Below are 52,752 nucleotides of genomic sequence, written 5' to 3' on the forward strand. Positions count from 1 at the left end.
ATCGGTGCGGTGCTCGCTGACGCGGTTGAGCTGGGCCGCCGCGATGACGACGATCTTGAATTCCTGGGCGAGGGCTTTCAGGCCGACGGCGATGGAGTCGACTTCGATGACCCGGTTCTGCGCCTTGGTCTCTGCCTTCGCGATCTGGAGGTAGTCGACGATCAGTGCGGCCGGCAGCTCGTTCTTGGCCTGCATCTGACGCAGGCGGCGGCGCCATTTGGAGACGGGCATGGCCGGGGTGTCGTCGATGCGGAGTGGGGCGCGGCGGATTCGTTCCCGTGCACCTCGCACTTCTGCGTACTGTCCCCCGGTCAGCGTTCGGGCTCGCAGATGGTGCAAGGGGACGCGTGCTTCTGCGGCAACGAGGCGCTGGCCCATTTGGACGTGGGACATCTCCATTGAGGCGATGAGGACGCCGCGGCGGTGCTTGATGGCGACGTGCCGGCCGATGCCGAGGAGGACGAGGCTCTTGCCCATGGCGGGGCGTCCGGCGATGACGACGAGGTCTCCGGGTTCCATGGGGGCGACGGATTGAAGGTCTGCCCATGGGAGGGGGAGGACGTCGTCGCGGGGGTTGTCGTATTCGTCGAGGACTGCGTCGACAACGCGGTCGAGGAGCCATTCGCGGGATTCGTTGCCGCCCTTGGCTGCGGCGGTGAGTTCTTGGAGGTTGGCGGCGGCGGCGTCGACGATCTGTGCGGCGGTGTCGTGGGTGGTGCGGGCCTGGTAGCCCATCTGAACGAGTTCCGTGCCGGTTCGGATGACGGCTCGGAGGAGGGCGTGATCGCGGATGATCTCGGCGTAGTGGGCGGCGTGTGCTGCGGTGGGGACGGAGTTGACGAGGTCGTGGATGTAGGCGGGGCCGCCGACGCGTTCGAGGTCGCCTTGTTGTTGGAGGCGGTTGGTGAGGGTGATGGGGTCAAGGGGCTGCCCACCGGCATAGAGGGCGAGCATGGTGTTGAAGATCGTTTCGTGGTGGGGGTCGTAGAAGGGCTGCTTGATGCCGTCGATGACTTCGACGACGTCGAGGACGGCAGTTCGGGCCAGGGCCATGCTGCCGAGGGCGGCGCGTTCGGCGTCGCGGTCGGCGGGCGGGGTGCGGTCGAGGGTGGCCGGGGTGTCGTCGTAGGTGGTCACGGTGTTCCTCGGTCAGGCCGCGTTGGCGGCGTGGCTGGTGGGGTGGCAGTCGGGGCAGGGCTTCCTGCTGCCGGGGGCGGTGCGGAACTTGGCGTTGAACTCGGCGGCGGGGTTGCCGTCTCCGCACTGGCCGCACCAGCGGGGCAGCGAGGAGCCGCGTTTGGCGGCGGCTGCCTGTGGCGCCTTTGGCAGGTCGTTGATGCGGAGGCGGAGCACGGATGAGTGCCGCTTGATGCCGTCCGGGTTTTCGGTGAGCTTCGTGAGGAGCTGCTCGTCGAGGTGCCAGCCCTGCTCGGTGATGGCTTCGAGGAGTTGGGGGGCCATGGCGGTGGCGGTGACGCGGCCGACGGCCCATGGCTGGGGGAGGTTGCGGAGGAACTCGGCGACAGCGGTGAGGGCTTCGTCTTCGCGCTGTCCGCCGGCCTGTCCGTGGGGGGTGTTGCTGTGGGGGGCTGCGGAGGGAGGGAGGTAGGTGGTTGTGGTTAGGGGGATAGGGTCACCCGCCTGGGTGACCTTTGACTCCCTAGCGGGTGACCTTTCCGGCCTATTGGTCTCCCTGCTGGGGGACCTTTCGGCCTCAAAGGTCTCCCTAGCGGGGGGCCTTTCGCCGTCGTACCAGGCATTGGGGTCCCTGTCGGGGGACCTTTCTCCTTCGTCGTCCCAGTGAGGCGCCGGCCGTCCGGGGAACTCCGACGCGAGGGGGACGCGGAACGTGCGCTGATGCCCTCGGTGGGCGTAGACGAACTGCCCGCGCTTGTTCGTGAGGGGCTTGCCGTCTGAGCCGGTGACAGGCACGCGAAGTTCGATGCCGTGGGCGGCAAGCTTGCCGAGGACCTTGCCGAGTTGGGACTCGTTCTCGAAGCCGGTCTTGTGGAGCAGCTTGGCCATGAACTTGTTGCCGTAGCCGATCCGGCTGTCGTCCCAGACGAGGTCAGCGATGGCCAGGGCGACGACGCGTTCGCCGGATGAGATCTCCTGCGGGAGCCGGTCTTCGAACCAGCGGCGCAGTCGGTAGCCCATGGTTTCTCTCTTCGTGGTCGTACTGGTCAGGGCATGTGTGTAGCGGTGAGCGCTACGGATCTCTGACGCACATCCATGATGCCACATCGATGTGGCCACATGCGAGTACCGGAAACGATCGAATGGGGCAGACTTCCGTGTGGCCACCCCGATGTGCGAACATGTCGACATGCCCGCCACCGAAGAGACCGTCGCCGCCCTGCGGAAGGCAGTGCGCGCCAAGAAGACCGCCGAGGACCGCGCCGATGCCGCTCGTGCCGCGCTGTCCGTCGTCATGGCCGACGCCATACGGGAGGGCATGAAGCAAGGCGAGGTGGTCGAGCTGACTGGGTACACCCGGGAGCACGTCCGCCGGCTTGTCGCCAAGGTTGAGGACGAGCGCGCCGCCCGCGATATCGCCGAGTCCTGACACCGTTCCCTCCCCTCTAGGCCCCGCCGTGTGCGGGGCCTGTGTCGTGTGCGGCTAGGCGATGCGTCCGGCTTGTGCGGCGCGGTGAGCGCGGTTCCAGTCGCGTTTGCATGCGCGGCACGATCGGTGGAATCCGGAGCCGTCCGGCTTGGGCCGCAGGTACGTATTCGCTTCGTCGAAGGCGTGGCCGCGGACACAATGGGTTCGCTCCGCCCACGCCCCTTCGCCGCTCGTTTCCCCGGCCCGGACGCGGCGTTCGAGGTCGCACACCAGGCAGTACCTTGACCCGTTGGCTCGCATCGAGAATGGGTGGCCCTTTCGGCAGGTTTCCCTGCGGGCGCTGTGGGCGGAAGGGCTTGTGCCTCGCAAGGCGTTGACCCGCTGGGTTACGGCTTCGAGGTGCTCAGGGTTGGCGCATTGCGTGTTCCGGCAGAGGTGGTCGATGACGAGGCCCTTCGGGATCGGGCCGTAGGCGTCTTCGTATGCAGCGCGGTGTGCGTACTTTCCGTTCGCGCGCAGTTTGAGATAGCCGTTTCCATTCGGTCGTGCGACTTGTGGATCTGGTATGACGCACGGAGTGGCCGGCGGCTCAGGAATGGGAAGTCCAGACATTAGGAAGCCCTTTCGTTCTGGGCGGCACGCGTGCCCCTCCAAACCGCCACGGCTGATCGCTCACAGGTGGGCCGGCTGCTGCGGTCGAAGGTGACGTGTTCGATGAGGCGGTCGCGGACGAGGGAGAGGACGAGGTTTCCCCAGTCGGCGCGCGGGTTCGGTGGTTCGGGGAGGTCGTTGTCCTTCGCGACCTCGTAGCTCGTGAAGAGCCGTCCGGTGCGGGCCGCGGAGACGAACGCGGGTCGAACTTGATCGACCCACTCCGCGTAGCTGAGCCCGGTGGTTGGGGTGGGGAGGGTGCCGTCGAGGGTGGGTTGCACGGGGGAGCTCATCGCAGGCTCCCGAGGCGCGGGTTGCCGGGCTTCCGCATACGGACGCCGGCCTCAAGGATCAGCGTCCGGGTGCAGCCGTAGGAGCGGCTGATCTGCTGTGCGGTGGATTCGATGGTGCAGCCGGCGATGTACAGCTCGGCGGCACGCTGGCGGAGCCGTATGCGGGCTTCGCCGGTGGTGGGTCGACCGGTCACCGGTCCTCCTTCTTGACGACGGTCAGGTGTCGCTTGTCGCGGGCTGTCGGAGTACGAGTGGGCAGCGGTGTCGCCCACTCGCGGGGCCGGCCAGGCCCTGGTGGGACTTCGGGGAGGCCGCGGAGTGCGTTCGGGGTGTGGGCTGGGCAGCGGTGGCCGGTGAGGTAGTGGCGGACCTGGTCGGCGCTTCGGCAGTACTTCGCCTCGGCGCCGATCCAGTGGCCGCAGTGGGGGCCGGGCATCAGCCGGCCTCGGGAAGGGCCTCGTCGGCCGCGTGCTGCTCCTGTGCAGCGGCTTGTACCGCGGCCTCCTCGGCCGCGCGCCTCCGCTGGATCCGTTCCTGGTTGTCCAGGAGGTGACGTGGGTTCACGCATTCGACGACCGGGCATTCCGGTGCGCGGCGGATGATTCCGGTGGCTTTGTGTCCGCGGTCGATCTGGAACGCGAGTTGCTTCGGTGTGACGGGGATGCCGTGGAAGCTGAAGGATCCGACGGGGCCGTGCCAGCCGATGTGGCCGCCGGGGAGGGGGTGGGTGTGCTGGTCCCAGAGGTCGCGGAGTGTTCGTTCGGGGTGGAGTTCCGCGCGCAGGGCGTTGTCCACGGCAGTCTTGACGGTGTCTAGGTTCTGCAGCTGGTGGATCTTGTACTTCTTGCGGATCGTGGTCCGCTGGCCTTCGCTCAGGCCACCCCATACGCCGTTCTCTTCACCACGGTGCAGGGCACCTTGGGCGCACTGGTACATGACCGGACAGCCGAAGCAGGTGCCCTTGGCTTCTTGCACCCGGGTCGGGGTTGTGTGGAAGAAGCGGTCTGTGTTGTCGCTGCGGCATGCTGCCTTGTCGCGCCAGTCGGGCTTGCGCGGCGCCGCGGGGATGGCCTCGTTGTAGTGCGTCACTGTGCTGCTCCAAAGATCGCGTCGTACTGGGTGCGGATGGCCTCGCGCATCGGCTGGTCCTCGACGTGTTCGGGTTTCACGCAGGGCGGCCATCCGCAGCCGGCCATCACGTGGCCTTCGGGCTCCCGGTTGTGGGCGAGGAGGAAGGCGACCCGGCGGGCGGAGTACTCGGCGCCCTGGTTCTTGATCACGGGGTGGACGCCCTCACGCCAGTACCCGATCCAGGCGAGATGGCCCTCGGCGGTCGGCGTGGTGCGTGCCGTCCAGGCGTGCGCGAGAGGAGTGGGAGTCCACTCGAAACGGGGCAGTTGGAGTTCGCTGCGGATCCGGGCGACCCGCATCGGGCTCGTGCGCAGAGTCCGGCCGATGTACTTGTCGGAGTGGCCCTCTTGGAGAAGGGCGATGACTTCCGCGCGTGGGGCGTTCGGACGAGGCGGCATCAGCGAGCCACCCCCGCAGCGAGGAACTGCCGGGCGATCCATTCCGTGTACGCGGGCGGTATCGCCTCGCGGATGCCGTCACGGTTCATCCACGACACCTGCCACTCGTCGCGGACGATGCCGACGCCGGCGAAGTTGCCGATCGCCTGGATGACCTCGCCATCGCGCGGGGTGCGGCCCATCTTCACCTGAGGCGCTTCGTGCCGTGGGTGGTGCGGCTGCGGCAGCGTCCACCCGCCAGCCTCGAAGTACCGGTGCCGATAGGTGCGGGCCAAGCCGAACATCAGCCCGCACAGCTCAACCGGGTTCTTCAGCTTCGGCAGGGCGCCGCCGACGTTCTCGATCACGTACGGGACACCGAGTTCTTCGAGCGCGTCACGGGTCGGTTCGATCAGGTCAGGGTGCTCGTTGCCCTGGATCCGCTGGCAGTCCGAGTCGAACTGGCACGGCGGGCTGCCATGGATGAACGCGACCTCGCGGCGGATCCAGTCGGCGTGGACGGTGAGGAAGCTGATGGCGTCGGACTGCCAGAACTCGTCACCGATGTAGCGGGGCTGGTCGTCTAGGTCGACACCGACCACACGAAACCCGGCGTTCTGGTATCCGCGGGTGGCGCCCCCCTGACAGCAGTACAGGTCGACAACGGTGCGCTTCACCGACCCACCACCTGTTCACGGTCGGGCCACTGGCAGCGGGCCAGTGCGGAAGCGTTCCGCTCCGGCACCGCGGCAAGGGGCTGGCCCAACCAGTCCATGGCGGCTGCGTACGCGGCGTAGGCGTCGGCCTCGTCATAGCGCCCGCCGCCCTCGGTGTGGATGCCGTACAGGTCGGCGACCGCGGACCGGACTTCCCCCTTGGACGCCTTGCCGTATCCGGCGACGTACAGCTTCAGGTTCGACGGCGGGATCACCGCGTATGGGATCTGGTGGCGGTGGCAGTAGCGGCGGACCAGGACGCGGAGACCAGCGAGGTCTTCGTGGGAGCGGGGTCCGGAGTGTCCGAAGGAGGGGCCTTCCATGACGACCATGTCCGCGTTGCGGATGAACGAGGAGATGGCGTCTTCGAGGTCGGCGAGGCGGGCGTCGCCAGTGGCTTTGGTGCGGATCCGGTCGGTCCAGCCGTGTCCTGCTACGCCAGTGGAGGTGAGGGAGAGATCGAGGCCGATGAGCAGGGGCCGGGGCCCGGCCGCCGTGGTGGCGGCCGGTGCCTCGACGTCGAACATGGGAACGTTGATCACGCCTGCTCGCCTTTCTGTCCGTCTCGGACCGCGGCATCGAGCCGCTGGAAGCCTTCCGAGAGTTCGGTGTCGAGGAGGGCGCAGTCGTCGAGGTACGCGTAGAGAGAGCCCCGCGCGGCTGCGTCAGCAACCTTCTGCCGGGCTTCCCGCCGCCGGCGGCGGATGGCGTCGGAGATGCAGCAGCTGAGCCCGACGACCATGAGGACGACGAGGACGACTGCGAAGAGCAGGAGAATCGCGGCGACACCACCGATCAACCGCTGCTCCAGGACGGCGTCAGCCATCACGCGTCACCCCCGACAACGTGGCCCTCAGCGCACAGGAGGGCGGTTCCGTGGACGGTGGCCGCGGTCTCCACCTTGCACTCGGGACAGTTCACGAACCGCTGCTCGGTGATCTGGCCGGGGACCCGCGGGCTGCGGTGCCGGCCGTGGCCGCGGAACAGGTGGCGGGCGGTGAGCTTCACAGCGCGACCCCCTTCGTGTCGTGGCGGGTCTGCTGCCAGTACCGGCCGTCCTCGACCTGGCTGGTGTTGAGACCGAGCGAGTCATCAAGACGGCGCTGGAGCCGGTCGGCGCGCGTGGCGTGCGCCTGGCATTCCGTCATCCACTCGGTGGCGGCAGCGTTCAGGCGGGCGGCTTCGGCGATGAGCTGGTCCCAGTTGAGGTGCCGCTTCTGCGGGCCGAGGGCGTCAGCGAGCGCCTTTCGGTGGACGTCGTGTTCTTCGAGGACATCTGGCACGGTGCGGCGGACGCCGTACTGCGCGATGCGTTCCCGCGCCTTGGTCAGGTCATCGGTTAGGTGTTCGTTGACGATGCAGACGTCCGCGTACTTCTCGTCCAGGGAGGCGTTCTGTTCCAGCACCTGCTGCCGGTTGAACCGCGCGGTCGCCTCGCCCTTCTCGGCCTTCACGCGCAGTTCGCGCTGCCGGTCGGTCTCCGCTTTCGCCGCGGCGAGATCCGTTTCGTAGCGGCGGCGGGAAACGATGGGCCACCTCATGCCGCACCGCCCGAGGGCAGCGGCCACGATCCGTCCACCACAGCGTCCGGCCTGCCCGACTTCCGCAGGTGCTCCTCGTACCCCGCGGCCCACTGTGCCCGCCACTGCACCTGCCAGTTATGCAGCAGCCACGCCGGGACCTGCACATCCGGGTACCGGTTGCCGATTACGCGGGCCACGTCGAGGGCAGCCTGCGCATCGGCATCCGCCGTGTGTGCGTCGGTCAGCATCACCCCGTAGTGCACGGCCAACGCCTCCAGGTTCCGGCGTCCCTTGCGGTACTTGTCCGCCGCACGGTCGATGACCAGCGGATCCACAATCGGGCCGAGAGTGCCGATGCGGTCGGCGACGGTCGGGATGCCGTGGCGGGTGCACTCGGCGTCCAGCATGCCGAGGTCGAACGGGGCATTCATCACGACCAGCGCGGCCCGGCTGGCGCACAGTTCACCCGCCACGGCGTCGGTGATTTCCTCAACGACCTGCTTCGCGGGGCGGCCGTGCTCCCTGGCGTGCTCGGTCGTGATGTGGTGCACGGCGGTCGCGGCGGCGGGGATCTCGACGCCGCCTACGTCGGACAGCCAGCGCAGGACGCTGCCGTCAGGGCGGATCAGGGCGGCGCTGACGATCCGGTCGGTCTCCGGGACGGTGCCCGTCGTCTCGCAGTCGTAGGAAGCGAGCAGCCCGCGGTTCCAGGGGATCGGGGTGGCGTTCACTCGGCACCCCCAGCAGTGATCTGTGCGGGCCTAGTGATTCCCGGCAGAGCCAGCGCCCCCGACTGCCACGCCGTGGTGATGTCCGCCCGGCCTGTCGGCTTGAACCGCAGCGAGTGGTTCCGAGAGCGAGTTGCCTTCACCTGCACACCTGGCACGTCATGCAGCTCGCCCGTGTCCTTGTCGACCACCCGCGGGACCCCAGCGGCGGTCATCTCAGCGAGCAGCTTTGTCGTGAACGCCTCGCGAACCTCAGCGACGAACCGGCGCTCGATCTCGCTGGGGAAGACCTCCATCACCCAGGCCTTGAAGGCGTCCGAGTCGGTCACCTTCGCCTCGGGATTGGGGTCGGTCAGGGAAAGGGTGGCGACGGTGGTTCCGTCAGCGAGGGTGGCGGCGATCTGCCGGGTGCCTGCCTCCTTCTCTGCGGCGTCCAGGCCAGACTGAAGCTCCAAGCGGACGGCGGTGAGGCGTTCTTTCACCATGTCGGCGAGGGCCTTGAGTGTGGCCTCTTCGAGTGCCAGGTCTCGTAGGCTCATGTGGTCTCCTTGGCTTGGGCGCCGCCCGCATTACGGGTGCGGGCGGCGTCGTTCGAGCAGGTGGTCAGGCGGCGGCGGTGCCGCGCATGAGCGCGGTGGCCTCGCGGAACTCGGCTGTGGTCCCGGCCTCGATGTCGTGGCCGAACGTGGACTGGAACTGAGCGGCAAGTCCGTCGGCGAAGCCGATGGCCGCCGCGATCTCCCGCATTTCCTTGAGCGCGAGTTCACGCTCATCGCCATCCGGCGCCTGCTGCCCGGCGGCGGGGGTATTCGGCCGAGTACCGCCGTCCGGCTCGCTGCGTTCGGCCGGCTCCGGCACAGCGGTCGGCGTCTGCGGCGTCGGCTCGGGCTGCACGGGGGCGTCCTCCGACTCCTTCACCGGCTCGCCCATGTACGCCAGCGACCGCATGACCACTGCGGCCTGCGAGCCGTCGTTGTACAGCGACAGTCCGAACTGGTCGCCGAGGTTGACCGCACACCGCTTCAACGCTTGCGACAGGGCGGTCTTCATGGCCAGGTCGTGTGCGTCACCGACCGATGGTTGGTTGACGGCGTCACCGGCGGCGGCGTCCTCGAAGGTGGCGATGATCTGGCCGTCGGTGGTCTTCACGGTGAGTCGGACCTGTGCCCGGTAAACGATCGTCCACGCGGTGTACGTGTCGGCGCTGTTCTTCTTCTTGCGCTGCTCGCCACGCTCGTGGACGAGTTCCAGCGACAGGGTCTCCACGGCGAAGCCCTCGAACCCGAAGATTCGGATCAACTGGCGGCGGACGTCCCATGCTTCGAGGTGAGACATGCCGCGCAGATTGCGGACGCGGTTGCCGTTGATGGGTTGGAGCAGGAAGCCAACCTGCTGGTCGGTGAGACGCGTCATCGTGCGTTGTCCTTCCTGGGGTTGTAGCGGGCGTGGACGCGGGTACCGCCCTCGACAGCCTCCGTGCGGACCTCATAGGAGCCGGTGGGCTGGTACGGGGTGCCGTCAGTGCGGTTGCCGATCGGGTATCCGGTGCGGATCCGGCGGGCGAGGTTCTCGGCGCTGACGCTGTTGCGGTAGTCGCCGACGACCAGCCACACGCCAGGGCGTTGGCGAAGGGCCTGCGCAGTCAGCTGGTGATCGGCGCGGGGGCGCTTCGAGAGGCGGCTCACCTGGCACCTCCGGGCGTCCAGCCGGGGTAGTCCTCGGGGCAGGAGCAGGTCTCGGGGTGGGTGCAGGCCATGCGGGAGAACACGCCGTCGTAGGGGTCCAGCTGGTGGCGGGCCTCGGCAGCAACACCGCGGGCAAGGCGCTGGCGGGTGACGAGGTCGGCGACCTCAGACTGAAGCGCGGTCATCACTCGTCACCCCCGTCGTGCTGCTCATCGACCAGCGGCCGATGCGGGATCTCGATCCCCTCGCCCAACGCAGGCTGGTTGTACGAGAAGAGGACGGCTTGCCACTTCCGGCGGAACCGGATCGCTTGGGCAGCGCCGTACAGGGCAGTCACCGCGTCGGCCGCGAGCAGGCTGACGAGGAGAGACGGCGTGTGCCCGGTACTCGTGAGCCACAGAGCGTTCGCCACCAGCCCGGCCGCGAACCCGGCGGCCACGCTCTGGACGGCGGCCTTCAGGAACTGGAGTCGGGTATTCACGCCGCACCCCGCTGCCCCGGCAGGAGCGCGTCCGGGTTGAAGCGGCTCAACCGCCGCGCAACCTCGGTCAGCTCCGCCAGCAGCCGGCGCGAGTCCGGGATCGACACCTCGACCTGCGCGGAGTCCATGCCGACGACTTCCTCGACGTGGTCGAGGGCTGCGTCCAGTTCGCCCTCACGGGCGATGCCCTGCACGACGGCGGCGAGTTCGTCGAGTGCCTCGATCGCCTCGTCGCGGACGTCGGGGTCGGCCCACTTGGCGACGAGCTGGATGAGAGTGTCGTTGCGGACCTGGTCGACGCGGAGCACAGAGTGCAGGTGGTTCGCTCCGAGATCGAAGGAGAGACTCGGCTTCTTCGAGTGGTTCATCGTTGTGCTCCTCGGCGGTGGCGGCCAGTGGCCGCGGAAGAGGAAGGAGGGAGGGGAAGGTGCCCTGTGCGAGCCCAGTGCGGGACGTGCGGCGCAGGCGGCCGACGGCGAGGCATCCGCGGCGCCGGCACGTACTCAGCCGCCAGCTGCAGCAGCCACAGCGCGAGGAACGCGAACGCCGCGCCCACCAGCCACATCACGGCGCGCTGCCTGACGCGAAAGCCCGCTGCACGATCACGGCCCGCTGCTCCCAGTACGCCCGATCGGCGCTCGACAGACGCTCCCAGGAAGCGGCGTTGGCGTGCGGCACGAACTCCCGGTACAGCCAAGCGGCAAGGCCTTCCCGAGCGGGAACGTCCTGCGCCTCACGCAACGCGAGCGTCACGTCCGCCAGCACCGCATTCGTGGTGTGCCGCTCGGCCTCCAGCAGGGCGATCCGAGCCCGCAGTCGGCCGATCTCCTCACCAGCGCGCCGCAGTTCCTTCACCGCGGTCTCAGCCGCCAACACGGCAGCCTCCGCGACCTCGGTCACCAACTCCGGCGACTGCAACAACTGCGCCGACTCCAACGCCACAGCCGCCTGCGTCGCCAAGTCGTACGCCGGACCGTGCAGCCACTGCTGCTCGATGACCTGCGTCGCCTTCAAGACCAGCGGCGAGATGCTCATGCCGCCACCTCGCGCGGGGTGAACTTGGCGAACTCCTTCGCCATCGCGGCCTCGTACTGCTCGACCTGCCAACGCTTCCACGCCCGCTGGTCCGGCCCGTACATCTCCAGGAACTCCGTGTCGACCTCGACGAGGCGGTGTTCCTCCACGTCCGCCTTAGCGGTCAGCGGGCCGAACGCGGCCTCGACCTGCGTCAGAGTCCACGGGTATGACGGGCCCTCACCGGCGTCCTCCGGGGTCGACGGGTTCGGGCAGGCGAGGATCAGTTCGCCATCGCTGGTGTGGCCAGCCGGGACCCAGGTCTCGCCTTTGCTGTCGACCCACTTGGTCTGAGGCAGTGGTGCCTCGTGCAAGGGGTATACGGGGGTGATCCCGGTGATGCCGGTCTGGAATGATGGAGCCACGGTGGCCTCTCTTTCTGGTTGGAGTGGCGCCGAGTCGTGGGGTCGCCGGGCCTGGCAGTCGGGCGGCCCTTCGGCGTTTGGTTCAGGCGGCGGCTGCCGCCGGCGTGATCTCCACAGGCGTCGCGCCGTGCGGCTGGGTGAAGATCCTGTGGAGGGCTTCGACGGCCTCGGGCGTGGGTTCCGGGGCGGCGTCGACGATTTCCTCGATATGCGCGATGACGTCGGGTCCGAGGAGCGCGTGGCGCTGTTCGCGGGTCATGCGGCGGCCTCGATGGGCACGCGCTTGATGACATCGCGGAGGTCGATTCCGTAGGCCTCGGAGAGGCGCATAGCCGAGTTCAGGTCAGGCTGGGTCTCGCCGTTGAGGATCCGGTACACGGAGGATTCGGCGATTCCGGTGCGGCGGTAGATCTTGGCTCCGGTGTCGTCGCCATGGCGGCTGGTCTCTTTGAGGAGCTTGGGGACGTCCAGGCGGAACACGTATTCACCCCCCTCGGGGCTTCCTTGGCAGGGTTTGTCGCTGGCGGAAGGGGATTCCTTGCTCACAAGGGAGACTCTCCCATACTTCACCCTCCCTCGCAAGGGAGGGTGTCGGTGAAGGAAGGGTGAATTTCCGCACGAACGCACATTCGAATGCGGGTGTTACCTGCGTTAATGCAGGTCAGTGGCCTGAATGGAGCCCTTGCGGGCGAGGGAATTTGTGGCTACTCCCTAGATAGGGAGGTAGAGTTCCGGGACATGACCGACGTCACCCCCACGCGCGCGCAACGATTCGCCGCCATCGTTGTCACCGCCGCCGAACGAGCCGGCTACACCGGCCACGGCGCCAAGGCACGCTTTGCGCGAGACACCGGCATGACCGACAGCAGCGTCACCCGACTTTGGCAAGGAACCGCCCTACCAGACGCCCGGTTCTACGCCGCGATCAGCGACTCCATCGGTGTCGACCTCGGAACTCTCCTAGTCGAGGGGGGAGTTCTGTCCCCTGAATCTCTCCAGTCACTGTCCGAAAGCGATCGAACGCGGGTAGGCTCTAGCCTCACTCCAGAGGAAGCGGCCGATCGACTAGGGATTCAGGACGAAGTGGGACGCGAGGTCTTCTTTACAACCATCACGCGCCTCAAGCGTCTAGAAGACACCTCCGATCACGCTGACCACGGAGGAACAGCAGCACAACAGTGATGCGGGGGTGCGCATGGAACTCACCAGCGGCACGCGAACTACGGCGGGCCTAGCAGGACTCGGAACTCTCGCAGGCCTCGCACTCACCCTGCACGGCATGGTGAGGGACAACCTCCCCCGAGCCGTCGGGGGAACCTGCACCACCATGACCGCACTCACGCTGCTCGCGCTCACACTCATCCGATACTGGATAGTCAACACCCGCGAAGAGCGTCGAATCCTCGCCGCCGCACAACGCGAAGCCCAGGCCGAACGGACCCGCTACATCGCAGCCCAGGCCGCACTAGAGTGCGAGCAAGGCCGCCTCAACCGCGACATGACAATGGCACGTCAGAGCATGGCTGGCGACCTCCTCGCCGAACGAGAAGCGATGCGTGATCATTTCGAGGAGAAGCGAGCCGAGCTGATCTCCGAAACGATGGAAGCAACGTTCCGCATGTTCCGCGACGGGAAGTTCGCCCCAGACACCTCACCCGTCACCGGGCAGCTCATCCGTTTCCCGCGCCAGGAACAGGCTGCAGTCCAACACGGACGGTCCCGGGAACACGGGATCGTGGGACCCTGAACCCCTCCGAGCCCACGAACGACAACTGCACCCGCGCCGGGTCGAGATGTTTCGCCCTGCCAGGCCGGCGAGCCTTGAACACGCGAACCGTGACGATCTCCCGGATCGCCTCACGCCTCTGCTCCAGAGACAACCCTGGCGACGTCTCCGTGCCGGACCAAAGTTCTTCAGGATCTGCGGCACCTACAAGTTGCTGCACGAGGAGAGGAACGCCGGTCATGGACTGCAGCCTGCCCTGCAGTTCCTCGATCTTCGGCAAGAGTTCCAGTTCCTTGGCCGACAGCGACGTCAGCGACAGCAGCGGCCGACCCTGCTCATTGCGCCGGCGATTAAGCTCCCGAGCCTCCTCCAGCTCCTCCTCGTACAGGTTGAGCATCTCCTGCGCCTGCCGCATCTCGTCAGCGACCTTGGACTGGTTCGGAATGAGCGCGGCCCTCGCCTGGTCCTTGCGTCGCAGCCAGGTGAGCACAGTTTCCTCGACATACGCGTCGAGCAGCGGTTCGGACACCGACACATCGCGCTTCTCGGCGCATCGGTAAATGTTCTTCGTGGCATGACCGCCACCGCTTTGATCGCCCCTCATGTACACGCCACCACCGCACTCTCCGCACAAGGCGATGCACGAGAGCATGTGTCTGACCCGCCCTTCACCCGGTCGGGCGCGTGCGGGGTCGGTGAGCTTCCTGGTGATGCGGCGGAACATGGCCCGGCCCTCGGTTGTGTCGAGCCCGGAAATGGCGTCCCACTGGGCCTTCGAAGCCTTGCCGTTGTGGACGCGTTCCCCGATGTAGACGCGGTTGAGGAGCATGTATCGAACGCGGTAGTCGTCCCACCTGCTGCCGTCTGGGCGCGCCGCATCGGGGTCAGTCTTCAGCCACTTCAAGAGGGACTTCAGCGAGCCCCCACTGTCGACATGCTCAAAGGCCTTGAGCACGACGGGGCCGCGGACGGGATGCTCGTACTGGCCGATGAGGTCGCCAGTGTCCGGGTCGTACTTCCGCATGTAGCCGAAAGGGATCTTCCCCCAGACGCCACCTGCCTCCGCGTTGAGCCGCGCGGTGCGGACGTTGCGGTCGCGGATGCCCTCGACCTCATCCTCAGCGGCGATGGCGTCCATCGCGGTGGCCTTGCGGTCCTCGCGCTTGGATAGGTCGTAGACCGTGCCGTTGTAGCAGAGGAGGACGTTTGCGTTGTAGCAGGCGTTACGGAGTCGGACGTATGCCTCTAGGTCGCGGTAGTACCTGCTGGCTTCGTAGGCGACGCAGATACGGATGACACCCGGCGGCGCTGTGACGCTTTCGATGGCGTCGAGGAGGGCTTCGAAGTCGTCCCGGTCCTTCCGGGCATGGCGTGAAGCGGAGATGCCGGTGTCCTTGAACTCTTCTTCGATGCGCCAGCCATGCGTGCTGCAGGTGCTGCGGCCTTCCGTGAGTTGGTCCTCGACGGAGCGCCCCTTCTTCTTGGGGTCTCGGCTGTTGCGTCCGTAGAGCAGGGCGTGGAACTGCACGTTCGGGAAGACCAGGTGGAGGTATTCAGGCGCGAGCGGCATGGGGCGACACTACTCGTTTGGACGGGTTGTCGCAGCAGTATCGGACGCCAAGCGCATACCCGCCGGACTGTGGCCGATGCTCGCCGAACTGCGCCGGCGCGGGGTGCTGTTCAGCCCGGCGAGCGGCCGCCAGTACGCCACGCTGGCCCGGCAGTTCGCGGACGTCGCCGAGGGCATGGTGTTCATCGCGGAGAACGGCACCTACGTGGTCCGCGACGGCGTGGAACTCAGCTCCGACGTCCTCGAACCGTCCGTGCCCGCCGCGATAGCCCGCACGGTACGGCGGCTGGTCACGGACGGCGTGGACGTCGGCGCCGTGGTCTGCGGCAAGAGGTCGGCGTACGTCGAGCGGACCGACGAGGCGTTCCTGGCCGAGGTGCGCAAGTACTACGTCGAGCACCGGATCGTCGAGGACGTCACCGCCGTCGACGACGACGTGATCAAGGTCGCGCTGTTCGACTTCGGGTCCGCCGAGCACTCCACCGCCCCGGCCCTCGCCCGGTTCGCCGGGACCCACCAGGTCGTCGTCTCCGGCGAGCACTGGGTGGACGTCATGAACCGCACCGCCGACAAGGGCACCGCCCTGCGCGGTCTGCAGCGGGCGCTCGGCATCACCCCGGCGCAGACCATGGTCTTCGGCGACTACCTCAACGACCTGGAGATGCTCGACGCCGCCGAGTGGTCCTTCGCCATGGCGGGCGCCCATCCCGAGGTCGTCCGCCGCGCCCGCCACCTCGCCCCGTCCAACAACGAGAACGGCGTGCTGCGCACCATCTCCCGCGTCCTCGGCCTGTGACGCGCCGCTCGGCCCCGCAGGAGGCACGGCCGGCCCCGGTCAGCGGGGGAGCACCCGGTCCAGGAAGCGGGTCAGCGCCGCGAAGGCCTCCTTCTTGTCCGTCTCGTGGAACACCTCGTGCCGCGCCCCGGTGAAGATCCGCTCGGTCGGACGGCCGCCGGCGAGCCGCTCCACGCCGATCCGGCTGCCGGGCAGCGGCACCAGCCGGTCGTCGTCCCCGTGCAGCCACAGCAGCGGCAGCGCGCCCACGTCACCGGCCTCGGCGACGGTCCGCAGGGTCCGCGCGAACGCCTCCACCGTCGGCCGCTTCATCGGCCCGTGCCACACCAGCGGGTCGGCCGCGTAGGCGGCGCCGACGGCCGGGTCCCGGGAGAGCGCGGCCGGGCCGACCGGGGTGTCCGGGATCTGCGGCAGGGCCAGCAGCCGACCCGGCAGCTCCCAGGCGCCGATCACCGGCCCGGACAGGACCAGCGCGCTCAGTTCGTCGCCGTACCGCTGGGCGAAGCGCGCCGAGACCAGTCCGCCCATGGAGTGACCGACGAGGACGAGCGGCAGACCGGGATGGGCGGCCCGGGCCAGTTCCGCCACGCCGTGCACGTCGGTGACCACGTCCTCGAAGTCCTCGATCAGCACCCGCTCCCCGGCCGACCTGCCGTGGCCGACGTGGTCCGGTGCGTAGACGGCCGCGCCGTGCCCGGTCAGGACGGTGGCGAGTTCGTCGTAGCGGCCCGCGTGCTCCCCGTATCCGTGCAGCACCAGGGTCAGGTACCTCGGTGCCGGGTGCGGCCACTCGCGTACGGCCACCGGGCCGCGGGTGCCGTCGAGGGTGTGCTCGCGGACGTGGGGCATGTCTCCTCCGGCTGACTCGGTGAAGCTCCTGGAGGATCTTCCCAGCAGGCCGGTGCGAGGTCTATAGTCGAAAACTAGCAGTGCTAATTAACGCTGTGATCAGTCCGTGGATCAGCCGTAGGTCAGGAGTCGAAGCCGTGCGTCCCGTCCATTTCGCGGCCGCCCGCCGCACCCCCATCGGCAAGCTGCGCGGAGCCCTGTCCTGCGTACGCCCCGACGACCTCGCCGCAACCGTCGTCCGCCACCTGGTGGCCGAGGTGCCCGGACTCGATCCGGCCCGGATCGACGACGTCTACTGGGGCGCGGCCAACCAGGCCGGCGAGGACAACCGCAATGTCGCCCGCATGGCCGCCCTGCTCGCCGGACTGCCCGAGTCCGTGCCCGGCGCCACCGTCAACCGGCTGTGCGCCTCCGGCCTCGAAGCGGTCACCACGGCGGCCCGCACCATCGCCGCCGGCGAGGCCGACATCGTGATCGCGGGCGGCTCCGAGTCCATGAGCCGGGCCCCCTTCGTGCTGCCCCGCCCCGACGAGGCCCTCCCGCAGCGCATCGAGACGTACGACACCCGCCTCGGCTGGCGCCTGGTCAACCCGGCGATGAAGGAGCTGCACGGCCTGCTGTCCATGGGCGAGACCGCCGAGGAGGTCGCCGAGCGGTACGGCATCTCCCGGGAACGCCAGGACGAGTTCGCCCTGCGCAGCCACCGGCTCGCCGCCGCCGCACGCAAGAACGGCCACTTCGACGACGAACTCCTGCCCGTGGAGCGCCCGGACGGCATCGTCGTCGAGCAGGACGAGTGCATCCGCGAGGACACCTCGCCGGAGCGGCTCGCCCGCCTCAAGCCGGTCTTCCGCCCGGGCGGCACGGTCACGGCGGGCAACGCCTCGCCGATGAACGACGGTGCGGCCGGACTGCTGCTGGTCAGCGAGGAGGCCCTGAACGAACTGGGCCTGGAGTCCCTCGGCCGGTACGTGGCCGGCGCCTCCGCGGGCGTCCACCCCGATGTGATGGGCATCGGCCCGGTCCCCGCCACCCGCAAGGTGCTGGCGCGGGCCGGCTGGGACATCGCCGACCTGCGGGAGGCCGAGTTCAACGAGGCGTTCGCCGCGCAGGCACTCGCCTGCGTCGACCGACTCGGCATCGATCCGGACCTGGTGAACCCGACCGGCGGCGCCATCGCCCTCGGCCACCCCCTCGGCTGCTCCGGCGCGCGCATCCTGACGACGCTGCTGCACCGGATGCGGCGCACGGGCGCGGAGCGGGGGCTGGCGACGATGTGCGTCGGGGTGGGGCAGGGCAGCGCGGTGCTGGTGGAGAGGCACTGAGACGCCCTCGACAGGGGCTCCCGGCAAGGGAGTTCCGTCTGTACGAGCCGCAGCAAGGAAACGGAGCAGCACCCCCATGGCAACCCTGTCCGTCGCAGCGATCCTCGCCGAGAACGCCCGGCGCCGTCCCGAGAAGACCGCCCTCGTGGAAGGCGAACTGCGGCTCACCTTCGGCGAGGTGTGGCGGCGCTCCCTCGCCCGGGCGGGTGCGCTCACCGATCTCGGCGTGCGCCCGGGGGACCGGGTCGCCCTCATGGCCCCCAACACCGCCGAGTTCCCGGTCGCCTACTACGCGATCGCCGCGGCCGGCGCGGTCGTCGTCCCCGTGCACCTGCTGCTGTCCTGCGGCGAGGTCGCGCACGTGCTCGGGGACAGCGGGGCGACCCTGCTGCTCGTCCATCCGGCCCAGGCGGAGACCGGCCGGGCCGCCGCCGACGCCCTGGGCGTCCGGGTCGTCGTCCTGGGCGAGGAGTTCGACCGGCTCGCGGCCGACGCCGAGCCGCTGCCGTCGTACGTCACCCGTGCGGTGGACGACCCCGCGGTGATCTTCTACACGAGCGGCACCACCGGCGTCCCGAAGGGCGCGGTCCTCACCCACTTCAACATCGTGATGAACGCGACGGTCAACGCCTTCGACGCCAACGACATCCGCGCCGACGACATCGCCCTCGGCGCGCTGCCGCTCTTCCACGCCTTCGGCCAGACGGTGTCGCTCAACTCGACCTGGCGGGCGGGCGCCACACTCGTGCTGCTGCCCCGCTTCGACGCGGCCCGCGCCATCGAGCTGATGGTGCGCGAGGGGGTCAACACCTTCCACGGCGTGCCGACCATGTTCGTCGCCCTCGCGGCGGCGGCACCGGACGCCGCCGCGCTGCCCGATCTGCGCGTGTGCGTCTCGGGCGGGGCCTCGCTTCCCGTGGCCGTGCTGGAGCGGTTCGAGGACGCGTTCGGGGCGCGCATCCACGAGGGCTACGGTCTGTCGGAGACCTCGCCCGCGGCCGCCGTCAACCAGCCGCTGTTCGGCACCCGGCCCGGCACCATCGGCCATCCGCTGTGGGGCGTCGACGTGGAGATCGCCCGCGCCGAGGTGGAGGGCCGGATCGAGCTGCTGCCGCCCGGCGAGCTGGGCGAGGTCGTCATCCGCGGCCACAACGTCTTCGCCGGCTACCTCGGCCGGCCCGAGGCCAGCGCCGAGGCCGTCGTCGACGGCTGGTTCCGCACCGGCGACCTCGGCACCAAGGACGACGAGGGCTTCCTCACCATCGTCGACCGCAAGAAGGACATCATCATCCGCGGCGGCTACAACGTGTACCCGAGGGAGGTCGAGGAAGTCCTGATGCGCCACCCCGGCATCGCCCAGGTCGCGGTCATCGGCCTGCCCGACGAGCTGCACGGCGAGGAGGTCTGCGCCGTCGTCGTACCGGCACCGGGCACCGCCCCCGAGGCCGCCGCGATCACCGACTGGTCCCGGGAGCACCTCGGCCGGCACAAGTACCCGCGGCGCGTGGAGTTCACCGACGCGCTGCCGCTCGGACCCAGCATGAAGGTGCTCAAGCGGGAACTCCGGGCGGCATACGCGAAGAAGTGAACCGAACGGTCATGGCGGGCGGCAGGGCCCATCTGGCGAGACGGTCCTTACGCCGGAGACTTGTCAGGACATAAGATCGGTCTCCGCATGAACACGATGACGCTCTGGCACATATCCGGCTGGGAGTTCGCCGCGCTCGCCTTCGCGGCCCTGCTCGTCGGCTTCTCCAAGACCGCGGTGAGCGGCGCCAACACGGTGAGCCTCGCGATCTTCGCGGCCGTCCTGCCCGCCCGCGCCTCCACGGGCGTGCTGCTGCCCCTCCTGATCGCCGGCGACGTGCTCGCCGTGCTCACCTACCGGCGGCACGCCCACTGGCCCACCCTGTGGCGGCTGTTCCCGGCCGTCGCGGTGGGCGTCGTGGTCGGCACGCTCTTCCTGGTGTGGGCCGACGACGGGGTCGTACGGACCTCGATCGGCGCGATCCTGCTGCTGATGGCCGGCGTCACGCTGTGGCGGCGGCGCCGGACGGAGAGCGTGAAGAGCGGGGACGCGACGCACGAGCCGGACGCGGTGACGAGCCGGGCGGGCCGGATGAAGGCGCGCTCGTACGGCGTGCTCGGCGGGTTCACCACGATGGTCGCCAACGCCGGCGGCCCGGTGATGTCGCTGTACCTGCTGTCCGCCGGCTTCCGCAAGCTCGGCTTCCTCGGCACCTCCGCCTTCTTCTTCCTGATCGTGAATGTGACCAAGGTGCCGTTCAGCGCCGGCCTCGGTCTGATCGACGGACGCTCGCTGCTCCTCGACGCCGCGCTCGCGGTGTTCGTCGTGCCCGGCGCGCTGTTGGGCAAGTGGGCTGTGAACAGGATCAACCAGCGGCTCTTCGAACAACTCGTGATCGCGGCGACCGTCGTGGGCGGGGTCCAACTGCTCCTGCGCTAGCCCGCCACCCTGCCGCGCTACGACAGCCCCAGCAGCGCCGGGAGGTCCGCGAAGGAGTCCAGGACGTGGTCCGGGGCGCCGCTCGCCCGCTCCAGGGCCCGCGGCACGAACTTGCCCGTCCGGACCAACACCCCGGTGATGCCGAGCCGCTGGGCCGCCAGGACGTCGTACTCGATGTCGTCCCCGATCATCAACGCCTGCTCCGCGCCGACCCCGAGACGGCCGAGGGCCGCTTCGAAGAACGCCCGCGACGGCTTCCCGGTGACCTCTGCCTCGACCCCCGCGGCAGCCTCCAGGCCCGCGAGGAACGCCCCCGCGTCCAGTCGGAGCCCGTCCTCCGTCCGCCAGTACAGGTTGCGGTGCATGGCGACCAGCCGCGCGCCCCGCTGGAGCCTGCCGAAGGCCCGATCGAGCGCCTCGTAGCCGAACTCCGGTCCGGCGCCGCCGAGCAGCACGACGTCCGGGACGTCTCCGTCGTCGTCGCCGACGAGCGTGATCCCCTGCAGATCCGCCCTGACGTCCCCGCTGTTCAGCAGCGCGACGCGGGCCCCGGCCAGATGGACCGCGGTGGCCGCGGGGGCCGTCAGGATGTCCTCGGCCCCCACCGGGAACCCCGCGCCCGCGAGCGTCGCGGCGATGGACGCCCGGGACCGGGAGGTGGTGTTGGTCACCAGGACCACCCCCAGCCCCGACTCCCGGACGGCCCGCAGTGCCGCCACCGCACCCGGCAGCGGCTTCCACGAGACGGTGAGCACACCGTCGATGTCGATCAGCACGGCACGCACGGACCCCGGAACCTCCACGACCTCCCTGCCCTCCATACCTTCCATCGCCCTCCGTGACCGGGGCCGTCGCGACCCGGACGCCGGGCCAGCCCGTACGACCTCGTACGCTCACCCCCATGCCCGCACACGTCCTGATCCTCGGCGGCACCACCGAGGCCCGCCGCCTCGCCGCCGATCTGGCCGCCCGGCCCGGCGTCCGGGTCACCACGTCGCTGGCCGGCCGGGTCGCACGGCCGGGCGCGGTGGCCGGCGAGGTACGGATCGGCGGTTTCGGCGGCGCGGAGGGTCTCGCCGACTGGCTGCGCGCACACCGGGTGGACGCCCTGGTCGACGCCACCCACCCCTTCGCCGCGGCCGTCACGGCCAACGCGGCCCGTGCGGCGGCGGCCACCGGAGTGCCGGCGGTGGTGCTGCGCCGCCCCGGCTGGCGGCCGGGCCCCGGCGACCGCTGGTACGACGTCCCGTCCCTGACCGGGGCCGCCGAGGTGCTGCCCGGCCTCGGCCGGCGGGTGTTCCTCAGCACCGGGCGCCTGGGGCTCGCGGCCTTCGCCGGTCTCACGGATCTGCGCTTCGTGGTCCGCTCGGTGGAGCCGCCCGAGCCGCCCGTGCCGCCGGACACCGTAGTGATCCTCGCCCGCGGCCCGTTCACGGTGGGCGAGGAGACGGAGCTGCTGCGCGCGCACGGGATCGAGGTCCTCGTCACCAAGGACAGCGGCGGCGAGGCGACGGCCGCGAAACTGACCGCCGCGCGGGAACTCGGGCTGCCCGTGGTCGTCGTACGGCGCCCGCCGCTGCCGCCGGGCGTGACGGCGGTGCCCGACGTGGCGGGCGTGCTGGAGCGGCTCGGCCTCGGCCCGGCGTGAGGCCCCCCGCCCGACCCGCCCGGTCCTCCCGCGCGCGGCGCCGGGTCCCCGGCCCGCCCGCAATCGCCTAGGCGGCACTGGGTTCCGGCTCCGGTTCCGGCGAGGAGGTCCGCTGGGGCAGGCCGTTGCCGAGGTCCTCCACCAGCAGGCGCTTGGCGATCGTGTCGACGGCCGCCCGCAGGTCGGCGCCCGCCGGGTGGCCGATGTCCCGCTGCACCCGGTCCTCCAGCCAGGTGCCCCACGCCTTGCCGATCACCTCGGCCTCCCGGCGCCCGGCCGGGGTGTGCGAGAGCAGGGAGCCGTCCCGGGTCAGATAGCCCTCGTCGACCATGCGGTCGAAGACCGGCAGCAGCACCTCCGGCGGAAGACGGCGCCGGTTCGCGATCAGCCCGAGGCTCGCGTGCCCGACCAGCCGGCTCAGCAGCTCGACCTGCATCACCGCCCAGGCACCGGCCACGTCGAGCCGGGTGTCGGACTCGCGGATGATCCGGCGGGCGGTGTCCAGGTCCGTGCCGCCGAGGATGTTCGCGACGGCCGCCTCCAGCACCCGCTGCGAGTCGGGACCGTGCGGGGAGGCGAAGCCCTCGCCCATGTCGGTGGAACCGAGGCGGGCGCTGTCGCGCAGCTGCACCTGCTTGAGGAACAGGGCCACCAGGAAACCCAGCCCCGCGACCGGCACGGTCCACAGGAACACCGTCTGGATGGTGCGGGCGTAGGCCTCGATGATCGGGGCGGCGACGGGGGAGGGCAGCTTGTGCAGGCCCACGGGGCTGGTCGCGGCCCGGCTCACCGTCGCAGGATCCACGCCTCCGGCCCCGACCGCCGCGCCGATGGCGTCCTTGAGCTTCGGGGCGAGCGTGTTGGTGTAGATCGTGCCGAACACGGCCGTGCCGAACGAGCTGCCCAGCGTACGGAAGAAGGTCACCCCGGAGGTCGCGGTGCCGAGGTCCGCGTAGTCCACGGTGTTCTGCACCGCGATGGTCAGCACCTGCATGGACAGGCCGATACCGACACCCAGCACGAACATGTACACGGACTCCAGCGCGACTCCGGTACCCGGCCCCATCAGCGACATCAGATACAGCCCGACACCCATCACGAGCGAGCCCACGATCGGGAAGATCCGGTACTTGCCGGTCTTGCTGACCACGTTCCCGCTGAAGATGGAGGCGATCAGCAGGCCGAACACCATCGGCAGCGTCCGCACACCGGAGATCGTCGCCGAGTCGCCGTCGACGTACTGCAGATAGCTCGGCAGATACGTCATCGCGCCGAGCATCGCGAAGCCGACGATGAAGCTCAGCACCGAGCACACCGTGAACACCGGATTGCCGAACAGCCGCATCGGCAGCATCGGTTCCCGCGCCCGGGTCTCCACCCAGCAGAACAGCCCGAGCGCCACCGCGCCGCCCACGAACAGGCCGATGATCGTGGCCGAACCCCACGGGTACTCGTTGCCGCCCCAGCTCGTCGCGAGGATCAGCGCGCTGGCGCCGATCGCCACCAGGGCGATGCCCAGGTAGTCGATGACCGGCCGGGACGCCGACTTCACCACCGGGATCGTGCGCGCCGCGGCGGCCACCACGAGGACCGCGATGGGCACGTTGACATAGAACGCCCACCGCCAGGACGCGTGGTCGGTGAACAGCCCGCCGAGGAGCGGCCCGATGACCGTCGCCACGCCGAACACCGCGCCGATCGCGCCCTGGTACTTGCCGCGCTCGCGCAGCGGGATGACGTCCGCGATGAGCGCCATCGCGGTCACCATCAGCCCGCCCGCGCCGACCCCCTGCACCGCCCGCCAGACGATGAGCAGCGTCATGTTGGTGGCGAGGCCGCACAGGAACGAGCCGGAGATGAACACGATCGCCGAGACCTGGAAGACCACCTTGCGGCCGAACAGGTCGCCGAACTTGCCGACCAGCACGGTCGCGACGGTTTCCGCGAGCAGATACGAGGTGACCACCCACGACATGTGCGCCGCGCCGCCCAGGTCCGACACGATCGTCGGCAGCGCCGTGCCGACGATCGTCTGGTCCAGGGCCGCGAGCAGCATGCCCAGCACGATCGTCACGAAGACGACGTTGCGCCGCCGGGCGTCCAGCACGGGAGGCTGTGCGGCGTCGGGCCGTACGGGTTCCTCGGTCACGGTCACGAGGTCACGATCACACGGGTGGACCAGTGCCGCATGCGGGGCGGTCCGCCCGGGTGCCGCCCCTACCCCTCCCCCTACCGATCGCCGGGGTTCACTGCTCGCCCGGGTTCCTGCGCAGAAGATACGTGTCCATGATCCAGCCCTTGCGCTCGCGCGCCTCGGCCCGCACCCGCTCGATGCGCGGACCGGCCTCGGCGATCGGGCCGGAGAGCAGGATCTCGTCCGCAGTGCCGAGATAGGCGCCCCAGTAGATGTCGATGTCGTCCTCGGCGTACTTCCGGAACGCCTGGTGCGCGTCCAGCATCACGACCACGTCGTCCACGTCCTCGGGGAAGCCCTCGGCCAGCCGCCGCCCGGTGGTGATCTGCACCGGCCGGGCCACCCGGTTCAGGCCCGTGCGATGCCGGGCGACCAGCGCGGAGACGCTGCTGATACCGGGTATGACGTCGTACTCGAAGGCGACCGAGCCGTGGGCCAGCACCTCCTGCAGAATCCCGAGCGTGCTGTCGTACAACGCCGGATCGCCCCACACCAGGAAGGCACCCGTGCCGTCCTCGCCCAGTTCCTCGGCGATGAGCCGTTCGTAGATGCCCGCGCGGGCACTGCGCCAGTCCTCCACGGCCGGCGAGTACGCCGACCCGCCCGCCTTGCGGTCCCGCTCCGGGTCACGGGCCTCCACCACCCGGTACGACCCCTGCGGCAGATGCGTGTCCAGCATGTCCCGGCGCAGCTGGGTGAGATCGCTCTTCACCTCGCCCTTGTCGAGCAGGAAGAACACATCCGTGCTCCGCAGCGCCTTGACGGCCTGCAGGGTCAGCTGCTCGGGGTCGCCCGCGCCGATACCGATGACATGAATCTTTCGCACGCCCCGAGTCTGCCGCATGCCACTGACACCGCGTCCGTCGGCTCCGCCCGGGGCGCCGCCGGGCCGGTTCGGGCCCGTATCCCGGCGGGGGGACGGAGTCAGGCCTGCGGCCCGCCGAGTCGGGGCGCCTCGGTACGCGCGTCCACCGGGCCGCAGCCGCCCGTCACCCGCTCCGCCAGCTCCCGCGCCCACGGGGCGAGCCCCGGCAGGTCCATCCCGTACGGCCGGTCCGTGCCGTGGGCCGCCGCCCACTCCTCGACCACGTCCGCGCCCCGCCGCAGCAGGCGCGTCCCGCCGACGGTGTTGCCGCGGGCGGCGTGGGTGAGCCCGACCGCCAGCTGGGCCAGGCCGCGCCACAGGGCGCGTTCGTCCTCGGGGCCCGACTTCCAGGCGTCCTCGAACACCTCGTGCGCGTGGAACGGCTTTCCCGCGTCCAGCAGCGCCTGCGCCTCGGCGACCGACTCCCGCGGCGCCCTCACGACCCCCTCCGGCTGCCGGGGGACGCCCTGCGCGCCGTACGGCAGCGGCCGCCCGAGCCCGTCCCGGGGCCGGGCGTTGCGCGCCCGACCCTCCGTGTCCCGGTCCCTGGCATCCGATGCGTCCGCGTTCGTCATACCGCCGATTGTCCCCCGCCCGGCCCGGTCCTCTTTCGGCCCACCCCCGCGCGTGGGGTAAAGTGCTGTCTGCGCGATCACGCGGGTCACCGCGAGTGAGCGCATCGGGACGTGGCGCAGCTTGGTAGCGCACTTGACTGGGGGTCAAGGGGTCGCAGGTTCAAATCCTGTCGTCCCGACAGGGAAACACAGCACGACCGAGGGGCCGTACCGGAACATTCCGGTACGGCCCCTCGGCGTTCGAGCAGCAGCCTCCTCATGAGGCCGCACTGTCTTGTGGACCTTCTTCCCGTGCGTGGTCAGCCCTTGTTGGAGCCCAGGGTCAGACCGCTGACGAACTGGCGCTGGAGCGCGAAGTAGACGACCAGCGTCGGGATCGCGGTCAGCAGGGAGCCCGCGGCGACCAGGTTGGGGTCGGTGAAGTACTGGCCGGAGAGGTTGTTCAGGGCCGACGTGATCGGCATGTTCTCGCCGGTCGAGATCAGGACGAGGGCCCAGAAGAAGTCGTTGTAGATCCAGATCGACAGCAAGGTGGCCAGGGCCGCCATCGCCGGCTTGCACAGCGGCAGCGTGATCTGCCAGTACAGCCGCCACACCGAGGCGCCGTCGACCAGCGCGGCTTCCGTCAGCTCGTGCGGCAGCGAGCGCATGTAGTTGCTCAGCACGAACGCGCAGAACCCCGACTGGAACGCCACATGGATGAGGACCAGGCCGAGCGCGGAGTCGTACAGCTTGCCGCTCGCCGTGATGCCCGGCAGGTTCGTGAGCAGGTACAGCCGGTACAGCGGGGTGATGATGACCTGCTGCGGCAGCAGGTTGCCGGCGGTGAAGACCAGCAGCAGGGCCAGGTTGAGCCGGAAGTCGAAGCGGCTGACGTAGAAGGCGACACAGGAGGACAGGAACAGGGTCAGCAGTACGGCCGGTACGGCGATGACCAGCGTGTTCCCGAAGTAGTGCAGCATGTCGGACTGCTGGAAGGCGTTCGTGAAGTTCGTGAGGCTGAGCTTGTCCGGCCAGGAGACGTAGCCCTTGGCGCTGGTCTCGCTGTACGGCCGCAGCGCCGAGAAGATCGCCCACAGCAGCGGGGCCAGCCACGCCAGCGCCGTGCCCGCGAGGAAGACGTGCAGCAGGATCCGGGCGGGGCGGATCGGGGCGCGGCGCTTCAGCGGGAGAGTGGTGCTGCTCATGCGCGCCGCTCCTTCCGGAAGGTGGCGATCAGATACGGGATGATCACCGCTAGGGAGATCACCAGCAGGACGACGGCGATCGCGGAGCCGTAACCGATACGGCTGGACTCGCCGATGATGTTGTTGGTGACCAGGATCGACAGCAACTCCGTGCCCTGGGCGCCCTTGTTGAAGACGAAGACCAGGTCGAAGGCGCGCAACGCCTCGATGATGGTGACGACCAGGACGACCGTGTTGGTCGGTCGCAGGGTGGGGAAGATGACGCTCTTGAACGTCTGCCATTCGCCTGCCCCGTCCAGCGCGGCTGCCTCCCTGAGCGAGGGGTCGACGCTCTTCAGTCCGGCCAGGTACAGGATCATCATGTAACCCGTGTGCCGCCAGGACGCGGCGATGAGGACCGCCCACAGGTTCAGATGCGGGTCGCCGATCCAGTCGATGTAGTGGCCGGGCTTGTTGGCGCCGATGATGCTGTTGATCAGGCCGGTGTCCGGGTTGTAGACGAGCTGCCAGACGAAACCGATGCAGGCCATCGAGATGACGACCGGCAGGAAGAACGCGGTCTGGTAGACCCGGCTGAAGCGGATCCGCTTGTCCAACTGGACGGCGAGGAACAGGCCGAACGGCGTCGGGATCAGGATCAGCACCACGAACCAGATGACGTTGTGCTCGACGGCCGGCCAGAACTGCGGGTTGTCGTTGAAGAGTTGCTTGAAGTTGTCGAGGCCCACCCACTTGATCGAGTCGAACCCGATGCCGTCCCAGGTGGTGAAGGCGAGGAAGATCGAGGCGATGGCGGTGACCCAGACGAGGGCCACGTGCAGGATCGTCGGCACGCCCGCCATCAGGGCGAGCGTGATCCGGTCACGGCGGGTCAGCAGGCGCCGACGGCTCTGCGGGACCCGCTTCTTCGCGGGCGTGTGCCCCGGCGGCGGCACGGCGGCCGCCTCCGGGGTCTTCGTCGTCGTGTCGGTCGTCATGGATGCGCTCACTCGGACGCGAAGATCGTCTTCTTCTGGCGTTCGATGGACGACAGCAGGCTGTCCACGCCCTTGGGGTTCTGCAGGAACTTCTGCAGTCCGGGCTGCATCACCGTGGAGGTGAAGTCGGGCCGGGAGTCGCGGTCCATGAACTGGGTGAGGCTCTTGGCACCCCCGATCATGTCGAACGCCTTCTTCTGCAGCGCCGAGTACGCGGAGGTGGCGGCCTTGTCGGAGGCGGCGACCACGCTCGGGTCGGTCTTCAGGTACAGCTCCTCGGCGGCCGGGGTGCCCAGGTACTCCAGCAGCTTGACCGCACCGGCGTGGTTCTTCAGGGACTTGCTGAGCATGAAGCCGTCGGTCGGCGCCTCGACCGTGTCCTGGCCGTACGCGGAGTTGATCTCCGGGAAGGGGAAGAAGTCGAGGTCGTCCAGATCGGTCTTGTCGGTGAACTGCTGGGCCACGAAGGAGCCGAGGAGGTACATGCCGGCCTTCTTGGCGACCAGCGTCTGCGCGGCGTCCTGCCAGGTGCGGCCCATGAAGCCGTCCTGGTGGTAGGGGAGCAGCTCGCTCCAGTGATCGAAGACGGCCTTCACCTTGGCGTCGGTCCAGGAGGCCTTGCCCGCCATCAACTGCACATGGAAGTCGTAGCCGTTGAGGCGGAAGTTGATCTGGTCGAAGGTGCCCATCGCCGGCCAGGCGTCCTTGTCGCCGAAGGCGAGCGGGACCAGGCCGTCCTTCTGCATCTGCTTGCACAGGGCGACGAGTTCGTCCCAGGTGGTGGGGATCTTGTAGCCGTGCTGCTGGAAGACGCTCTTGCGGTAGAAGATCGCCCAGGGGTAGGTCGTCAGTGGCACGAAGTAGTACTTGCCGTCCTCGCCCTTGCTGAGCTTCTTCATCGCGTCCGGGAAGTTGCCCCCGATCTTCTGCCACACGTCGTCGATCGGTGTGGCCAGCTTCTTCGCCGCGAAGAACTGCATGCGGTAGCCGGCGAACCAGTTGAACACGTCGTCCGGCGTGCCCTGCAGATACGAGTTGATCTGCTCCTGGAAGGTGTTGTGGTCCTTCGTGTTCACATCGACGGTGATGCCGGACTGCTTCTTGAAGTCCGCGTAGACGGATTCGAACGCCTTTTTCGGCACGGCGTCCGAGGCGTTGGAGCCGAGCGTGACGGTCTTGGGGTCGGAGGAGGAACCGCTGCCTCCGCAGGCGGACAGCAAGGGGATGCCCGCACCGGCGAGGAGGGCGGCACCGCCCGCTCCGCGCAGCAGCGAGCGACGGCTGGGACCCGGGACGGAAACACCGGCGGGGGAGAGGCGCATGGCGGCTCCTGAGGAATACAGGGCTCGGTCAAGGGGATGAGTTGATCACCGAAAGGTCGTCGAAACCGCTCAGAAACCAACTCGACCGAACATCGTGGGCGTAATAACAGCCCCAAGTCCGCTCATGCGTCAATAGGTCGGCCTCCACTGGACTGTCTCTTGCCCGAAACGTAATCGTCATCGTTACCTGCGTGTTCGCCGCATCGCGCGGCCGACGGTCCGCACGGTGCGGGCGGCCGCGGGGGCTGTGTGAACACGGGTGGTTCCGCTTTCGGTTCTGACCAGCGGTTCAGGTTCCGGTGGGCGGCGTTCAGGCCCTGACGGGCGGACGATCCCGGCGGACCGCATGCGGTGGAGACCCGTCGACTCCAGCCGCTCCATGGGGAGTTCGAGCCGCGCGGTCGGCGGAATGGCCGCACGGGAACGCCGCCGGCCGGCCGTGCGGCACCCGGGTGGTCGCGGTCCGGGGCGACGGCGGGCGCGTCGAGTGCGTGATCACCCGGTGCCGTTCGCTGCCGGGTGCGGTGTACTGGGCTCATGCCTCTCAGGCGTAGGTCCGGGAAGGTGAAGGTGGCCATAGTTTGTACTTACATTCGGACCTGCTTGTGAAATGATGTCTTAACAAAGTATTGACAGCGGGCTCGCCAAGGACTTGTATCCCGTCCCAACGCAACTGCGTCCCTTCCCCCGTCGCACGCACAGTGAGGTGCAGGAAAGATGGACCGCTCTTCTCCCTCCCGCTCCCGGAGACTGGCCCCGGTCGTGGCCGTCGCCGCCGCGGCCGCCCTGACGCTGACGAGCTGCGCCAGCGCCCACGGCGGCAAGAAGGCCGAGGAGGCGGCACAGAACGCCTCGGTGGGCAAGGCCAACACCCCGCGGATGACCGTCGCCCTGGTCACGCACCAGGCCCCGGGCGACACCTTCTGGGACACCGTCCGCAAGGGCGCCGAGGCCGCCGCGGCCAAGGACAACGTCAAACTCGTCTACTCCGCCGACCCGAACGCGGGCAACCAGGCGAACCTGGTGCAGAACGCGATCGACCAGAAGGTCGACGGCATCGCCGTCACCCTGGCCAAGCCGGACGCCATGAAGAGCGTCATCGGCAAGGCGGAGCAGGCCGGCATCCCCGTGGTGGGCCTGAACTCGGGACTGAACGACTGGCGCAAGCTCGGCCTGCTGGAGTTCTTCGGGCAGGACGAGAGCGTGGCGGGCGAGGCGTTCGGCGACAAACTGAACACCACCGGTGCCAAGAAGGTCGTCTGTGTGATCCAGGAGCAGGGCAACGTGGGCCTCACCCAGCGCTGCGACGGTGTGAAGAAGACGTTCAAGGGCACGACTGAGACGCTCTACGTGAACGGCACGGACATGCCCTCCGTGCGCTCGACGATCACGGCGAAGCTCAAGCAGGACAGCTCCATCGACACCGTCGTCACCCTCGGTGCCCCCTACGCGCTCACCTCCGTGCAGTCGGTGGGCGACGCGGGCAGCAAGGCCAAGGTGGCCACCTTCGACCTGAACAAGGACCTGGTGAAGGCGGTGCAGAACGGTTCGATCGAGTTCGCGGTCGATCAGCAGCCCTATCTGCAGGGCTACCTGGCGGTCGACGGACTGTGGCTCTACAAGAACAACGGCAACTACAGCGGCGGCGGGGTGCAACCGGTGCTGACCGGCCCGGCCTTCGTCGACAAGTCCAACGTCGACAAGGTCGCCGAGTACGCCGCGAAGGGGACCCGGTGATGGGCATGGGGCAGCAGGCTGAGCCGGCCCTGGGCAGACCGCCGGCGCCCGGCCCCAAGGAGAGCGACGGCCGTACCGCCCGGCGCCCGCTGGCGCTGCGGCTGCTGGCCCGCCCCGAGGTGGGCGTCTTCCTCGGCGCGGCCGCCGTACTGGTCTTCTTCCTGATCGTCGCGCCCTCGGTCCGCCAGGGCAGCTCGATGGCCACGATCCTCTACCAGTCCTCGACCATCGGGATCATGGCGCTGCCGGTGGCCCTGCTGATGATCGGCGGCGAGTTCGACCTCTCCTCCGGCGTCGCGGTGATCTCCTCGGCGCTGACCGCGAGCATGCTCAGCTACCAGCTGACCCTGAACGTGTGGACCGGTGTGATCGTCGCCCTGGCCGTCTCGCTGGCGATCGGATTCTTCAACGGCTGGATGGTGGTCAAGACCGGCCTGCCCAGCTTCCTCATCACCCTGGGCACCTTCCTGATCCTGCAGGGCGTGAACCTGGCCGTGACGAAATGGGTCACCGGCAACGTCGCCACCGACGACATCAGTGACATGGACGGCTTCGCCCAGGCGAAGAAGATCTTCGCGTCGTCGTTCGACGTGGGCGGGGTCCAGGTGAAGATCACGGTGGTGTGGTGGCTGGTCTTCGCGGCGCTGGCCACCTGGGTGCTGCTGCGCACGAAGTACGGCAACTGGATCTTCGCGGTCGGCGGCGACAAGGACTCCGCGCGGGCGGTGGGCGTGCCGGTGACCTTCACCAAGATCTCGCTGTTCATGCTGGTCGGGTTCGGCGCCTGGTTCGTCGGCATGCACAACCTGTTCTCCTTCAACACCGTGCAGTCCGGTGAGGGCGTGGGCCAGGAACTGATCTACATCGCCGCGGCCGTGATCGGCGGCTGCCTGCTCACCGGCGGCTACGGCTCCGCGGTCGGCCCGGTCTTCGGCGCGTTCATGTTCGGCATGGTCAACCAGGGCATCGTCTACGCCGGCTGGAACCCCGACTGGTTCAAGGCCTTCCTCGGCGTGATGCTCCTCGGCGCCGTCCTGATCAATCTGTGGGTCCAGCGCACGGCGACCCGGAGGTAGAGCGATGACTGACAAGACAACCGGATCGCACGGCGCCGTCCTCCAGGACGCCGCACCCCAGCAGGACGGCCCGCTCGTCGAACTGCGCGGCGCGGGCAAGTCCTACGGCAACATCCGCGCCCTGCACGGCGTCGACCTGGAGGTCCACTCCGGCCAGGTCACCTGTGTGCTCGGCGACAACGGCGCGGGCAAGTCCACCCTGATCAAGATCGTCTCCGGGCTGCATCAGCACACCGAGGGCGAATTCCTCGTCGACGGCCGCCCGGTACGCTTCTCCACCCCGCGCGAGGCCCTCGACCGCGGTATCGCCACCGTCTACCAGGACCTGGCCACGGTCCCCCTGATGCCGGTGTGGCGGAACTTCTTCCTCGGCTCGGAGATGACCAAGGGCCCCTGGCCGGTCCGCCGGCTGGACATCGCCCGCATGAAGACCACGGCCGACCAGGAACTGCGCAACATGGGCATCGTCCTGGACGACATGGAACAGCCCATCGGCACCCTCTCCGGCGGTCAGCGCCAGTGCGTGGCCATCGCCCGCGCCGTCTACTTCGGCGCCCGCGTCCTGATCCTGGACGAGCCCACCGCCGCCCTCGGCGTCAAACAGTCCGGTGTGGTGCTCAAATACATCGCCGCCGCCCGCGACCGCGGCCTCGGCGTCATCTTCATCACCCACAACCCCCACCACGCCTATATGGTCGGCGACCACTTCAGCGTCCTGCGCCTGGGCACCCTCGAACTCTCCGCCGCCCGCAGCGAGGTCAGCCTCGAGGAACTGACCAACCACATGGCCGGAGGCGCCGAACTCGCCGCCCTCAAACACGAACTGGCCCAGGTGCGCGGCGTCGACACCGACGAACTCCCCGAAGAGAGCGACCTCACCGCCCCCGTCGCGCACTCCCCGGAAGGAACCCCCTGACCATGGCCACCCCCACCCCGCTGGACCGCATCCGGGTCGGCTCGGCCCCCGACTCCTGGGGCGTCTGGTTCCCCGACGACCCGCAGCAGGTGCCCTGGGAACGCTTCCTCGACGAGGTCTCCGAGGCCGGCTACGACTGGATCGAACTCGGCCCCTACGGATACCTCCCCACCGACCCCGCGCGGCTGCGCGACGAGGTGGCCCGGCGCAACCTGAAGGTCTCAGCGGGCACGGTCTTCACCGGCATGCACCGGGGCCCGTCCGTCTGGGCGCAGACCTGGGCGCATGTCAGCCAGGTCGCCTCGCTCACCCGGGCGACGGGCGCGCGGCACCTGGTCGTCATCCCCTCCTTCTGGCGGGACGACAAGACCGCCGAGATCCTGGAGCCGCCGGAGCTGACCGCCGAGCAGTGGGCGCACCTGACCAAGGGCATGGAGCGGCTCGGCCACGAGGTCAAGGAGACGTACGGCCTGGACATCGTCGTCCACCCGCACGCCGACACCCACATCGACACCGAGGACCACGTCGAACGCTTCCTGGACTCGACCGACACGGACCTGGTCAACCTCTGCCTGGACACCGGGCACTACGCCTACTGCGGCGGGGACAGCGTCAAGCTCATCGAGACCTACGGCGAGCGCATCGGCTATCTCCATCTCAAGCAGGTCGACCCGGACATCCTCGCCGACGTCGTCGCCCACGAGGTGCCGTTCGGGCCGGCGGTGCAGCGCGGCGTGATGTGCGAACCGCCCTCCGGCGTGCCCGAGCTGGGCCCCGTCCTGACGGCGGCGCAGCAACTCGGCGTGGAGCTGTTCGCCATCGTCGAGCAGGACATGTACCCGTGCGAGCCGGACAAGCCCCTGCCGATCGCGGTCCGCACCCGCAGGTTCCTGCGCTCCTGCGGGGCCTGAGCGAACAGCCGAGAGGGGCCACGCGTCGGCGTGGCCCCTCTCGGCGTGCCCCCGTTTCCTGCGCAACCGCGACGGATTCGGACCGGGGGCGGCCGGGAACCAACCCGGGGCACACGAGCGTTGTCGACGATGACGGGGGACGCCCGTGAGACGGGAGGACGAGATGACGCAGCGCAGGGAACCCCGCGAGAGCGCACAGGACACCACGGACGCGGCGCTTGTGCGGCGCGCCCGCTTCGGCTCACTGCCCGAGCGCATACGCCCGCAGGACACGGTGGAGACCAGCCCGGCGACCACACCGGACCCGGCACGGGACACGTACAACCCCGACGAGTGGCTGGTGCGCTACTGCCTCTGAGCCGCTCGGCGGACCTCGCCGGCGAAAGGGAGCACGGCGGGGTACGGCGGGACGGCCGCCGTACCCCGCCGCGATGTCAGGCCCGCCGGACCTCCGCGAGGGTCACCGGACGGTGCTCGTGCAGCGACAGGGTGCAGGCCTCGGCGATCCAGCCGGCCTCGAGGGCGTCCTCGACGGTGCAGGGGGAGGGGCGGGTGCCGGCCACGACCTCGGTGAACGCGGTGAGTTCGGCCCGGTAGGCCTCGGTGAAGCGGTCCATGAAGAAGTCGTGCGGGGTGCCGGCCGGGAAGGTCACCCCCGCTTCGACCGAGCGCAGCGGGAGCTTGTCGTCCAGGCCCACCGCGATCGAGTCCCGGAAGCCGTGCAGCTCCATGCGGACGTCGTAACCGCGGGCGTTGTGGCGGGAGTTGGATACCACGGCGATCGTGCCGTCGTCCAGCGTGAGGATCGCGCCGGTGGTGTCGGCGTCGCCCGCCTCCTTGATGTAGTCGGCGCCCCGGTTGCCGCCGACCGCGTACACCTCGGCGACCTCACGGCCGGTCACCCAGCGGATGATGTCGAAGTCGTGCACGGAGCAGTCGCGGAAGATGCCACCGGACGCGGCGACGTACGCGGCAGGCGGCGGCGCCGGGTCCAGCGTCGTGGAGCGGACCGTGTGCAGCGCGCCCAGCTCGCCCGCCCGGACGGCGGCGCGCGCGGCGGCGAAACCCGCGTCGAAGCGGCGGTTGTAGCCGATCTGGATCGGCACGTCGCGCTCGCGCACGGCCTTTTGCACCTCGATCCCCTCGGCCATGGTGCGGGCGACCGGCTTCTCGCAGAAGACGGGGACACCTGCCTGGACGCCGGCCAGGATCAGCGCCGGGTGGGCGTCGGTGGCGGCCGCCACCACGATGCCGTCCACCCCGGCGGCCAGCAGGGCCTCCGGCGAGTCCGCCACCTCGGCCCCGAACCGCTCGGCGGCGGCCTTGGCCGCGTCCGCGAACGGGTCGGTGACGACGAGCGACTCGACGGCATCCAGTCCGGAGAGGGTCTCGGCGTGGAAGGCGCCGATGCGGCCGAGGCCGAGGATTCCGATACGCATGAGGGTGTGAGGCTCCTTGCCGTTCTTGCCGTGACGAGCTGAGAGGGAGGTTCAGTCGAGGCCGCCGAGCACGTTCTGGTCCCAGTCGATCACCGACCCGGTCACCACACCGGAGCGGTCGGACAGCAGGAACACCACGAAGTCGGCGATCTCGTCCGGTTGGCCCAGCCTGCCCATCGGCAGCTTCGCCGCCGCCTGCTCCCGCCAGTCGTCACCGGCTCCGTGGAAGGCGCGCTGGGTGGCGTCCTCGCCCTCCGTGGCCGTCCAGCCGATGGTCAGGCCGGATCCGGTCCCCGCGGTGGGCGTGCGCCGCGATGGGGGGTCCCCCGCGCGAGCCTGATTCGAGCGTGGGGGAGGGTCAGGCCCACGAGGCCCGCCTTGGCGGCGACGTACGGCGCCAGGAACGGCTGACCGCCGTGCGCCGAGGAGGTGAATGTTGACGATCGTGCCGGGCGCCTTGCGGGCCACCATGTCGGCGACGGCCGCCTGCATCGCGAAGAACGGAGCCCTGAGGTTGATCGCGACATGCGCGTCGAACAACTCCGGGGTCGTGTCCAGCAGCGTGCCGCGCGAGGTCAGCCCCGCCGAGTTCACCAGAGAGTCGATCCGGCCGCAGCGGTCCACGACCTCGGCGACCGCGGCCTTGGCCTGGTCGGTGTCCGCGAGATCGGCGCGCACGAACAGCGCCGTGCCGCCGGCCGCCGCCAGCTCGGCCACCAGCGCCTCACCCGGCTCCGTACGACGCCCGGTGACAGCCACGACGGCGCCCTCGCGGACGGCGGCCCGCGCGATGGCGGCACCGACGCCCTGGCTGCCTCCGTTGACCAGGACGACCTTGTCGTCGAGAAGTCCCATGACCTGCCCCGACCTTCCTCAGCTCCTCGCCCGCGCCCTCGCCCGCGCGCCGCGGCAGCACCGGGAGCACCGCGTTCGCCACGGCCTCCCCTGCCCGCGATCACGGCATTCGGCCGCGAGAGCGACGCAGCCCTGTCATTCTTGTCAGTACAAACCCCTCGAACAACCGGCAGCAGGCCATCAAAAACCCCTCAAGGAGCCGGGCCATGGGCCACCCCTTCCCGATCCGCGAGATCGCACGTCAGGCAGGTCTCAGCGAGGCCACCGTGGACCGGGTGCTGAACGGCAGGGGAGGGGTGCGCGAGAGCACCGCGCAGGAGGTGCACCGGGCCATCGCCGACCTCGACCGGCAGCGCACCCAGGTGCGGCTGGTGGGCCGTACGTTCATGGTGGACATCGTGGTGCAGGCGCCCGAGCGGTTCTCGACCGCCGTGCGCGCCGCCCTGGAGGCCGAGCTGCCCTCCCTGCACCCGGCGGTGGTCCGCTCCCGCTTCCACTTCCGTGAGACCGGACCGGCCGCCGAGCAGATCAGGACGCTGGACCGGATCGCCCGGCGCGGCTCCCAGGGCGTGATCCTCAAGGCGCCGGACGTCCCCGAGGTCACCGCCGCCGTGGGCCGGCTCACCGCGGCCGGCATCCCGGTCGTCACCCTCGTCACGGACCTGCCCGCCAGCGGACGGATCGGCTGTGTGGGCAGTGACAACCGCGCCGCCGGTGCCACCGCCGCCTATCTGATGGGCCAGTGGCTCGGCGACCGGCCCGGCAACGTCCTCACCAGCCTCAGCAGCGGCTTCTTCCGCAACGAGGAGGAGCGCGAGATGGGATTCAGAAGCGTGATGCGGTCCCGGCACCCCGAACGGACCCTGGTGGAGATCGCCGAGGGGCAGGGCCTGGACGCCACCCAGTACGACCTCGTCCGCGCCGCCCTGCAACGGGACCCGGAGATCCGGGCCGTGTACTCCATCGGCGGCGGCAACGACGCCACCCTGCGCGCCTTCGCCGACCTCGGCCGCACCTGCGCGGTGTTCATCGCCCACGACCTCGACCGCGACAACACCCGGCTGCTGCGCGAGCACCGGCTGTCCGCCGTGCTCCACCACGATCTGCGCCAGGACATGCGGGAGGCCTGTCACCTCGTCATGCGGGCGCACGGTGCGCTGCCCCCGGCCGCCCCCGCGCCGCCGTCCGCGATCCAGGTCGTCACGCCGTACAACATGCCCGCGCCGACGGACGGCTGAGGGGACGCGATGGTACGCACCGAGCAGGTGGAGATCGAGGGCGTCGCGCTGGTCGCGACCCTCGTACCGGGAGATGGGATCGGGCTGCTGGCACTGCACGGCAGCAACGAAGGAGGCACCGCCGAACTCGCCGGGACCGTCGCGCGCCGCTGCGGCGCCACCAGCCTCGTCTTCACCCAGCCCGGCTCCCGGCGGCCCGTCCACATCCGCTCCCCGCTCATGGCGGCCGACCACTGCGCGCTGCTGCGGGAGTTCCTGGAGCGGGTGTCCCTCACGGTCTCCCTGCACGGCCATATGCGCCCCGAGGCGACGCACACCGTCTTCCTCGGCGGCGGCAACCGGCCCGCGGCCCGCACCCTCGCCGAGGCGTTCGCCGCCAAGGCCCCGCGGTTCCCGGCCGTCACCGACCTGGCGGCGATCCCGGCCGCCCTGCGCGGCGTACACCCCAGAAACCCGGTCAACCTCACCCGCCTCGCCGGAGTCCAGGTGGAACTCCCCCTGCTGGCCCGCACGAGCGGCGCCACCGACATCCCCCCGGACGAGGTGACCGACGCACTGACGGCAGGCGTGAAACTGCTGGGTGGCGCGGTACCGGGAACGAGTGCGGGGGACGGCGCGACCGGTCAGGACTCCGCCGCCGACGCTTGACGGCGCACCGCGGCACGTCCGGCGGCGCCACCGGCGGACAGCTCGCGTCAGCCGGCCTCCACATCCACCCACGCCCGCCGCTCGGCGGCCAGCGCCATCGCGTCGAGCACCGCCGCACTGCACACCGCGTCCGTGAGCGTCGCGCCGTACGCCGTGCCCTCGGCGACGGAGCGTACGAAACGGTAGGCCTCGATGACCTTCAGGTCGTCGTAGCCCATCGCGTTGGCCGCGCCCGGCTGGAACGCGGCGAACTCCCCGGCGCCCGGTCCGACGTACACCGTGCTCACCGGCTGGTCCTGGTAGGTCGTGCCCCGACTCACCGCCAGCTCGTTCATGCGCCGGAAGTCCCAGGAGACGGCCCCCCTCGTGCCGTGCACCTCGAAGCCGTAGTTGTTCTGCTCGCCGACCGAGACCCGGCAGGCCTCCAGTACCCCGCGGGCGCCGGAGGCGAAGCGCAGCAGGCAGTTGACGTAGTCCTCGTTCTCGACCGGACCCCGCTCGCCGCCCGTGGCGAGGGTGTGGCCGGCGGTGGCGCCGGCCGGACGGGCGCGCTCCGGGAGGAAGACCGCGGTGTCGGCGGTCAGTGCGACGATGTCCCCGAGCAGGAAGCGGGCCAGGTCGGCGCCGTGCGAGGCCAGATCGCCGAGCACCCCGCTGCCGCCGCGCGCCCGCTCGTACCGCCAGGTCAGGGCGGAGTCCGGATGGGCCGCGTAGTCGCTGAACAGCCGGATGCGGACATGGGTCACCGTGCCGATCCCACCGGAGGCGATCAGATCGCGGGCCGCCTCGACGGCGGGCGCGTTGCGGTAGTTGAAGCCGACCGTGCCCTGCACACCGGCCGCGGCGACCGCGTCGGCGACCGCGCGGGCGTCCCCCGCGGTCAGCCCGACCGGCTTCTCGATCCAGAGGTGCTTGCCGGCCTCGGCCATCGCCACGCCGATCTCCCGGTGCAGGAAGTTCGGGGCGGTGACGCTCACGGCCCGCACCCGGGGGTCGGCGGCCACCTCCCGCCAGTCGCGGGTCGCGGAGGCGAACCCGAACTGCCCCGCGGCCTCCTCGGCCCGCCCCGGCACCTCCTCGGCGACGGTGATCAGCCGGGGGCGCAGCGGGAGGTGCGGATAGTGGTGCGGCAGGCGCGCGTACGCCTGGGTGTGCACCCGGCCCATCCACCCGAACCCGACGACGGCGACACCCAGCTCATCCACCATGACAGCCCCTCCTGGGCATAGTGGACCGGCCCATTGGACCGGTCCATGTTGTGTCCAGGCCACCTTTGTGCGGACATGGGCAGCGTGTCAACCCTTTGACAGGGCGGCACGCCGCATGGAACGGTCCATGCCATGAAACCGCCGACGATCCGCGATGTGGCCGAACGGGCCGGAGTGTCCAAGTCGCTGGTCTCGCTGGTGCTGCGCGGCTCGGGTCCGGTGAGCCCGGAGAAGCGGGAGGCCGTGCTGCGGGCCGTGCGGGAGCTGGGCTACCGGCCCAACGCGGCCGCGCGCAGCCTGAGCGAACACCGCACCCGCACGGTCGGCGTCCTCCTGGACGACCTGCGCAACCCCTGGTTCGTCGACCTCCTCGACGGCCTCAACTCCCTGCTGCACACGGCCGGTCTGCACATGCTGCTCGCCGACGCCCGGCTGAACCGGCGGATGGGGCACGACCTCGCCGAACCGTTTCTGGACCTCGGCGTCGACGGACTGGTGATCGTCGGCACGGTCCCCGGCGCGAGCGGGCTCGGCGCGCTGGCGCGGCGGCTGCCGGTGGTCGTGGCGGGTGCCCGCGAGCCGCAGCCGCAGGGCGTGGACGTCGTCGCCGGGGACGACGAGCGCGGGGCCCGGCTCGTCACCGAGCATCTGCTCGGCCTCGGCCACCGCCGGATCGCCCACCTCGCGGGTTACGGTGCGGTCGGCGCACTGCGCCGGCGCGGTTTCGAGGCGGCGATGCGGGAACACGGCGCCGAACCCGTCGTGGAGCCGGGCGATCTGACCGAGGAGGGCGGCTACCGGGGGACCGTACGTCTGCTGAGCCGGCCCGAGCGGCCGACGGCGCTCTTCGCCGTCAACGACATGGCCTCGGTGGGGGCCCTCTCGGCGGCCGAGGAACTCGGGTTGCGCGTGCCCCGCGACGTGTCGGTGGCCGGATACGACAACACCAGCATCTCCCGGCTGCGGCACGTATGGCTGACCACCGTCGACACCGCCCCGCACGAGCTGGGCCGGCGCGCGGCCCGGCTGCTGCTCGACCGGTTCGAGCGGCCGGACGGCGAGGCGCACCTGCACCTCGCCGTGCCGACCCTGGAGATCCGGGGGACGACGGCGCCGCCCGGCGCCGGCCTCACAGGTTGATCGCGTACGCCTTGCGCAGCGTCTCGTGCACCGTCCACGTCGTACGGTCGCCCGCGCGCAGCACCGCCAGGTCGCCCGGCCCCACCGTCAGCGTCGGCCCGCCGTCGACCTCGATCGTCGCCGAACCGCTGATCACCACGAACAGCTCGTCCGCCTCCGTGTCCGTGACCACGCCCGGCGTGATCTGCCAGATCCCGCGGATCTGCCGCCCGTCCGGCGACTCCCAGACGACCTTTCCGGTGACCTCCGGGTTCCCGGAGACGATCTGCTCCGGGTCGAGGGGCTCGGGTTCCAGGGCGGCGTCGGGGATGTGAGTTGCGAAGCTGTGCGTCATACGGCGAGCCTAGCCAGCGCCCCGGGCCCGCCGCCGTCGACAGAGTGTGGGGCATCGGGGCTGGTGGGAGGACACTTCGTCGGTCGGCGGCTGACTGGCGGACCGGCATGCCCCGGGTGATCGTGGGGAACATGGCTGACTCCCCGGCGGCCGGCACGGCACCGCCCCGGCATCAGGACACACGCGAGGCCGTGCTGTTCGGCGGGGTCTACGGCTCCGTGCTCGCCAGCTCTATGGTGGCGGCGCTCACCCGGTACGGGCACACGTCCGCCGAGGTCCGCGGCTACGACGCCGCCTGGATCCTGGTGACCGCGCTCGCCTCCGCCCTCGCCCACGGTTACGCCCACTACATCGCCGAGCGGGCCCCGCACCGCCGCTGGGACGTGCTGCGCGCGCTGCTGGACGAGTGGCCGCTGGTGACGGCCGTGCTGCCGACGGTCTTCCTGCTGGCGGGCGCCCGCTGGGGCTGGTGGCCGGCGAACGGCGTGGAGTACGCGGCGTTCGCCCTCAACATCCTGATCCTCTTCGTGCTCGGCCTGCTCACCGCCCGCTGGTCGGCGCGGAGTTGGCCCACGGCGGTCCTGATGGGGCTCGGCGACGCGCTGCTCGGCATGATCGTGGTGGTGGCGAACGCGCTCATCAAGTAGGCACCGGGCCGCGCCGGGCGTCGTACGCCACCGGCCGCCCCCACGCCCGGCCCCGCTCCGCCTGGCCGCGACACGGGCACCCGCTCAGGTGCGGTAGGGTTGACCTGCGTGATCACACGGGAACACCCCGTGCGCGACCGCAACGGGACGTGGCGCAGCTTGGTAGCGCACTTGACTGGGGGTCAAGGGGTCGCAGGTTCAAATCCTGTCGTCCCGACCAGCTTCTTGCCGGTCGGAGGTCGTCTTCTCAGGGATGAGGAGACGACCTTTTCGTGTCCGTGGGGCCGTCGTCCTCGTCCCTGTCGCCCTCCCCGTCGGGCTCCGGAGGGGGGAGTATCGGGCGGTTGTCGCCGGTGGCGATCCTGGCCACCATCGCGGCGAGCTGCCTGCAGGCGCGCGCGATCTCCCGCTGGGTCTCGTTCCGCTCGCTGATGACCGTCGCGACCAGCAGCGCGGTCAGTGAGGCGGAAGCGTTGAACGCCTGCAGGGTGATCATGTCGGTGAGCAGATCATGACCGGCGAACGGGCCCGCATCCCGCGCTGCGGTGATGATCGCGAAGGTGGACACGGCCAGCGCGCAGGGCGCGGCCCCGGCCAGTTGGAAACGGAAGGCCGCCCAGATCAGCAGCGGGAAGCCGAGGAACATGAGCGGTGTGGGGCCGGTCTCGACGGCTCCGACGCTGGCCGTGGCCGCCACGAGCAGCAGCCCCTCCAGCCACCGCAGCGGCGGCGCGTCCTTCGGCCAGCGCGCCGAGCTGAGGACGAGCAGGACCGGCGTGACCACGAGCACGCCCATCGCGTCGCCCGTCCACCAGACCGACCAGGTCGGCCAGAAGCCCTCGGCGTTCAGGACCCCGGCGACGAGCAGGGCCCCGCTGCCCACGGTCGCGCTGATCAGCATCCCGGTGAACGCGCCGAGGAGGATCAGGGCGAACGCGTCCCACAAGCGGTCCAGTTCGTTGCGGAATCCCATGCGGCGGAGCAGCACGTAGGAGCACAGGGGCGCCAGGGTGTTGCCCGTCGTGATCGCGAGCACGGCGGGGAGAGAGGGCCCCAGCGAGATGTTGACCAGGAACGCGCCGAGTGCGATCCCGGGCCAGACCCTCGGGCCGCGCAGGAGCAGGCCCGCCACCGCTATGCCGCTCGGCGGCCACAGCGGGGTGACCTGGCCGCGCACCAGCTGCTGGAGCAGTCCTACCCTCGCCGAGCCGTAGTACAGCGCGGCGAGGACGCAGATCTCCAGGACGGTCACGCCGCCGCGGCTCAGCCGTACAGGCCGGCGGAAAGCCATCGGGCGACCTCCGGGTCGATCGCACCCCGAAGCCCATCATCCGCCGGATCTGCCGGATCCTCCACGCCACCGCCGACCGGCGTGACCGGCCCCCGGGAGCAGGAGGCCGACAGGCCTCGGCGGCGAGGCGTGGGGGCCCGGGTCAGGCGGGTGGCGTGCGCAGGGCGAGGATGGCCATGTCGTCGTGGCCGTCGCTCGGGTGGTGATCGGCCAGGGCCTGGACGAAGGCGGGCAGGGGCAGGTCGGCGTGGGTCACGGCGAGGTCGGCGAGTGCGTCCAGCCTCTCGTCGATGGAGTGGGCGGGATGCTCGACCAGCCCGTCGGTGAAGAAGACGACGGTGGTGTCCGGGGCGAGGAGGCGGGAGTGGTCCGGGCGGGGCTGCGCGGTGTCGACGCCGAGCGGCAGGCCGGGCTCCGCGAGCAGATAGGCCACCTCGTGCTCACGGGTGAGCAGCAGGGGCGGGACGTGGCCCGCGGTGCTCCAGCACAGCCGCCAGCCCGAACCCTCCGGTTCGATACGGGCCAGCGTGGTGGTCGTGACGGGATTGTTCGTGATGGCCTCCAGAGCCCGGTCGAGCCGGGCGAGGACCGCGCCGGGCGGGTCGCTCTGGTCGAACAGCAGAGCGCGCAGCATGTTGCGGGTGGTGGCCATGGCGGCCGCGGCCCGCAGATCGTGGCCGACCACGTCGCCGATGACGACCGCCACGACATGGTCGGGAAGGGGGATGGCGTCGTACCAGTCCCCGCCGAGTTGACTGGGCTCGGCGGCGGGCCGGTAGATGGCGGCGGAGGCGAAGGGCCGCAGGTCGGGCAGTGTGGGCAGCAGCAGCCGCTGGAACTGCTCGGCTCCGACCCGGATCCGTTCGAACAGGCGGACGTTCTCGATCGCGATGCCGGCGGCGCCCGCCAGGGCGACGACGATGTTCTCGTCGTGGAGGTCGAAGGGCCTTCCGTCGTTCCGTTCGGCGAGGTAGAGGTCACCGTAGATCTCGCCGCGCACGCTGATGGCGACGCCGAGCAGGGTGTGCAGGCGCGGATGGTCCGGCGGGAACCCGACGGAGGACGGATGGGCCGTGATGTCGTCGATCCGCAGCGGCTCTGGGTAGCGGATCAGATGGCCGAGTACTCCCAGGCCGCGCGGCAGCCCGATCTCGGCCAGCGCAAGGCGCTCCTGCTCGGACAGACCGGCCGTGATGAACTGCTCCAAGCGCTCCCCGGACTCGTCGAGTACGCCCAGCGCCCCGTAGTGGGCGCCGACCAGGTCCATGGCGGTGGTCACGATACGGCGCAGCACGGCGGGCAGCTCCACCTCGCGGCTGATGGCCACCACCGCGTCCAGCAGGCCCTGCAGCCGGTCCATGGAGAACAGCAGGGCGCGCAGCTGGTCGTCGATCCGGCCCAGCTCGGAACGCAGACGCATGTGCAGGTCCGGGAGCTGCGGCTGCCTCGGTTGTCTCCCCTGCCTCTCGCCCGCCATCATGGGCGCCCGGCGGCCTGATGTGCGGTCTCGGTCATCGTCGGGTCCGCTCGCCGGTCACGGCGGATCCGCTCGTGCAGTCCGTGACTCAGGCGCTGCATCCCGGCCTCCTTCCACGACCCCGATCACCAACAGGGCGGACGGCCGTCGAGGCGTCGACTCTGAAGGTGGCACCGGCGCTCACGTCTGATTGTGGCACCGGCGCGCACGCCGTAGCGCGCGCCGACCTCCGGGGGGCGCGCTCTGCCCCACAGGATGCGCAACGGCGCGGCCTGTGGTGGGCACCGTGCCGGGCATCGGCATCGGCATCGGCATCGGCATCGCGTCGGCCGTCGCGCCGGGCACCCCGCCCGTTCCCGGCGCGGGCCGGATCAGTCGTGCCGGACCTGGCCTACTGGGTGCGGGACGCCGCCTCGGTCGTCTCCGTGGGCTTCGCCTGGCGGCGCGCCGCCATCACCGCGTAGACGATGACCCCGGCGAACAGGAACAGCACGCCCTGGTACACCGCCGCGTAGCCGGCGCCGGCCATCAGCCAGATGGAGAAGGCGGCCGCGACCGCCGTGATCACCGAGTCCCGCACGAGCCGGGCGCGGTCCACCGACGCGCCCCGGCCGGAGACGAGGTGGAAGATCTGCGCGGCGGCGGCCAGCAGGTACGGCACGGTCGCGGTGAACGTGGTGACGAGGACCAGGACGTCGAAGACCTTCGCCGAACCCGACAGGTAGTTGTAGACCGTGAGCAGGGAGGACAGGACCACGGTGACGGCGACGCCGACCGTCGGCACACCCCGGCGGCGCCGGGCGAACGCTGCCGGGAACAGGCCGTCCTTGGCTGCCGCGTACGGGGTCTGGGCGCTCAGCAGCGTCCAGCCGTTGAGGCATCCGGTCATCGACACCAGCGCCGCCAGCGCCACCGCCGTACCGCCCCAGCCGCCGCCGAACATCGCGTTCACGGCGTCGGAGAAGGGGGCCGTGGAGGTCACCAGCTTCTCGTGCGCGACCGTCCCGAAGACGGAGAGCGTGCCCAGCAGATAGACCAGCGCGGCGCCCGCGGTGCCGATGACGGTGGCGCGCCCCACATTGCGGCGGGCGTCCCTGACGTCTCCGGCGCTCACGGCGGCGGACTCCACCCCGAGGTAGGAGAAGAGCAGCAGGGCGGCGGAGGCGGAGACCGCACCGATGGCGCTGTGGCCACTGGCGTTGAACGGCCCGAGCCGGGACGGATCGAAGAAGAACAGGCCGCCCACGGCGACGAGGAGCAGCGGCACGAACTTCAGCACCGTCGACACCAGCTGGACGGCGCCCACGTACCGGGTGCCGGCGAAGTTGGCGAGCGCGGGCAGCCACTGCAGGGCCAGCGCGGCCAGGCAGACGGTCCAGCGATGGCCGCCCAGCGGGACGAGCACGCCGAGATAGCCGACGGCGGCGACGGCGAGCGCCGCGTTCGACACCCAGGTGGTGATCCAGTACGACCACGCGGCGAGGAACCCGGCGAAGTCGCCGAAGGCCTCGCGGGCGTAGACGTACGGGCCGCCGGTACGGGGGTCGCGCGCGGCGAGCCGGCCGAAGACCAGGGCCAGCGCGATGGCGCCGACGGTCAGCACGGCGAAGGCGACCAGGCTGACCGTGCCGTAGGGGGCGATGGAGGCGGGGAGCAGGAAGATGCCGCCACCGATGATGTTGCCCATCACCAGCGCGGTCGCGACCGGGAGGCCGAAGCGGCGGGCATGTCTGCTGCCGCAGCCATGGGCGTCCGTGCCGCCCGTGGCCTCGCGTGGGTCTCCGACGGGGACGGTGAGGTCCTCGGAGGGGGCCGGAGCCGGCTGCGGGGCGGTTCCGGTGACGTGCATGGGGGTGCCTCTCATCGAACAGATGCCCCAGGATCGCCGGGACCGCCAGCCATGGTCCGCGAATCCCTGCCCCACCGCAAAATCACCGGTTCTTGTAGCGTCAGGCCCGGCCGATTGTGAAAAATATGCGCCGAAACGGGGGTCGTACCGCCAGATGTGTGGTGACGCCCGAGCCGTCAGTCGTGTTCCGGGCCCTCGGCCCACAGGTTGCGGACATGGCCCAGGTGCCGGGTCATGATCGCGTGTACGGCCTTCTCGTCCCGCTCCAGCAGGGCGTCGAGGAGTTCCAGGTGCTCCTCGGCCGAGGCGAGCAGGCGGCCGGCCTCCACCAGGGCCGTCAGGCCGTAGAGGCGGGAGCGGCCGCGCAGGTCGGCCACCACCTCGACCAGATGGGCGTTGCCCGCGAGGGCGAGCAGACCGAGATGGAAGCGGGTGTCGGACTCGACATAGGCGATCAGGTCGCCCGCGACCGCCGCCGTGACGATCTCGCGGGCCGCCGGGCGCAGCGCCTCCAGCGAGACCCGGTCGGCGGTCCGGGCGAGTGCGACCACGGTGGGGATCTCGACGAGCGCCCGGATGTGCGTGTACTCGTCCAGTTGCCTGTCGGACACCGCGGTGACCCGGAACCCCTTGTTCGGCACGGCGTCGACCAGGCCCTCCTTGGCCAGGTCCAGCATCGCCTCCCGCACCGGCGTCGCCGACACGCCGAAACGGGCGGCGAGCGAGGGCGCGGAGTACACCTCGCCCGGCCGCAGCTCGCCCGCGATCAGCGCGGCGCGCAGCGCGTCGGCGACCCGCTCGCGGTAGCTGCTGCGCCGACCGCCCACGAGAGGGAGCGCGGGCAGGTCCGAGTCCGAACTGGTCTGTGCCATGTCACGCATCACCGGGGGAGTCTAGAGCAGGACGGGAGGCACCGTGCCCAGGTCCTGGGGCCTGGGGCACGGACCTAGAGGACGAAGCCCTCCGGGAAGGGATCGGTGGGGTCGAGGAGGTACTGCGCGGTGCCGGTGATCCACGCGCGGCCGGTGAAGCTCGGCAGGACGGCCGGGGCACCGGCGACCCGCGTGGTGCCGAGCAGGCGTCCGGTGAACCGGGTCCCGATGAAGGACTCGTTCACGAACTCGGTGTGCAACGGCAGTTCGCCCCGCGCGTGCAGTTGCGCCATGCGCGCGCTCGTCCCCGTGCCGCACGGGGAGCGGTCGAACCAGCCCGGGTGGATGACCATGGCGTGCCGCGAGTGACGTGCGGTGGCGCCGGGCGCGTAGAGGTGGACGTGGTGGCAGCCGTGGATGGACGGGTCCTCGGGATGCACCGGCCGCGCCTCGGAGTTGATCGCCTCCATCAGCGACAGCCCGGACGCGAGGATGTCGTCCTTGCGGGCCCGGTCGAAGGGCAGCGCGAAGGCGTCGAGGGGCAGGATCGCGTAGAAGTTGCCGCCGTAGGCGAGGTCGTAGGTGACCGTACGGCCGTCGGGCAGGGTGATCTCGCGGTCCAGGGCGACGGCGAACGACGGCACGTTCTTCAGGGTCACGTGCCGCGCGGCCCCCTTCTCCACCGCCACCTCGGCGACCACCGGCCCCGCGGGGGTGTCGAGCCGGATGGTGGTCACCGGCTCCACCACCTCCACCATGCCCGTCTCGACCAGCACCGTGGCGACCCCGATGGTGCCGTGCCCGCACATCGGCAGATACCCGGAGACCTCCACATAGATGACGCCCCAGTCGCAGTCGGGGCGGCTCGGCGGCTGCAGGACGGCGCCGCTCATCGCGGAGTGGCCGCGCGGCTCGTTCATCAGCAACTGCTTGACGTGGTCCAGGTGTTCACGAAAGTACAGCCGCCGCTCGTTCATCGTCGCACCCGGTACGGTGCCGATCCCACCGGTGATCACCCGGGTCGGCATGCCCTCGGTGTGCGAGTCGACGGCGTGCAGCACGACCTTGCTGCGCATGTTCCGGCCTCCTTGTCGGACTGCGTCAGCCGAGCCCCGCGGCGACGGCCTTCTCGGTCGCCGCGCGGACCGTGGCCTCCTGCTCGGGCAGGAGCGGGACGCGCGGCGGACGCACCGGACCGCCGTAGCGGCCGACGACGTCCATGGACAGCTTGATCGCCTGCACGAACTCCACCCGCGAGTCCCAGCGCAGCAGCGGGTGCAGCTGCCGGTACCGGGGGAGTGCCGTGGTGAGGTCGCCGGCCACAGCGGCGCGGTACAGCTCCACCGAGGCGCGCGGCAGCGCGTTGGGGTAGCCGGCCACCCAGCCCTTGGCGCCCGCCACGGCCAGCTCCAGCAGGACGTCGTCGGCGCCGATCAACAGGTCGAGTTCCGGGGCCAGTTCGGCGATGCGGTAGGCGCGGCGGACGTCACCGGAGAACTCCTTGACGCCGTGGATGTGACCCTCGCCGTGCAGCCGGGCGAGGAGTTCGGGCACCAGGTCGACCTTGGTGTCGATCGGGTTGTTGTACGCCACCACCGGCAGCCCCGCGCGGGCGACCTCGGCGTAGTGGGCGAGCACGGCTCGCTCGTCGGCGCGGTAGGCGTTGGGCGGCAGCAGCATCACCGACGCGCAGCCGGCCTCGCCCGCCTGCTCGGCCCAGCGCCGGGCCTCCGCCGAGCCGTAGGCGGCGACGCCCGGCATCACCCGCTCGCCGCCGATCGCCGCGACGGCCGTTTCCACCACCCGGGCGCGCTCCTCGGCGGTGAGCACCTGGTACTCGCCGAGCGAGCCATTGGGTACGACGCCGTCACAGCCGTTCGCGACCAGCCAGGAGCAGTGCGCGGCGTAGCGGTCGTGGTCGACGGAGAGGTCGTCGCGCAGCGGGAGGGCGGTGGCGACGAGGACGCCGCGCCACGGGCGGCTCTGCGGGTGGGTCATCTGTGGTCCCCAATCCAATGACGTGTGACATGGTACTGGTGCGGTGTGCCGAGGTCGTCGTGAATGCTGGGTCGTGGGTCGTGACTCGTGACCGTGCCTCGTGAGCCGTGAGCCGTGAGCCGTGAGCCGTGAGGCGGCTTGCCGGCGGGAGCGGTTCGGGGCGGGGGCTCAGTCGTCCGGCAGTGCGGCCAGGACGCCGAGCGGTACCGGCCGGGCGAACGGGCGGCGTCCCGCGGTGAGCGGGCATCCGGTCAGACCGGCCACCGCGGGTGCGCACATCCGGCCCTGGCACCAACCCATGCCGGCCCGCGTGAACAGCTTCACCGTGCGCAGATCGCCCGCGCCGAGCGAACGGGCGGCCGTGCGGACCGCGCCGGCCGTGACCTCCTCGCAGCGGCACACCACCGTGTCGTCCGTGAGCCGGTCGGCCCAGCCCGCGGGCGGCGCGTACGCCGCTTCCAGTGCGGCGAAGAACCGCCGCAGCCGGGCTCTGGCACGGGCGGACGCCGCCCAGGAACGTGGGTCGGGCGCGACACCGCGCAGACGGGCGGCGATCGAGCGGCCGGCGATATGGCCCTCGGCGAGCGCGAGCGCGGCGCCGCCGATGCCGGTGGTCTCTCCGGCGGCCCAGACCCCGGGCACGTCGGTGCGCTGCTCGTCGTCCACTCGTACGGCCGTGCCGGTCGGCCCGGACAGCGTGCAGCCGAGCGTCTCGGCGAGGTCGGTGTGCGGCAGCATGCCGTGTCCGACGGCGAGGGTGTCACAGGAGATGCGGCGCGCGCTGCCGGGCCTGATCCGGCCGTCGTTCCGCAGCGCGGCGACGGTGACCGCCGTCAGCCGGTCGGTGCCGTGCGCCTCCACCACGCTGTGCCGGGACAGCGTGCGAATGCGGTGGCGCATCAACTGCCCTGCGTACCAGGCGCCTTCGGCGAGCTTGCCGGGCTCGGCCGCGAGGGCCGGGGCGCCGCGCAACAGGGCCACGGGGGCGGCGGACTCGACCAGCGCCGCCACTCGCGCTCCGGCCGCGGCGAGCCCCGTGGCCACCGGCAGCAGCAGCGGACCGGTGCCGGCGACCACGACCCTGCGGCCGGGCAGCACCAGAGCGCCCTTGAGCATGGCCTGCGCGCCGCCCGCGGTGACGACACCGGGCAGCGTCCAGCCAGGGAAGGGCAGGACACGCTCGTAACCGCCGGTGGCGAGCAGCACGGCGTCGGCACGGACGGTGGCCCCCTCCTCCTCGGCGGGACCGCGCAGCGCGTACACCGTGAAGGAGGAGTCCGACGCGCGCTGGACGGCCCAGACATGATGATCCGTCAGATGGGTGATCCGTCCGGCCGCGATGTGCCGCTCGATGCCCTCCCGGAGCCGCCGCCAGGTGCGCCACTGGTGGTGCAGTGCCTCGGGGCGGCGGGCGCCGAGGGCCCGTGCGGGCTGCCGGTAGAACTGGCCGCCCGCCTGCTCGGCCGCGTCGACCAGGGTGACCCGCACGCCCCGGTCGGCCGCCGCCAGCGCCCCGGCGAGACCCGCCGGGCCCGCCCCGACGACGGCGAGGTGCGCCCGTTCAGTCATCGTCGTGTCCCGTCCCCTCCTGGGTGCGGATCGCATCGCCCGGCCGTACGGGTACCAGGCAGGCCCGTTGGTTCGGGCGGCCGTTGACGGTCACCAGGCAGTCGAAGCACACTCCGATGCCGCAGAAGACCCCGCGGGGCCGGCCGGCGCCACGGGTGCTGCGCCAGGCCGTCACGCCCGCCGCCCACAGCACCGCCGCGACCGTCTGCCCCGGCACGGCCGGAACGGGCCGGTCGTCGAAGGTGACGGTGAAGGCCTCGCCCGGCCGGGACCGGGCCAGCTCCAGGGGATTCACGGTGTGTCGCCTCCGTCGGTGTCGAACCGCTCCGGCCGGAACGGCGTGAGATCCAGGTCCGGTGCCTTCCCGGTCAGCGTCTGCGCGATCAACTGCCCGGTGCCGGTGGCCAGTCCGATACCGGCACCCTCGTGCCCGCAGGCGTGGAAGAGCCCCGGCGCGCGGGGATCCGGGCCGATCGCCGGGAGGTGGTCGGGCAGATACGGCCGGAAACCCGCGTACGTCCGCAGCGCGCGCACCCGCTCCAGGAACGGGAACAGCCCGATCGCCCCGGCCGCGAGTGCCCGCACCGCCGCGAGCGACAGCGAGCGGTCGAAGCCGACCCGTTCCCGGCTCGCGCCGATCAGCACCGGCCCGGCGGCCGTGCCCTCCACCACCGGCGAGGTGCGCAGGGCGGCCGAGTCGCTCGCGACGTCGGCCATGTAGTCCGCCGCGTACACCTTGTGCCGGACCATCCGCGGCAGCGGCTCGGTGACCAGGACGAAGCCCCGTCGCGGGAGCACCGGGAGCCGGACGCCGGCGAGTGCCGCGAGTTCGCCGCCCCAGGTGCCGGCCGCGTTCACCACCGCCGGTGCGTGCAGGTCGCCCCGGTCGGTGCGGACGCCGGCCGCCGCGCCGTCGGGTCCGCGCAGCAGCCCGGTCACGGTCCAGCCCGTGTGCAGGCGGGCGCCGGAGACGCGCAGCAGGCGGGCGGCGGCGAGGGCGGGCATGACCTGGGCGTCCTGCGGGTAGTGCACCCCGCCCGCCATGCCGGTTGCCAAGTGCGGTTCCAGGAAGGGTAGTTGGTCGGCGTCCACCGGGTGGGCCTCGACGCCCGCGTGCCGCTGGCCGTCGGCGAAGGCGTGCAGCGCGGTGAGGCCCTCGGGGGCGGCGGCGACCACCAGGCCGCCCTTGGGCTCGTACTCGACGGCCGTACCCAGTTCGTCGCCCAGCCGCGACCACAACCGGGCCGACAGCAGGGCGAGATCGAGTTCGGGGCCCGGTTCCTTGTCGGAGACGAGCAGGTTTCCCTCGCCCGCGCCGGTGGTGCCGCCGGCCACCGGGCCCCGGTCCACCACCCGCACGTCGAGGCCGGCCCGTGCCGCGTACAGCGCACAGGCCGCACCCACCATTCCGGCTCCGACGATCACGACATCGCAGGTCAGTCGCTTCGCCACGGCAGTACTATGTCACATGGCGCAGATTCTGAGGAGACTTCGGGCGCTCTCGGGCCGACACCGTCTCCCCGCGGCCCTCCGGATCGGCCGCGGCCCCTGGTCCCAGGCGTGGACACCCTCTTGACGTCTCCGGAGGGCGGATCGACACTCCAGGGAGGGAATCCTAGTGAACGGGTAGGAAAACATGCCGCGCCTCGAAACGGTCACCGGCCCGGCCGGTCGTACGCCGTTGCGCGCCGCCCTGCTCACCTCCCGCCGGCACATCGACCTGCTGCGCGTCTGCAGCGCGATCAGCCTTCACCGCTGAGCCGGGGCCCCGCACGCCCCTCGGCCGCCGCCCGCCCGCCGACGCCGCCCGTCGGCGCGCACCTCCGCACGCCCACCACCTGGGGAGACGCATGTCCATCACTCCGCTCGCCGCCTTGTCCGTCCACCGCGCCGCCCCCGTCTTCCGGGGCCGGATCGGCCGGGACGCGCGCAGCGGCCACTACGCCGTGCCCCACCGCTACCGGCTCCATCTGTCGACCGCCTGCCCCGACGGACTGCGCCTCGCCGTCGGACACGGCCTGCTCGGCCTGGACGCGGACTGTCCGGTCACCCTCCTGCCCGCCGTCCCGGACTGTCCCGGCGGCGGCCACTCCGCGCTGCGCCCCCTGTACGAGGCGAGCGCCCACCACTACACCGGCCCGGCCCTCGGGCCCGTGCTCAGCGACGACTGGTCCGGACGCATCGTCAGCACCCACGCCCCCGACATCCTGCGCGACCTCGACCGCTTCCCGCGCACGGGCCGTGTCTCGCTGTACCCCCGAGGCCTGGAGTCCGTGATCGAGGCCGTCGAGCGGATGTGCGCCGAGGGGATCACGCAGGCCGCGCAGCGCGCCGGAGCGGCCGGCGCCGACCCGGCCGAGCGGGCCGCCGCCCTCGACGTGCTCCTCGACACCCTGGGCCGACTGGAGAACCGGCTGGCCGGCGAGGAGTACCTGGCCGACGACCGGCTCACCGCC

General features: G+C 70.6%; 65 protein-coding genes and 2 tRNA genes (1 of these 67 only partly in view). 21 read left to right on the plus strand and 46 right to left on the minus strand.

Features of this window, described 5'->3' with window-relative positions; all coding sequences use genetic code 11:
* Together AQI95_RS24805 and AQI95_RS24810 are read right to left on the minus strand one after the other, a co-directional pair.
* A partial coding sequence (locus AQI95_RS24805) for a replicative DNA helicase (protein WP_079071448.1) occupies positions 1-1,137 on the minus strand: 1,137 nt, incomplete at its 3' end.
* Between the two features lie 12 nt (positions 1,138-1,149).
* Positions 1,150-2,157, minus strand: a complete 1,008-nt coding sequence (locus AQI95_RS24810) for an RAD23 family protein (RefSeq protein WP_067127868.1) — start codon at positions 2,155-2,157, stop codon at positions 1,150-1,152.
* A 169-nt stretch (positions 2,158-2,326) separates the two neighbouring features.
* On the opposite strand from AQI95_RS24810, the gene AQI95_RS24815 reads away from it, so the two are divergent.
* Complete coding sequence (locus tag AQI95_RS24815) at positions 2,327-2,566, plus strand: hypothetical protein (RefSeq protein ID WP_159056573.1); 240 nt, start codon at positions 2,327-2,329, stop codon at positions 2,564-2,566.
* Between the two features lie 54 nt (positions 2,567-2,620).
* Here AQI95_RS24815 and AQI95_RS45170 read toward each other — a convergent pair whose 3' ends face one another.
* The 22 genes from AQI95_RS45170 to AQI95_RS24910 form a co-directional block, all read right to left on the minus strand.
* Positions 2,621-3,178 carry an HNH endonuclease signature motif containing protein gene (locus tag AQI95_RS45170; RefSeq protein ID WP_079071449.1) on the minus strand — a complete coding sequence of 186 codons (558 nt, stop codon included), beginning with the start codon at positions 3,176-3,178 and terminating at the stop codon, positions 2,621-2,623.
* A complete protein-coding gene (locus AQI95_RS24820) occupies positions 3,178-3,510 on the minus strand; it encodes a hypothetical protein (RefSeq protein ID WP_067127874.1) in 333 nt (110 codons plus the stop codon). The genes AQI95_RS45170 and AQI95_RS24820 overlap by 1 nt, the downstream gene beginning before the upstream one ends.
* Positions 3,507-3,704 carry a helix-turn-helix domain-containing protein gene (locus tag AQI95_RS24825; RefSeq protein ID WP_067127877.1) on the minus strand — a complete coding sequence of 66 codons (198 nt, stop codon included), beginning with the start codon at positions 3,702-3,704 and terminating at the stop codon, positions 3,507-3,509. Before AQI95_RS24825 ends, AQI95_RS24820 begins: the two co-directional genes overlap by 4 nt.
* On the minus strand, positions 3,701-3,946 hold the full coding sequence (locus tag AQI95_RS48370; RefSeq protein WP_079071450.1) for a hypothetical protein: 246 nt from the start codon (positions 3,944-3,946) through the stop codon (positions 3,701-3,703). The genes AQI95_RS24825 and AQI95_RS48370 overlap by 4 nt, the downstream gene beginning before the upstream one ends.
* Positions 3,946-4,599 carry a WhiB family transcriptional regulator gene (locus tag AQI95_RS24830; protein WP_067127881.1) on the minus strand — a complete coding sequence of 218 codons (654 nt, stop codon included), beginning with the start codon at positions 4,597-4,599 and terminating at the stop codon, positions 3,946-3,948. Before AQI95_RS24830 ends, AQI95_RS48370 begins: the two co-directional genes overlap by 1 nt.
* Positions 4,596-5,039 carry a hypothetical protein gene (locus tag AQI95_RS24835; RefSeq protein ID WP_079071452.1) on the minus strand — a complete coding sequence of 148 codons (444 nt, stop codon included), beginning with the start codon at positions 5,037-5,039 and terminating at the stop codon, positions 4,596-4,598. Before AQI95_RS24835 ends, AQI95_RS24830 begins: the two co-directional genes overlap by 4 nt.
* A complete protein-coding gene (locus tag AQI95_RS24840; protein WP_067127887.1) occupies positions 5,039-5,695 on the minus strand; it encodes a DNA cytosine methyltransferase in 657 nt (218 codons plus the stop codon). The genes AQI95_RS24835 and AQI95_RS24840 overlap by 1 nt, the downstream gene beginning before the upstream one ends.
* Positions 5,692-6,276, minus strand: a complete 585-nt coding sequence (locus tag AQI95_RS24845; protein ID WP_244188841.1) for a hypothetical protein — start codon at positions 6,274-6,276, stop codon at positions 5,692-5,694. The genes AQI95_RS24840 and AQI95_RS24845 overlap by 4 nt, the downstream gene beginning before the upstream one ends.
* The gene (locus AQI95_RS24850; RefSeq protein WP_067127889.1) at positions 6,273-6,560 is read right to left on the minus strand and encodes a hypothetical protein; all 288 of its coding nucleotides are present in this window, start codon (positions 6,558-6,560) and stop codon (positions 6,273-6,275) included. The genes AQI95_RS24845 and AQI95_RS24850 overlap by 4 nt, the downstream gene beginning before the upstream one ends.
* Positions 6,560-6,742, minus strand: coding sequence for a hypothetical protein (locus AQI95_RS24855; protein WP_067127892.1), 183 nt, complete (start codon positions 6,740-6,742; stop codon positions 6,560-6,562). The genes AQI95_RS24850 and AQI95_RS24855 overlap by 1 nt, the downstream gene beginning before the upstream one ends.
* The gene (locus AQI95_RS24860) at positions 6,739-7,275 is read right to left on the minus strand and encodes a hypothetical protein (protein ID WP_159056574.1); all 537 of its coding nucleotides are present in this window, start codon (positions 7,273-7,275) and stop codon (positions 6,739-6,741) included. The genes AQI95_RS24855 and AQI95_RS24860 overlap by 4 nt, the downstream gene beginning before the upstream one ends.
* Entirely contained in the window at positions 7,272-7,988 is a 717-nt protein-coding gene (locus AQI95_RS24865; protein WP_244188842.1) for an exonuclease domain-containing protein, read from the minus strand. Before AQI95_RS24865 ends, AQI95_RS24860 begins: the two co-directional genes overlap by 4 nt.
* Positions 7,985-8,524: a hypothetical protein gene (locus AQI95_RS24870; protein WP_067127898.1), complete on the minus strand. Its 540-nt coding sequence runs from the start codon at positions 8,522-8,524 to the stop codon at positions 7,985-7,987. The genes AQI95_RS24865 and AQI95_RS24870 overlap by 4 nt, the downstream gene beginning before the upstream one ends.
* 64 nt (positions 8,525-8,588) lie before the next feature.
* Complete coding sequence (locus AQI95_RS24875) at positions 8,589-9,398, minus strand: Rad52/Rad22 family DNA repair protein (protein WP_067127901.1); 810 nt, start codon at positions 9,396-9,398, stop codon at positions 8,589-8,591.
* Positions 9,395-9,670, minus strand: a complete 276-nt coding sequence (locus AQI95_RS24880; RefSeq protein ID WP_159056575.1) for a hypothetical protein — start codon at positions 9,668-9,670, stop codon at positions 9,395-9,397. The genes AQI95_RS24875 and AQI95_RS24880 overlap by 4 nt, the downstream gene beginning before the upstream one ends.
* Positions 9,667-9,855 carry a hypothetical protein gene (locus tag AQI95_RS24885; RefSeq protein WP_159056576.1) on the minus strand — a complete coding sequence of 63 codons (189 nt, stop codon included), beginning with the start codon at positions 9,853-9,855 and terminating at the stop codon, positions 9,667-9,669. Before AQI95_RS24885 ends, AQI95_RS24880 begins: the two co-directional genes overlap by 4 nt.
* Positions 9,855-10,151 (minus strand): hypothetical protein, encoded by a 297-nt coding sequence (locus AQI95_RS24890; protein WP_067127909.1) that lies wholly within the window; start codon positions 10,149-10,151, stop codon positions 9,855-9,857. Before AQI95_RS24890 ends, AQI95_RS24885 begins: the two co-directional genes overlap by 1 nt.
* Entirely contained in the window at positions 10,148-10,519 is a 372-nt protein-coding gene (locus AQI95_RS24895; protein WP_067127912.1) for a hypothetical protein, read from the minus strand. Before AQI95_RS24895 ends, AQI95_RS24890 begins: the two co-directional genes overlap by 4 nt.
* A gap of 196 nt (positions 10,520-10,715) precedes the next feature.
* Complete coding sequence (locus AQI95_RS24900; protein WP_067127915.1) at positions 10,716-11,186, minus strand: hypothetical protein; 471 nt, start codon at positions 11,184-11,186, stop codon at positions 10,716-10,718.
* Positions 11,183-11,590 carry a hypothetical protein gene (locus AQI95_RS24905; RefSeq protein WP_067127918.1) on the minus strand — a complete coding sequence of 136 codons (408 nt, stop codon included), beginning with the start codon at positions 11,588-11,590 and terminating at the stop codon, positions 11,183-11,185. The genes AQI95_RS24900 and AQI95_RS24905 overlap by 4 nt, the downstream gene beginning before the upstream one ends.
* Before the next feature lie 82 nt (positions 11,591-11,672).
* Positions 11,673-11,849, minus strand: a complete 177-nt coding sequence (locus AQI95_RS48050; RefSeq protein ID WP_167361961.1) for a hypothetical protein — start codon at positions 11,847-11,849, stop codon at positions 11,673-11,675.
* The gene (locus AQI95_RS24910) at positions 11,846-12,136 is read right to left on the minus strand and encodes a helix-turn-helix domain-containing protein (protein ID WP_244188843.1); all 291 of its coding nucleotides are present in this window, start codon (positions 12,134-12,136) and stop codon (positions 11,846-11,848) included. Before AQI95_RS24910 ends, AQI95_RS48050 begins: the two co-directional genes overlap by 4 nt.
* Positions 12,137-12,328: 192 nt before the next feature.
* On the opposite strand from AQI95_RS24910, the gene AQI95_RS47435 reads away from it, so the two are divergent.
* Both AQI95_RS47435 and AQI95_RS45180 read left to right on the plus strand, forming a co-directional pair.
* Complete coding sequence (locus AQI95_RS47435; protein WP_159056577.1) at positions 12,329-12,772, plus strand: hypothetical protein; 444 nt, start codon at positions 12,329-12,331, stop codon at positions 12,770-12,772.
* Positions 12,773-12,917: 145 nt separating this feature from the next.
* Entirely contained in the window at positions 12,918-13,337 is a 420-nt protein-coding gene (locus AQI95_RS45180; protein ID WP_159056578.1) for a hypothetical protein, read from the plus strand.
* Here AQI95_RS45180 and AQI95_RS24915 read toward each other — a convergent pair.
* Entirely contained in the window at positions 13,261-14,886 is a 1,626-nt protein-coding gene (locus AQI95_RS24915) for a recombinase family protein (RefSeq protein ID WP_067127924.1), read from the minus strand. The genes AQI95_RS45180 and AQI95_RS24915 overlap by 77 nt on opposite strands.
* Here AQI95_RS24915 and AQI95_RS24920 point away from each other — a divergent pair.
* On the plus strand, positions 14,885-15,682 hold the full coding sequence (locus tag AQI95_RS24920) for a Cof-type HAD-IIB family hydrolase (protein WP_067127928.1): 798 nt from the start codon (positions 14,885-14,887) through the stop codon (positions 15,680-15,682). The genes AQI95_RS24915 and AQI95_RS24920 overlap by 2 nt on opposite strands.
* Before the next feature lie 39 nt (positions 15,683-15,721).
* Here AQI95_RS24920 and AQI95_RS24925 read toward each other — a convergent pair whose 3' ends face one another.
* Positions 15,722-16,531, minus strand: coding sequence for an alpha/beta hydrolase (locus AQI95_RS24925; RefSeq protein WP_067127931.1), 810 nt, complete (start codon positions 16,529-16,531; stop codon positions 15,722-15,724).
* Positions 16,532-16,668: 137 nt separating this feature from the next.
* On the opposite strand from AQI95_RS24925, the gene AQI95_RS24930 reads away from it, so the two are divergent.
* The 3 genes from AQI95_RS24930 (at position 16,669) to AQI95_RS24940 (ending at position 20,323) form a co-directional block, all read left to right on the plus strand.
* Positions 16,669-17,856 carry a thiolase family protein gene (locus AQI95_RS24930; RefSeq protein ID WP_067127934.1) on the plus strand — a complete coding sequence of 396 codons (1,188 nt, stop codon included), beginning with the start codon at positions 16,669-16,671 and terminating at the stop codon, positions 17,854-17,856.
* Positions 17,857-17,932: 76 nt separating this feature from the next.
* The gene (locus AQI95_RS24935; protein WP_067127937.1) at positions 17,933-19,444 is read left to right on the plus strand and encodes a long-chain-fatty-acid--CoA ligase; all 1,512 of its coding nucleotides are present in this window, start codon (positions 17,933-17,935) and stop codon (positions 19,442-19,444) included.
* Between the two features lie 87 nt (positions 19,445-19,531).
* Entirely contained in the window at positions 19,532-20,323 is a 792-nt protein-coding gene (locus AQI95_RS24940; protein ID WP_067127941.1) for a sulfite exporter TauE/SafE family protein, read from the plus strand.
* 17 nt (positions 20,324-20,340) lie between these two features.
* On the opposite strand, the gene AQI95_RS24945 is transcribed toward AQI95_RS24940, so the two are convergent.
* Positions 20,341-21,153, minus strand: coding sequence for an HAD-IIA family hydrolase (locus AQI95_RS24945; RefSeq protein WP_244188844.1), 813 nt, complete (start codon positions 21,151-21,153; stop codon positions 20,341-20,343).
* Positions 21,154-21,224: 71 nt separating this feature from the next.
* On the opposite strand from AQI95_RS24945, the gene AQI95_RS24950 reads away from it, so the two are divergent.
* A complete protein-coding gene (locus AQI95_RS24950) occupies positions 21,225-21,971 on the plus strand; it encodes a cobalt-precorrin-6A reductase (RefSeq protein ID WP_067127942.1) in 747 nt (248 codons plus the stop codon).
* A gap of 67 nt (positions 21,972-22,038) precedes the next feature.
* On the opposite strand, the gene AQI95_RS24955 is transcribed toward AQI95_RS24950, so the two are convergent.
* The 3 genes from AQI95_RS24955 to AQI95_RS24965 form a co-directional block, all read right to left on the minus strand.
* The gene (locus AQI95_RS24955) at positions 22,039-24,126 is read right to left on the minus strand and encodes an MDR family MFS transporter (protein WP_067127946.1); all 2,088 of its coding nucleotides are present in this window, start codon (positions 24,124-24,126) and stop codon (positions 22,039-22,041) included.
* A 91-nt stretch (positions 24,127-24,217) separates the two neighbouring features.
* On the minus strand, positions 24,218-24,991 hold the full coding sequence (gene cobF / locus AQI95_RS24960; RefSeq protein ID WP_107121742.1) for a precorrin-6A synthase (deacetylating): 774 nt from the start codon (positions 24,989-24,991) through the stop codon (positions 24,218-24,220).
* Between the two features lie 98 nt (positions 24,992-25,089).
* Entirely contained in the window at positions 25,090-25,605 is a 516-nt protein-coding gene (locus AQI95_RS24965) for a DUF309 domain-containing protein (protein ID WP_067127952.1), read from the minus strand.
* Between the two features lie 105 nt (positions 25,606-25,710).
* Between AQI95_RS24965 and AQI95_RS24970 the strand changes: the two genes are divergently transcribed.
* Positions 25,711-25,784, plus strand: a tRNA-Pro gene (locus tag AQI95_RS24970).
* A 120-nt stretch (positions 25,785-25,904) separates the two neighbouring features.
* Here AQI95_RS24970 and AQI95_RS24975 read toward each other — a convergent pair.
* Genes AQI95_RS24975 through AQI95_RS24985 form a run of 3 tightly spaced genes read right to left on the minus strand, consistent with a single transcriptional unit; the run spans position 25,905 to position 29,091 of the window.
* A complete protein-coding gene (locus AQI95_RS24975) occupies positions 25,905-26,792 on the minus strand; it encodes a carbohydrate ABC transporter permease (RefSeq protein WP_067127955.1) in 888 nt (295 codons plus the stop codon).
* Complete coding sequence (locus tag AQI95_RS24980; protein WP_067127959.1) at positions 26,789-27,769, minus strand: carbohydrate ABC transporter permease; 981 nt, start codon at positions 27,767-27,769, stop codon at positions 26,789-26,791. Before AQI95_RS24980 ends, AQI95_RS24975 begins: the two co-directional genes overlap by 4 nt.
* Before the next feature lie 8 nt (positions 27,770-27,777).
* The gene (locus AQI95_RS24985) at positions 27,778-29,091 is read right to left on the minus strand and encodes an ABC transporter substrate-binding protein (RefSeq protein WP_067127962.1); all 1,314 of its coding nucleotides are present in this window, start codon (positions 29,089-29,091) and stop codon (positions 27,778-27,780) included.
* Between the two features lie 717 nt (positions 29,092-29,808).
* Between AQI95_RS24985 and AQI95_RS24990 the strand changes: the two genes are divergently transcribed.
* The 5 genes from AQI95_RS24990 to AQI95_RS25010 all read left to right on the plus strand — a co-directional run bounded on the left by AQI95_RS24990 (position 29,809) and on the right by AQI95_RS25010 (position 34,089).
* Positions 29,809-30,828 (plus strand): sugar ABC transporter substrate-binding protein, encoded by a 1,020-nt coding sequence (locus tag AQI95_RS24990; RefSeq protein WP_067127967.1) that lies wholly within the window; start codon positions 29,809-29,811, stop codon positions 30,826-30,828.
* Positions 30,828-31,904: an ABC transporter permease gene (locus AQI95_RS24995; protein ID WP_067127970.1), complete on the plus strand. Its 1,077-nt coding sequence runs from the start codon at positions 30,828-30,830 to the stop codon at positions 31,902-31,904. The genes AQI95_RS24990 and AQI95_RS24995 overlap by 1 nt, the downstream gene beginning before the upstream one ends.
* Before the next feature lie 4 nt (positions 31,905-31,908).
* On the plus strand, positions 31,909-32,820 hold the full coding sequence (locus AQI95_RS25000) for an ATP-binding cassette domain-containing protein (RefSeq protein ID WP_067127972.1): 912 nt from the start codon (positions 31,909-31,911) through the stop codon (positions 32,818-32,820).
* Between the two features lie 2 nt (positions 32,821-32,822).
* The gene (locus tag AQI95_RS25005; RefSeq protein WP_067127975.1) at positions 32,823-33,731 is read left to right on the plus strand and encodes a sugar phosphate isomerase/epimerase family protein; all 909 of its coding nucleotides are present in this window, start codon (positions 32,823-32,825) and stop codon (positions 33,729-33,731) included.
* Between the two features lie 163 nt (positions 33,732-33,894).
* The gene (locus AQI95_RS25010; RefSeq protein ID WP_067127978.1) at positions 33,895-34,089 is read left to right on the plus strand and encodes a hypothetical protein; all 195 of its coding nucleotides are present in this window, start codon (positions 33,895-33,897) and stop codon (positions 34,087-34,089) included.
* 76 nt (positions 34,090-34,165) lie between these two features.
* On the opposite strand, the gene AQI95_RS25015 is transcribed toward AQI95_RS25010, so the two are convergent.
* Both AQI95_RS25015 and AQI95_RS25020 read right to left on the minus strand, forming a co-directional pair.
* On the minus strand, positions 34,166-35,170 hold the full coding sequence (locus AQI95_RS25015) for a Gfo/Idh/MocA family protein (protein WP_067127980.1): 1,005 nt from the start codon (positions 35,168-35,170) through the stop codon (positions 34,166-34,168).
* Between the two features lie 51 nt (positions 35,171-35,221).
* A complete protein-coding gene (locus AQI95_RS25020) occupies positions 35,222-36,025 on the minus strand; it encodes an SDR family oxidoreductase (RefSeq protein WP_279617024.1) in 804 nt (267 codons plus the stop codon).
* A 206-nt stretch (positions 36,026-36,231) separates the two neighbouring features.
* On the opposite strand from AQI95_RS25020, the gene AQI95_RS25025 reads away from it, so the two are divergent.
* A complete protein-coding gene (locus tag AQI95_RS25025; protein WP_067127984.1) occupies positions 36,232-37,263 on the plus strand; it encodes a LacI family DNA-binding transcriptional regulator in 1,032 nt (343 codons plus the stop codon).
* A 9-nt stretch (positions 37,264-37,272) separates the two neighbouring features.
* The gene (locus tag AQI95_RS25030) at positions 37,273-37,911 is read left to right on the plus strand and encodes a poly-gamma-glutamate hydrolase family protein (protein WP_067127987.1); all 639 of its coding nucleotides are present in this window, start codon (positions 37,273-37,275) and stop codon (positions 37,909-37,911) included.
* A gap of 47 nt (positions 37,912-37,958) precedes the next feature.
* Here the strand turns inward: AQI95_RS25030 and AQI95_RS25035 are convergent, their stop codons facing one another.
* Positions 37,959-39,119 (minus strand): Gfo/Idh/MocA family protein, encoded by a 1,161-nt coding sequence (locus AQI95_RS25035; RefSeq protein ID WP_067127990.1) that lies wholly within the window; start codon positions 39,117-39,119, stop codon positions 37,959-37,961.
* A 132-nt stretch (positions 39,120-39,251) separates the two neighbouring features.
* Between AQI95_RS25035 and AQI95_RS25040 the strand changes: the two genes are divergently transcribed.
* A complete protein-coding gene (locus AQI95_RS25040; protein WP_067127993.1) occupies positions 39,252-40,259 on the plus strand; it encodes a LacI family DNA-binding transcriptional regulator in 1,008 nt (335 codons plus the stop codon).
* Here AQI95_RS25040 and AQI95_RS25045 read toward each other — a convergent pair.
* A complete protein-coding gene (locus AQI95_RS25045) occupies positions 40,249-40,593 on the minus strand; it encodes a cupin domain-containing protein (protein ID WP_067127996.1) in 345 nt (114 codons plus the stop codon). The genes AQI95_RS25040 and AQI95_RS25045 overlap by 11 nt on opposite strands.
* A 131-nt stretch (positions 40,594-40,724) precedes the next feature.
* Between AQI95_RS25045 and AQI95_RS25050 the strand changes: the two genes are divergently transcribed.
* On the plus strand, positions 40,725-41,240 hold the full coding sequence (locus AQI95_RS25050; protein WP_067128572.1) for a hypothetical protein: 516 nt from the start codon (positions 40,725-40,727) through the stop codon (positions 41,238-41,240).
* Positions 41,241-41,383: 143 nt separating this feature from the next.
* A tRNA-Pro gene (locus AQI95_RS25055) sits at positions 41,384-41,460 on the plus strand.
* Positions 41,461-41,487: 27 nt separating this feature from the next.
* Here the strand turns inward: AQI95_RS25055 and AQI95_RS25060 are convergent.
* The 9 genes from AQI95_RS25060 to AQI95_RS25100 all read right to left on the minus strand — a co-directional run bounded on the left by AQI95_RS25060 (position 41,488) and on the right by AQI95_RS25100 (position 51,748).
* On the minus strand, positions 41,488-42,531 hold the full coding sequence (locus tag AQI95_RS25060; RefSeq protein ID WP_079071454.1) for an MASE1 domain-containing protein: 1,044 nt from the start codon (positions 42,529-42,531) through the stop codon (positions 41,488-41,490).
* 142 nt (positions 42,532-42,673) lie between these two features.
* Positions 42,674-43,951 (minus strand): PP2C family protein-serine/threonine phosphatase, encoded by a 1,278-nt coding sequence (locus tag AQI95_RS25065; RefSeq protein ID WP_067127999.1) that lies wholly within the window; start codon positions 43,949-43,951, stop codon positions 42,674-42,676.
* 448 nt (positions 43,952-44,399) lie between these two features.
* Complete coding sequence (locus tag AQI95_RS25070) at positions 44,400-45,857, minus strand: amino acid permease (RefSeq protein WP_067128003.1); 1,458 nt, start codon at positions 45,855-45,857, stop codon at positions 44,400-44,402.
* Positions 45,858-46,033: 176 nt separating this feature from the next.
* Positions 46,034-46,729: a GntR family transcriptional regulator gene (locus AQI95_RS25075; RefSeq protein ID WP_244188845.1), complete on the minus strand. Its 696-nt coding sequence runs from the start codon at positions 46,727-46,729 to the stop codon at positions 46,034-46,036.
* A 74-nt stretch (positions 46,730-46,803) separates the two neighbouring features.
* Positions 46,804-47,805, minus strand: coding sequence for a proline racemase family protein (locus tag AQI95_RS25080; RefSeq protein WP_067128010.1), 1,002 nt, complete (start codon positions 47,803-47,805; stop codon positions 46,804-46,806).
* Positions 47,806-47,830: 25 nt separating this feature from the next.
* Entirely contained in the window at positions 47,831-48,727 is an 897-nt protein-coding gene (locus tag AQI95_RS25085) for a dihydrodipicolinate synthase family protein (protein WP_067128013.1), read from the minus strand.
* A gap of 168 nt (positions 48,728-48,895) precedes the next feature.
* A complete protein-coding gene (locus tag AQI95_RS25090) occupies positions 48,896-50,296 on the minus strand; it encodes an FAD/NAD(P)-dependent oxidoreductase (RefSeq protein WP_067128016.1) in 1,401 nt (466 codons plus the stop codon).
* A complete protein-coding gene (locus AQI95_RS25095; protein WP_067128019.1) occupies positions 50,289-50,591 on the minus strand; it encodes a (2Fe-2S)-binding protein in 303 nt (100 codons plus the stop codon). Before AQI95_RS25095 ends, AQI95_RS25090 begins: the two co-directional genes overlap by 8 nt.
* On the minus strand, positions 50,588-51,748 hold the full coding sequence (locus tag AQI95_RS25100) for an NAD(P)/FAD-dependent oxidoreductase (protein WP_067128022.1): 1,161 nt from the start codon (positions 51,746-51,748) through the stop codon (positions 50,588-50,590). Before AQI95_RS25100 ends, AQI95_RS25095 begins: the two co-directional genes overlap by 4 nt.
* A gap of 184 nt (positions 51,749-51,932) precedes the next feature.
* Between AQI95_RS25100 and AQI95_RS49885 the strand changes: the two genes are divergently transcribed.
* Both AQI95_RS49885 and AQI95_RS25105 read left to right on the plus strand, forming a co-directional pair.
* Positions 51,933-52,055 (plus strand): hypothetical protein, encoded by a 123-nt coding sequence (locus AQI95_RS49885; protein WP_279617025.1) that lies wholly within the window; start codon positions 51,933-51,935, stop codon positions 52,053-52,055.
* Between the two features lie 91 nt (positions 52,056-52,146).
* A protein-coding gene (locus tag AQI95_RS25105) for a glutathione S-transferase C-terminal domain-containing protein (RefSeq protein ID WP_067128025.1) crosses the window boundary here: on the plus strand, positions 52,147-52,752 show its 5' portion. It continues 279 nt past the right edge of the window; 606 of the gene's 885 nt are visible here — the first part of the coding sequence; the start codon lies at positions 52,147-52,149; its stop codon lies beyond the right edge, outside the window.

It is taken from the genome of Streptomyces yokosukanensis, assembly GCF_001514035.1.
Classification (GTDB): Bacteria; Actinomycetota; Actinomycetes; order Streptomycetales; family Streptomycetaceae; genus Streptomyces; species Streptomyces yokosukanensis.

Excerpts from the sequence above, each read along its gene's own strand:
- AQI95_RS24935 (WP_067127937.1), top strand. The coding sequence starts at position 17,933 with ATGGCAACCCTGTCCGTCGCAGCGATCCTCGCCGAGAACGCCCGGCGC.
- AQI95_RS24875 (WP_067127901.1), bottom strand. The coding sequence starts at position 9,398 with ATGACGCGTCTCACCGACCAGCAGGTTGGCTTCCTGCTCCAACCCATC.
- AQI95_RS24965 (WP_067127952.1), bottom strand. The coding sequence starts at position 25,605 with ATGACGAACGCGGACGCATCGGATGCCAGGGACCGGGACACGGAGGGT.
- AQI95_RS25075 (WP_244188845.1), bottom strand. The coding sequence starts at position 46,729 with ATGGCACAGACCAGTTCGGACTCGGACCTGCCCGCGCTCCCTCTCGTG.
- AQI95_RS24980 (WP_067127959.1), bottom strand. The coding sequence starts at position 27,769 with ATGACGACCGACACGACGACGAAGACCCCGGAGGCGGCCGCCGTGCCG.
- AQI95_RS25060 (WP_079071454.1), bottom strand. The coding sequence starts at position 42,531 with ATGGCTTTCCGCCGGCCTGTACGGCTGAGCCGCGGCGGCGTGACCGTC.
- AQI95_RS24945 (WP_244188844.1), bottom strand. The coding sequence starts at position 21,153 with ATGGAAGGTATGGAGGGCAGGGAGGTCGTGGAGGTTCCGGGGTCCGTG.
- AQI95_RS24900 (WP_067127915.1), bottom strand. The coding sequence starts at position 11,186 with ATGAGCATCTCGCCGCTGGTCTTGAAGGCGACGCAGGTCATCGAGCAG.
- AQI95_RS25065 (WP_067127999.1), bottom strand. The coding sequence starts at position 43,951 with ATGCGTCTGCGTTCCGAGCTGGGCCGGATCGACGACCAGCTGCGCGCC.
- AQI95_RS24810 (WP_067127868.1), bottom strand. The coding sequence starts at position 2,157 with ATGGGCTACCGACTGCGCCGCTGGTTCGAAGACCGGCTCCCGCAGGAG.
- AQI95_RS25035 (WP_067127990.1), bottom strand. The coding sequence starts at position 39,119 with ATGGTGGATGAGCTGGGTGTCGCCGTCGTCGGGTTCGGGTGGATGGGC.
- AQI95_RS24920 (WP_067127928.1), top strand. The coding sequence starts at position 14,885 with ATGGGGCGACACTACTCGTTTGGACGGGTTGTCGCAGCAGTATCGGAC.
- AQI95_RS25080 (WP_067128010.1), bottom strand. The coding sequence starts at position 47,805 with ATGCGCAGCAAGGTCGTGCTGCACGCCGTCGACTCGCACACCGAGGGC.
- AQI95_RS24895 (WP_067127912.1), bottom strand. The coding sequence starts at position 10,519 with ATGAACCACTCGAAGAAGCCGAGTCTCTCCTTCGATCTCGGAGCGAAC.
- AQI95_RS25045 (WP_067127996.1), bottom strand. The coding sequence starts at position 40,593 with ATGACGCACAGCTTCGCAACTCACATCCCCGACGCCGCCCTGGAACCC.
- AQI95_RS24860 (WP_159056574.1), bottom strand. The coding sequence starts at position 7,275 with ATGAGGTGGCCCATCGTTTCCCGCCGCCGCTACGAAACGGATCTCGCC.
- AQI95_RS25070 (WP_067128003.1), bottom strand. The coding sequence starts at position 45,857 with ATGCACGTCACCGGAACCGCCCCGCAGCCGGCTCCGGCCCCCTCCGAG.
- AQI95_RS25015 (WP_067127980.1), bottom strand. The coding sequence starts at position 35,170 with ATGCGTATCGGAATCCTCGGCCTCGGCCGCATCGGCGCCTTCCACGCC.
- AQI95_RS24950 (WP_067127942.1), top strand. The coding sequence starts at position 21,225 with ATGCCCGCACACGTCCTGATCCTCGGCGGCACCACCGAGGCCCGCCGC.
- AQI95_RS25025 (WP_067127984.1), top strand. The coding sequence starts at position 36,232 with ATGGGCCACCCCTTCCCGATCCGCGAGATCGCACGTCAGGCAGGTCTC.
- AQI95_RS45170 (WP_079071449.1), bottom strand. The coding sequence starts at position 3,178 with ATGTCTGGACTTCCCATTCCTGAGCCGCCGGCCACTCCGTGCGTCATA.
- AQI95_RS24995 (WP_067127970.1), top strand. The coding sequence starts at position 30,828 with ATGGGCATGGGGCAGCAGGCTGAGCCGGCCCTGGGCAGACCGCCGGCG.
- AQI95_RS25050 (WP_067128572.1), top strand. The coding sequence starts at position 40,725 with ATGGCTGACTCCCCGGCGGCCGGCACGGCACCGCCCCGGCATCAGGAC.
- AQI95_RS24975 (WP_067127955.1), bottom strand. The coding sequence starts at position 26,792 with ATGAGCAGCACCACTCTCCCGCTGAAGCGCCGCGCCCCGATCCGCCCC.
- AQI95_RS24915 (WP_067127924.1), bottom strand. The coding sequence starts at position 14,886 with ATGCCGCTCGCGCCTGAATACCTCCACCTGGTCTTCCCGAACGTGCAG.
- AQI95_RS24885 (WP_159056576.1), bottom strand. The coding sequence starts at position 9,855 with ATGACCGCGCTTCAGTCTGAGGTCGCCGACCTCGTCACCCGCCAGCGC.
- AQI95_RS24850 (WP_067127889.1), bottom strand. The coding sequence starts at position 6,560 with ATGGCTGACGCCGTCCTGGAGCAGCGGTTGATCGGTGGTGTCGCCGCG.
- AQI95_RS24990 (WP_067127967.1), top strand. The coding sequence starts at position 29,809 with ATGGACCGCTCTTCTCCCTCCCGCTCCCGGAGACTGGCCCCGGTCGTG.
- AQI95_RS45180 (WP_159056578.1), top strand. The coding sequence starts at position 12,918 with ATGACCGCACTCACGCTGCTCGCGCTCACACTCATCCGATACTGGATA.
- AQI95_RS25030 (WP_067127987.1), top strand. The coding sequence starts at position 37,273 with ATGGTACGCACCGAGCAGGTGGAGATCGAGGGCGTCGCGCTGGTCGCG.
- AQI95_RS25000 (WP_067127972.1), top strand. The coding sequence starts at position 31,909 with ATGACTGACAAGACAACCGGATCGCACGGCGCCGTCCTCCAGGACGCC.
- AQI95_RS48370 (WP_079071450.1), bottom strand. The coding sequence starts at position 3,946 with ATGCCCGGCCCCCACTGCGGCCACTGGATCGGCGCCGAGGCGAAGTAC.
- AQI95_RS24985 (WP_067127962.1), bottom strand. The coding sequence starts at position 29,091 with ATGCGCCTCTCCCCCGCCGGTGTTTCCGTCCCGGGTCCCAGCCGTCGC.
- AQI95_RS24940 (WP_067127941.1), top strand. The coding sequence starts at position 19,532 with ATGAACACGATGACGCTCTGGCACATATCCGGCTGGGAGTTCGCCGCG.
- AQI95_RS47435 (WP_159056577.1), top strand. The coding sequence starts at position 12,329 with ATGACCGACGTCACCCCCACGCGCGCGCAACGATTCGCCGCCATCGTT.
- AQI95_RS24870 (WP_067127898.1), bottom strand. The coding sequence starts at position 8,524 with ATGAGCCTACGAGACCTGGCACTCGAAGAGGCCACACTCAAGGCCCTC.
- AQI95_RS24820 (WP_067127874.1), bottom strand. The coding sequence starts at position 3,510 with ATGAGCTCCCCCGTGCAACCCACCCTCGACGGCACCCTCCCCACCCCA.
- AQI95_RS25090 (WP_067128016.1), bottom strand. The coding sequence starts at position 50,296 with ATGACTGAACGGGCGCACCTCGCCGTCGTCGGGGCGGGCCCGGCGGGT.
- AQI95_RS49885 (WP_279617025.1), top strand. The coding sequence starts at position 51,933 with ATGCCGCGCCTCGAAACGGTCACCGGCCCGGCCGGTCGTACGCCGTTG.
- AQI95_RS25040 (WP_067127993.1), top strand. The coding sequence starts at position 39,252 with ATGAAACCGCCGACGATCCGCGATGTGGCCGAACGGGCCGGAGTGTCC.
- AQI95_RS25085 (WP_067128013.1), bottom strand. The coding sequence starts at position 48,727 with ATGACCCACCCGCAGAGCCGCCCGTGGCGCGGCGTCCTCGTCGCCACC.
- AQI95_RS48050 (WP_167361961.1), bottom strand. The coding sequence starts at position 11,849 with ATGACCCGCGAACAGCGCCACGCGCTCCTCGGACCCGACGTCATCGCG.
- AQI95_RS24835 (WP_079071452.1), bottom strand. The coding sequence starts at position 5,039 with ATGCCGCCTCGTCCGAACGCCCCACGCGCGGAAGTCATCGCCCTTCTC.
- AQI95_RS24925 (WP_067127931.1), bottom strand. The coding sequence starts at position 16,531 with ATGCCCCACGTCCGCGAGCACACCCTCGACGGCACCCGCGGCCCGGTG.
- AQI95_RS25010 (WP_067127978.1), top strand. The coding sequence starts at position 33,895 with ATGACGCAGCGCAGGGAACCCCGCGAGAGCGCACAGGACACCACGGAC.
- AQI95_RS24815 (WP_159056573.1), top strand. The coding sequence starts at position 2,327 with ATGCCCGCCACCGAAGAGACCGTCGCCGCCCTGCGGAAGGCAGTGCGC.
- AQI95_RS25020 (WP_279617024.1), bottom strand. The coding sequence starts at position 36,025 with ATGGGACTTCTCGACGACAAGGTCGTCCTGGTCAACGGAGGCAGCCAG.
- AQI95_RS25005 (WP_067127975.1), top strand. The coding sequence starts at position 32,823 with ATGGCCACCCCCACCCCGCTGGACCGCATCCGGGTCGGCTCGGCCCCC.